The 55783-nt window shown below is 70.4% G+C and carries 52 protein-coding genes and 1 pseudogene (1 of these 53 cut by a window edge); 29 read left to right on the top strand and 24 right to left on the bottom strand.

Going from position 1 to position 55783, the window contains the following annotated elements; genetic code table 11:
• The 3 genes from ACNFOC_RS06585 to ACNFOC_RS06575 all read left to right on the top strand — a co-directional run.
• Positions 1–1136: the 3' portion of an APC family permease gene (locus ACNFOC_RS06585; protein WP_416957565.1), read on the top strand. 412 nt of this gene lie to the left of the window's left edge; the window shows 1136 of its 1548 coding nt (coding positions 413–1548); its start codon lies off the left edge, out of view; it ends in the stop codon at positions 1134–1136.
• Positions 1137–1239: 103 nt separating this feature from the next.
• A complete protein-coding gene (locus ACNFOC_RS06580) occupies positions 1240–1983 on the top strand; it encodes a molybdopterin-dependent oxidoreductase (protein WP_416957563.1) in 744 nt (247 codons plus the stop codon).
• Positions 1967–2602, top strand: coding sequence for a cytochrome b/b6 domain-containing protein (locus tag ACNFOC_RS06575; RefSeq protein WP_416957561.1), 636 nt, complete (start codon positions 1967–1969; stop codon positions 2600–2602). The genes ACNFOC_RS06580 and ACNFOC_RS06575 overlap by 17 nt, the downstream gene beginning before the upstream one ends.
• Before the next feature lie 55 nt (positions 2603–2657).
• Here ACNFOC_RS06575 and ACNFOC_RS06570 read toward each other — a convergent pair whose 3' ends face one another.
• The 4 genes from ACNFOC_RS06570 to ACNFOC_RS06555 are packed head-to-tail and all read right to left on the bottom strand — an operon-like array spanning position 2658 to position 6436.
• Positions 2658–3683, bottom strand: coding sequence for an L-idonate 5-dehydrogenase (locus ACNFOC_RS06570; RefSeq protein WP_416957578.1), 1026 nt, complete (start codon positions 3681–3683; stop codon positions 2658–2660).
• A gap of 23 nt (positions 3684–3706) precedes the next feature.
• Positions 3707–4465 carry an SDR family oxidoreductase gene (locus ACNFOC_RS06565; protein WP_416957559.1) on the bottom strand — a complete coding sequence of 253 codons (759 nt, stop codon included), beginning with the start codon at positions 4463–4465 and terminating at the stop codon, positions 3707–3709.
• Between the two features lie 10 nt (positions 4466–4475).
• The gene (locus ACNFOC_RS06560; protein ID WP_416957557.1) at positions 4476–5873 is read right to left on the bottom strand and encodes a GntT/GntP/DsdX family permease; all 1398 of its coding nucleotides are present in this window, start codon (positions 5871–5873) and stop codon (positions 4476–4478) included.
• Between the two features lie 44 nt (positions 5874–5917).
• Complete coding sequence (locus ACNFOC_RS06555) at positions 5918–6436, bottom strand: gluconokinase (protein ID WP_416957555.1); 519 nt, start codon at positions 6434–6436, stop codon at positions 5918–5920.
• Between the two features lie 130 nt (positions 6437–6566).
• On the opposite strand from ACNFOC_RS06555, the gene ACNFOC_RS06550 reads away from it, so the two are divergent.
• On the top strand, positions 6567–7268 hold the full coding sequence (locus ACNFOC_RS06550) for a FadR/GntR family transcriptional regulator (RefSeq protein ID WP_200691789.1): 702 nt from the start codon (positions 6567–6569) through the stop codon (positions 7266–7268).
• A 4-nt stretch (positions 7269–7272) separates the two neighbouring features.
• On the opposite strand, the gene ACNFOC_RS06545 is transcribed toward ACNFOC_RS06550, so the two are convergent.
• Positions 7273–7770, bottom strand: a complete 498-nt coding sequence (locus tag ACNFOC_RS06545; protein WP_416957552.1) for a YchJ family protein — start codon at positions 7768–7770, stop codon at positions 7273–7275.
• Here ACNFOC_RS06545 and ACNFOC_RS06540 point away from each other — a divergent pair.
• From ACNFOC_RS06540 to ACNFOC_RS06505, 8 genes are all read left to right on the top strand, one after another.
• Positions 7713–8222 carry a hypothetical protein gene (locus ACNFOC_RS06540; RefSeq protein ID WP_416957550.1) on the top strand — a complete coding sequence of 170 codons (510 nt, stop codon included), beginning with the start codon at positions 7713–7715 and terminating at the stop codon, positions 8220–8222. The genes ACNFOC_RS06545 and ACNFOC_RS06540 overlap by 58 nt on opposite strands.
• Positions 8223–8500: 278 nt before the next feature.
• Positions 8501–9343, top strand: coding sequence for a nitrilase-related carbon-nitrogen hydrolase (locus tag ACNFOC_RS06535; RefSeq protein WP_416957548.1), 843 nt, complete (start codon positions 8501–8503; stop codon positions 9341–9343).
• A complete protein-coding gene (locus ACNFOC_RS06530) occupies positions 9340–10626 on the top strand; it encodes an aspartate aminotransferase family protein (RefSeq protein ID WP_416957546.1) in 1287 nt (428 codons plus the stop codon). The genes ACNFOC_RS06535 and ACNFOC_RS06530 overlap by 4 nt, the downstream gene beginning before the upstream one ends.
• A 28-nt stretch (positions 10627–10654) precedes the next feature.
• Positions 10655–12235, top strand: a complete 1581-nt coding sequence (locus ACNFOC_RS06525; protein WP_416957544.1) for a PucR family transcriptional regulator — start codon at positions 10655–10657, stop codon at positions 12233–12235.
• Between the two features lie 332 nt (positions 12236–12567).
• Entirely contained in the window at positions 12568–13410 is an 843-nt protein-coding gene (locus ACNFOC_RS06520) for a nitrilase-related carbon-nitrogen hydrolase (protein WP_352110940.1), read from the top strand.
• A gap of 139 nt (positions 13411–13549) precedes the next feature.
• Entirely contained in the window at positions 13550–14953 is a 1404-nt protein-coding gene (hydA, locus tag ACNFOC_RS06515; RefSeq protein ID WP_416957541.1) for a dihydropyrimidinase, read from the top strand.
• Between the two features lie 11 nt (positions 14954–14964).
• Positions 14965–15984 carry a TIGR03842 family LLM class F420-dependent oxidoreductase gene (locus tag ACNFOC_RS06510; protein ID WP_416957539.1) on the top strand — a complete coding sequence of 340 codons (1020 nt, stop codon included), beginning with the start codon at positions 14965–14967 and terminating at the stop codon, positions 15982–15984.
• A 132-nt stretch (positions 15985–16116) separates the two neighbouring features.
• Entirely contained in the window at positions 16117–17673 is a 1557-nt protein-coding gene (locus ACNFOC_RS06505; RefSeq protein WP_416957537.1) for an NCS1 family nucleobase:cation symporter-1, read from the top strand.
• A 28-nt stretch (positions 17674–17701) separates the two neighbouring features.
• Here ACNFOC_RS06505 and ACNFOC_RS06500 read toward each other — a convergent pair whose 3' ends face one another.
• Both ACNFOC_RS06500 and ACNFOC_RS06495 read right to left on the bottom strand, forming a co-directional pair.
• The gene (locus ACNFOC_RS06500) at positions 17702–18373 is read right to left on the bottom strand and encodes a hypothetical protein (protein WP_416957535.1); all 672 of its coding nucleotides are present in this window, start codon (positions 18371–18373) and stop codon (positions 17702–17704) included.
• Between the two features lie 187 nt (positions 18374–18560).
• Complete coding sequence (locus ACNFOC_RS06495) at positions 18561–19556, bottom strand: carboxymuconolactone decarboxylase family protein (protein WP_416957533.1); 996 nt, start codon at positions 19554–19556, stop codon at positions 18561–18563.
• Between the two features lie 165 nt (positions 19557–19721).
• On the opposite strand from ACNFOC_RS06495, the gene ACNFOC_RS06490 reads away from it, so the two are divergent.
• The 7 genes from ACNFOC_RS06490 (at position 19722) to ACNFOC_RS06460 (ending at position 27177) form a co-directional block, all read left to right on the top strand.
• On the top strand, positions 19722–20837 hold the full coding sequence (locus tag ACNFOC_RS06490) for a sensor histidine kinase (protein ID WP_416957531.1): 1116 nt from the start codon (positions 19722–19724) through the stop codon (positions 20835–20837).
• The gene (locus ACNFOC_RS06485; protein ID WP_416957529.1) at positions 20834–21541 is read left to right on the top strand and encodes a response regulator; all 708 of its coding nucleotides are present in this window, start codon (positions 20834–20836) and stop codon (positions 21539–21541) included. The genes ACNFOC_RS06490 and ACNFOC_RS06485 overlap by 4 nt, the downstream gene beginning before the upstream one ends.
• The gene (locus tag ACNFOC_RS06480) at positions 21538–22362 is read left to right on the top strand and encodes a class I SAM-dependent methyltransferase (protein ID WP_416957527.1); all 825 of its coding nucleotides are present in this window, start codon (positions 21538–21540) and stop codon (positions 22360–22362) included. Before ACNFOC_RS06485 ends, ACNFOC_RS06480 begins: the two co-directional genes overlap by 4 nt.
• A 61-nt stretch (positions 22363–22423) precedes the next feature.
• On the top strand, positions 22424–24223 hold the full coding sequence (locus ACNFOC_RS06475; RefSeq protein WP_416957525.1) for a gamma-glutamyltransferase family protein: 1800 nt from the start codon (positions 22424–22426) through the stop codon (positions 24221–24223).
• Between the two features lie 85 nt (positions 24224–24308).
• Entirely contained in the window at positions 24309–25151 is an 843-nt protein-coding gene (locus tag ACNFOC_RS06470) for an inositol monophosphatase family protein (RefSeq protein WP_416957523.1), read from the top strand.
• Between the two features lie 110 nt (positions 25152–25261).
• Entirely contained in the window at positions 25262–26671 is a 1410-nt protein-coding gene (locus ACNFOC_RS06465; protein WP_416957520.1) for a phytoene desaturase family protein, read from the top strand.
• Entirely contained in the window at positions 26668–27177 is a 510-nt protein-coding gene (locus ACNFOC_RS06460; RefSeq protein ID WP_416957518.1) for an O-acetyl-ADP-ribose deacetylase, read from the top strand. The genes ACNFOC_RS06465 and ACNFOC_RS06460 overlap by 4 nt, the downstream gene beginning before the upstream one ends.
• A gap of 36 nt (positions 27178–27213) precedes the next feature.
• Here ACNFOC_RS06460 and ACNFOC_RS06455 read toward each other — a convergent pair whose 3' ends face one another.
• From ACNFOC_RS06455 to ACNFOC_RS06435, 5 genes are all read right to left on the bottom strand, one after another.
• Complete coding sequence (locus tag ACNFOC_RS06455) at positions 27214–28248, bottom strand: FAD-binding oxidoreductase (protein ID WP_416957516.1); 1035 nt, start codon at positions 28246–28248, stop codon at positions 27214–27216.
• Positions 28245–29522, bottom strand: coding sequence for an aromatic ring-hydroxylating oxygenase subunit alpha (locus tag ACNFOC_RS06450; RefSeq protein ID WP_416957514.1), 1278 nt, complete (start codon positions 29520–29522; stop codon positions 28245–28247). Before ACNFOC_RS06450 ends, ACNFOC_RS06455 begins: the two co-directional genes overlap by 4 nt.
• A gap of 47 nt (positions 29523–29569) precedes the next feature.
• On the bottom strand, positions 29570–31651 hold the full coding sequence (locus tag ACNFOC_RS06445) for an oxidoreductase (protein ID WP_416957512.1): 2082 nt from the start codon (positions 31649–31651) through the stop codon (positions 29570–29572).
• Positions 31652–31784: 133 nt separating this feature from the next.
• Positions 31785–32570, bottom strand: coding sequence for an IclR family transcriptional regulator (locus ACNFOC_RS06440; protein ID WP_416957510.1), 786 nt, complete (start codon positions 32568–32570; stop codon positions 31785–31787).
• 90 nt (positions 32571–32660) lie between these two features.
• A complete protein-coding gene (locus tag ACNFOC_RS06435; protein WP_416957576.1) occupies positions 32661–34388 on the bottom strand; it encodes a serine/threonine-protein kinase in 1728 nt (575 codons plus the stop codon).
• A 245-nt stretch (positions 34389–34633) separates the two neighbouring features.
• Between ACNFOC_RS06435 and ACNFOC_RS06430 the strand changes: the two genes are divergently transcribed.
• A complete protein-coding gene (locus ACNFOC_RS06430) occupies positions 34634–35779 on the top strand; it encodes an FHA domain-containing protein (RefSeq protein ID WP_416957508.1) in 1146 nt (381 codons plus the stop codon).
• Between the two features lie 54 nt (positions 35780–35833).
• Here ACNFOC_RS06430 and ACNFOC_RS06425 read toward each other — a convergent pair whose 3' ends face one another.
• On the bottom strand, positions 35834–37693 hold the full coding sequence (locus tag ACNFOC_RS06425) for a M1 family aminopeptidase (protein WP_416957506.1): 1860 nt from the start codon (positions 37691–37693) through the stop codon (positions 35834–35836).
• Positions 37694–37985: 292 nt separating this feature from the next.
• Between ACNFOC_RS06425 and ACNFOC_RS06420 the strand changes: the two genes are divergently transcribed.
• From ACNFOC_RS06420 to ppk2, 3 genes are read left to right on the top strand one after another with little or no spacing between them, the layout of a single operon-like run.
• On the top strand, positions 37986–39140 hold the full coding sequence (locus ACNFOC_RS06420) for an inorganic phosphate transporter (RefSeq protein WP_416957504.1): 1155 nt from the start codon (positions 37986–37988) through the stop codon (positions 39138–39140).
• A gap of 17 nt (positions 39141–39157) precedes the next feature.
• Complete coding sequence (locus ACNFOC_RS06415; RefSeq protein ID WP_019062951.1) at positions 39158–39391, top strand: hypothetical protein; 234 nt, start codon at positions 39158–39160, stop codon at positions 39389–39391.
• Positions 39392–39451: 60 nt separating this feature from the next.
• Entirely contained in the window at positions 39452–40342 is an 891-nt protein-coding gene (gene ppk2 / locus ACNFOC_RS06410; protein WP_416957502.1) for a polyphosphate kinase 2, read from the top strand.
• A 21-nt stretch (positions 40343–40363) separates the two neighbouring features.
• On the opposite strand, the gene ACNFOC_RS06405 is transcribed toward ppk2, so the two are convergent.
• Both ACNFOC_RS06405 and ACNFOC_RS06400 read right to left on the bottom strand, forming a co-directional pair.
• A complete protein-coding gene (locus ACNFOC_RS06405) occupies positions 40364–40750 on the bottom strand; it encodes a luciferase domain-containing protein (RefSeq protein ID WP_327400211.1) in 387 nt (128 codons plus the stop codon).
• 116 nt (positions 40751–40866) lie between these two features.
• Entirely contained in the window at positions 40867–41619 is a 753-nt protein-coding gene (locus tag ACNFOC_RS06400) for an SDR family NAD(P)-dependent oxidoreductase (protein WP_416957500.1), read from the bottom strand.
• A 145-nt stretch (positions 41620–41764) separates the two neighbouring features.
• Between ACNFOC_RS06400 and ACNFOC_RS06395 the strand changes: the two genes are divergently transcribed.
• A complete protein-coding gene (locus tag ACNFOC_RS06395) occupies positions 41765–42355 on the top strand; it encodes a TetR/AcrR family transcriptional regulator (protein WP_366094903.1) in 591 nt (196 codons plus the stop codon).
• 62 nt (positions 42356–42417) lie between these two features.
• Here the strand turns inward: ACNFOC_RS06395 and ACNFOC_RS06390 are convergent, their stop codons facing one another.
• The gene (locus ACNFOC_RS06390; protein ID WP_416957497.1) at positions 42418–43704 is read right to left on the bottom strand and encodes an aspartate aminotransferase type Ic; all 1287 of its coding nucleotides are present in this window, start codon (positions 43702–43704) and stop codon (positions 42418–42420) included.
• Between the two features lie 166 nt (positions 43705–43870).
• Here ACNFOC_RS06390 and ACNFOC_RS06385 point away from each other — a divergent pair, with 166 nt between their 5' ends.
• Positions 43871–45349 (top strand): AlkA N-terminal domain-containing protein, encoded by a 1479-nt coding sequence (locus ACNFOC_RS06385; protein WP_416957495.1) that lies wholly within the window; start codon positions 43871–43873, stop codon positions 45347–45349.
• A gap of 16 nt (positions 45350–45365) precedes the next feature.
• Positions 45366–45851, top strand: coding sequence for a methylated-DNA--[protein]-cysteine S-methyltransferase (locus ACNFOC_RS06380; RefSeq protein WP_416957493.1), 486 nt, complete (start codon positions 45366–45368; stop codon positions 45849–45851).
• A 30-nt stretch (positions 45852–45881) separates the two neighbouring features.
• Here the strand turns inward: ACNFOC_RS06380 and ACNFOC_RS06375 are convergent, their stop codons facing one another.
• Together ACNFOC_RS06375 and ACNFOC_RS06370 are read right to left on the bottom strand one after the other, a co-directional pair.
• Positions 45882–46514, bottom strand: a complete 633-nt coding sequence (locus ACNFOC_RS06375; protein WP_416957491.1) for a response regulator — start codon at positions 46512–46514, stop codon at positions 45882–45884.
• Complete coding sequence (locus tag ACNFOC_RS06370; protein WP_416957489.1) at positions 46511–47722, bottom strand: sensor histidine kinase; 1212 nt, start codon at positions 47720–47722, stop codon at positions 46511–46513. Before ACNFOC_RS06370 ends, ACNFOC_RS06375 begins: the two co-directional genes overlap by 4 nt.
• A gap of 299 nt (positions 47723–48021) precedes the next feature.
• Between ACNFOC_RS06370 and ACNFOC_RS06365 the strand changes: the two genes are divergently transcribed.
• Positions 48022–48792 (top strand): class I SAM-dependent DNA methyltransferase, encoded by a 771-nt coding sequence (locus tag ACNFOC_RS06365; RefSeq protein ID WP_416957487.1) that lies wholly within the window; start codon positions 48022–48024, stop codon positions 48790–48792.
• On the opposite strand, the pseudogene ACNFOC_RS06360 reads toward ACNFOC_RS06365, so the two are convergent.
• The 4 genes and pseudogenes from ACNFOC_RS06360 to ACNFOC_RS06345 form a co-directional block, all read right to left on the bottom strand.
• Positions 48782–49150: pseudogene (locus ACNFOC_RS06360) on the bottom strand (Sir2 family NAD-dependent protein deacetylase); the annotation flags it as partial. The gene ACNFOC_RS06365 and the pseudogene ACNFOC_RS06360 overlap by 11 nt on opposite strands.
• 96 nt (positions 49151–49246) lie before the next feature.
• Positions 49247–49558 (bottom strand): hypothetical protein, encoded by a 312-nt coding sequence (locus ACNFOC_RS06355; RefSeq protein ID WP_416957485.1) that lies wholly within the window; start codon positions 49556–49558, stop codon positions 49247–49249.
• Entirely contained in the window at positions 49558–50946 is a 1389-nt protein-coding gene (locus tag ACNFOC_RS06350) for a hypothetical protein (RefSeq protein ID WP_416957484.1), read from the bottom strand. The genes ACNFOC_RS06355 and ACNFOC_RS06350 overlap by 1 nt, the downstream gene beginning before the upstream one ends.
• Entirely contained in the window at positions 50943–51389 is a 447-nt protein-coding gene (locus ACNFOC_RS06345) for a hypothetical protein (protein ID WP_416957482.1), read from the bottom strand. Before ACNFOC_RS06345 ends, ACNFOC_RS06350 begins: the two co-directional genes overlap by 4 nt.
• A gap of 266 nt (positions 51390–51655) precedes the next feature.
• Between ACNFOC_RS06345 and ACNFOC_RS06340 the strand changes: the two genes are divergently transcribed.
• Entirely contained in the window at positions 51656–52420 is a 765-nt protein-coding gene (locus tag ACNFOC_RS06340) for a DeoR/GlpR family DNA-binding transcription regulator (RefSeq protein ID WP_416957480.1), read from the top strand.
• Here the strand turns inward: ACNFOC_RS06340 and ACNFOC_RS06335 are convergent.
• Together ACNFOC_RS06335 and ACNFOC_RS06330 are read right to left on the bottom strand one after the other, a co-directional pair.
• On the bottom strand, positions 52417–53154 hold the full coding sequence (locus tag ACNFOC_RS06335) for an SIR2 family NAD-dependent protein deacylase (RefSeq protein ID WP_416957478.1): 738 nt from the start codon (positions 53152–53154) through the stop codon (positions 52417–52419). The two genes, ACNFOC_RS06340 and ACNFOC_RS06335, sit on opposite strands and share 4 nt — an antisense overlap.
• 224 nt (positions 53155–53378) lie before the next feature.
• The gene (locus ACNFOC_RS06330) at positions 53379–54773 is read right to left on the bottom strand and encodes a HEAT repeat domain-containing protein (protein ID WP_416957476.1); all 1395 of its coding nucleotides are present in this window, start codon (positions 54771–54773) and stop codon (positions 53379–53381) included.
• 354 nt (positions 54774–55127) lie between these two features.
• Here ACNFOC_RS06330 and ACNFOC_RS06325 point away from each other — a divergent pair, with 354 nt between their 5' ends.
• Positions 55128–55544, top strand: coding sequence for a hypothetical protein (locus ACNFOC_RS06325; protein WP_416957474.1), 417 nt, complete (start codon positions 55128–55130; stop codon positions 55542–55544).
• The last annotated feature ends 239 nt before the right edge of the window (positions 55545–55783 follow it).

Here is a 55783-nt window from a genome sequence, read left to right as displayed (position 1 = left end):
TCTCCGGACTGTTCTCCACCTACGCCGACCTCCAAGTGGCCTGGTGGATACCGGCGTTGGTGGCCGTGCTCGTCGTCGGCGCGCTCGGCTGGCTGAAGATCGACGTCAACGCGCGCGTGCTCGGCGTCCTGCTGGTCATCGAGGTCGCGCTCGTCGTCATCTTCGACATCGCGGCCGTCGCCGACCCGGCGAAGGAGGGACTGTCCCTGCACGCCTTCAACCCGGACACCCTCAGCGGCGCCGGCGTCGGCACCGCCCTGTGCTTCTGCATCGCCGCGTTCCTCGGCTTCGAACAGGCCCCGGTGTACGCCGAGGAGACCAGCCGCCCGCACATCCTGGTGCCGCGCGTGATGTTCCTCGCCGTCGGCGGCGTCGCCGTCTTCTTCGCGCTCAGCTGCTGGGCGCTCACCGTCGCGGCGGGGCCCTCGCAGATCATCGGCGTCTCCCAGAAGCAGAGCGCCGGCCTGCTCTTCTACCTCACCGAAGCCCGCCTCGGCGGCACCTTCACCGACGTGCTCCACGTCCTGTTCGTCACCGGCATGTTCGCGGCCATGCTCAGCTTCCACAACGTCGTCGCCCGCTACGCCTTCGCCATGGGCCGCGAGGGCCTGCTGCCGTCCGCCTTCGGCCGTACGACGAGCGCGAGCGGCGCCCCCGGCACCGGCTCGCTGCTCCAGACCGCCGTGTCCGCCGTGATCGTGATCGCCTTCGCGATCGCCGACGACAAACCCACCGGCGACCCCACCGAACCCGTCCTGCACCTGTTCACCTGGTTCGGCAACATCGGCGCCCTCGGCGTGATCCTGCTGATGGCCGCCGCCTCCCTCTCGGTGATCGTCTTCTTCGCCCGCCGCGGCTCCGCGGCCGCCCAGGCCTGGCGCCTGGTCACCTCCGCGCTGGCCGGCATCGCGCTCGTCGGCATCGCCGTCTACACGGTCAAGGACTTCGACGTCCTGGTCGGCGCGGGCCCCGACTCGTCCCTGAGCTGGATCCTGCCCGGCATCATCGGCCTCGCCGTGATCGTCGGCCTGGCCCAGGGCCTGCTCCTGCGCTCCCGCAACCCCGAGGCGCACGCCCGCATCGGGCTCGGCAACGAGGCGTTCCAGCTGGAGAAGGCGGCCGGGGAGGCGTCGTAGGAACCCTGTCGTTGCTGAGAAGCACGTAAGAAGTGGTTACGGAAGTCTGACGGGTACCCGCGATCCCTGGCCGCGCCGGGGTCGCGGGTGTTCGAATGACTGCGTGAACCCTGAACAACCCGAGCCCGAAGGTGTGGAGAAGGCGGAGGGCCGGCCGCTCGGCCGCCGGGTCCTCCTGGGCACCCTGGGCCTGGGTGCCCTCGGCGTCGTCGCCGCGCCCGCGCTTCAGAAAGGCATGGAGGGCTTCCTCGGTGCCGTCTCCGGCAAGGACCCCACCGGGCTGACCGGACTGCTTCCGAACGGCGGCGGTTTCCGCTACTACTCGGTCACCGCGTCCGTGCCGAACAAGAACGCCGAGAACTACCGGCTGACCGTCGACGGCCTGGTCGACAAGCCGACGTCCTACACCCTGGCCGACCTGCGCGCGCTGCCGCAGACCCGGCTGGTCAAGGACGTCCAGTGCGTCACGGGCTGGCGGGTCCCCGGGACTCCCTTCGAGGGGGTGCGCCTGTCCCGGCTCCTGGACGCCGCGGGAGTGCGCGCCAAGGCCGGGGCGGTGCGCTTCACCTGCTTCGACGGCGCCTACACGGAGAGCCTCACCCTCGACCAGGCCCGGCGCTCCGACATCCTGGTCGCGCTGCGCATGCAGGACAAGCCCCTGAGCCACGACCACGGCGGCCCGGTCCGCCTCTACGTCGCCCCCATGTACTTCTACAAGTCCGCCAAGTGGCTCTCCGGCATCACGGTCACCGAACACGTGAAGCCCGGCTACTGGGAGGATCGGGGCTACGACGTCGACGCCTGGGTCGGCAAGTCGAACGGACGCGACGATGACCCTACGAGCTGAAGCCCACGCCCCGCGGACGGAACCGTCGGCCCGCGTCCGCCGCTTCGGCCGCACCGAACGCTGGGTGCACCGGACCACGGCCTTGCTGATGGGCATCTGCGTGGCCACGGCGGCCTGCCTCTACATCCCGGCGTTCGCCGAGCTGGTCGGCCGCCGTGAACTGGTCGTCCGCATCCACGAGTTGGCCGGAGTCGCGCTCCCCGTGCCCGTCCTGATCGGCCTCGTCAACCGCGGCTTCCGCGTCAACCTCGGCTTCCTCAACCGCTTCGGCCCGCACGACCGCGTCTGGCTGCGCGGCGCCGTGGCGCGCGACAAACGCCGGTCGGCGCGCCCGGCGGGCAAGTTCAACGCCGGCCAGAAGATCTACGCCAACTGGATCGCCGGCGCCACCCTGGTCATGCTCGGCACGGGCCTGATGATGTGGTTCACCCACCTCACCCCGATCATGTGGCGCACCAGCGCGACCTTCGTCCACGACTGGCTCGCCCTGACGATCGGCATCGTCCTCGGCGGGCACATCGGCATGGCCTTGGGCGACCCGGAGGCCAGGGCGGGGCTGCGCACGGGGTCGGTCAGCAGGGACTGGGCCAAGCGCGAACACCCGCTGTGGAAGCCCTAGTCGAAGCCTTGGATGTAGTGGTTGAAGCCTTGGCCGACGTGCCGGCCGCCGCTGCTCAACCCCCGAAGTCCAGCAGCACCTTGCACGACCGGCTCCGGTCGGCCGCCAGCGCGAACGCCGACTCCGCCTCCCGCACCGGCACCACCGCACTGACCAGAGCGTCGAACGCGGGCTCCACGGCGAGGAGTTGGAGCGCGTCGTTGAACTCCTCGTCGAAGCGGAACGCACCCCGCAGTTCGATCTCCCGGCTGATGACCAGATTCCCCGCGAAGGGACTCTGTCCCGGTGGCAGCATTCCGAGCTGTACGACGACCCCGCCCCGCCGCACGAGCCGCAGACAGGTGTCGAGCCCGGCCGCGACCCCGGACGCCTCGACGGCCACGTCCACCTCGGACGGCCACCCGGGATCGTCCAGGTCATCGGCCCGTACGACGGTGTCGGCGCCGGCCGCGGTGGCGTACCGAAGTGCCGCCGGGAGCAGGTCCGTGACCGTCACGTGTGCCGCGCCGGCCGCCTTCGCCGCCGCGACGACCAGGCAGCCGATCGGGCCCGCGCCGGTGACCAGCACATGGCGCCCCCGCACGTCCCCGGCCCGTCGTACGGCGTGCAGCGCGACGGAGAGCGGTTCGGCGAGGGCGGCCCGGCGCAGCTCCAGGCCCGCCGGGATCGCCCTCAACTGGTCGGCCGGGACGGTGACTTGGGCCGCGAAGCCGCCCTGTACGTGCGGGAAGCGGGCAGCGCTGCCCAGGTACGCGGTGTCCCGGCACACGTTGCGGCGCCCGTCCACGCACTCGGGGCACACCCCGCACGGAGTGGCCGGGTGCACCGCAACCGCCGTACCGGGCACGGGACCTGTGGCCCCGGGGCCGTAGGACACGACCGTGCCGACCACCTCGTGGCCGAGCAGCATCGGTTCCTTGAGGCGGAAGTCGCCGACGCCGCCGTGGCGCCAGTAGTGGAGGTCGGAGCCGCAGACGCCGCCGTAGCGGACGGCGACCAGGGCCTGGCCGGGGCCGGGCTCCGGGACCGTCAACTCCTCGACGCGCAGGTCGTCCTGACCGTGGATCACACAGCCCAGCATGTCCGGCACGATGATGTCCCCTTTCACAGCACGCTCGTCATGCCGCCGTCGACGTACAGGATCTGTCCGCTCACGAAGTCCGCGGCGGGCGACGCCAGGAACAGGACCCCGCCCACCAGGTCCTCCGTACGGCCCCAGCGGCCGGCCGGGGTCCGCTTGCGCACCCAGGCGCTGAACTCCTCGTCCGCGACGAGGGGTTGGGTCAGTTCCGTCTCGATGTAGCCCGGGCCCAGACCGTTGACCTGGACACCGGAGGGGCCCCAGTCCGCGCACATGCCCTTGGTGAGCATCTTCAGGGCGCCCTTGGTGGCCGCGTAGGGCGCGATGCCGGGGCGGACCACCTCGCTCTGCAACGAGCAGATGTTGATGATCTTCCCGTGGCCGCGTTCCGTCATCCGGCGGGCCGTCTCACGGCCGACCAGGAACGCGCTGGTGAGGTTGGTGTCGATGATGCGGTGCCAGTCGGAGTCGGTGAACTCCAGGAGCGGGGCGCGCAGTTGCATGCCCGCGTTGTTCACCAGGATGTCCAGCGGGCCGACCCGGTCCTCAACGTCCGCTATCCCGGCGGCTACTGACGGACCGTCGGTCACATCGAAGGCGGCCGTGTGGACGTCGCCGGACAGCTCGGCGGCGGCCTTGGTGAGCCGTTCGCCGTCCCGGCCGTTCAGGACGACCGTGCAGCCGGCCTCCAACAGGCCCTGGGCGAGGGCGAGTCCGATGCCCCGGCTGGAACCGGTGACCAGGGCCGTACGGCCGCTGATGTCGAAGAGAGGATGACTCATTCCCGTACCCCTAGATGATCAGCGAGAGGAGGAGGACCAGTCCGCCGGCGACGACCGAGATGATCGTCTCCATGACGGACCAGGTCTTGAGGGTCTGGCCGACACTCAGGCCGAAGTACTCCTTCACCAGCCAGAATCCGGCGTCGTTGACATGGCTGAAGAAGAGCGAGCCCGCGCCGATCGCCAGGACGAGGAGGGCGGTGTGGGCGCTCGACATGTCGGCGGCCAGCGGGGCGACCAGACCGGCCGCCGAGATCGTCGCCACCGTCGCCGAACCGGTCGCAAGACGGATCGCCACCGCGATCAGCCAGGCCAGCAGCAGCGCCGGGATCGACCAGTCCTTGGAGATGTCCAGGATCATCTGGCCGACACCGGAGTCGATCAGCGTCTGCTTGAAGCCGCCGCCCGCGCCGACGATGAGCAGGATGCCCGCGATCGGCATCAGCCCCTTCTCGACGGTCGAGGACAGCCGCTCCTTGGTGAAGCCGGCCGGGCGGCCCAGCGTGAACATGCCGACGATGACGGCCGCGAGCAGTGCGATCAGCGGGGAGCCGATGACGTCGAAGACGCGCTGCACGGTGTGCTCGGGGTCGTCGACGATGATGTCGACCAGCGCCTTGGAGAGCATCAGCACGACCGGCAGCAGGATCGTGGAGAGGGTCGCGCCGAAGCCGGGACGGTTCTCCAGGTCCTCGGACGGACGGGCCGGGATCATGCGCTCGGGGGCCTGGACGTCCACCCAGCGGGCGGCGACCTTCGAGAACAGCGGACCCGCGATGATGACGGTCGGGATCGCGACCAGCACGCCGAGCGCGAGGGTCAGACCGAGGTTGGCCTTGACCGCGTCGACGGCGACCAGCGGCCCGGGGTGCGGCGGGATGAGGCCGTGCATGACGGACAGGCCCGCGAGCGCCGGGATGCCGATCCGCATGAGCGAGTAGTTGCCGCGCTTGGCGACCATCAGCACGACCGGGATCAGCAGCACGATGCCGACCTCGAAGAACAGCGGCAGCCCGATCACCGAGGCGATCAGCACCATCGCCCACGGCATCGACCGGGGACCGGCCTTCGCGAGGATCGTGTCGACGATCTGGTCCGCGCCGCCCGAGTCGGCGAGCAGCTTGCCGAGGATCGCGCCCAGCGCGATCAGCACGCCCACACCGGCGACCGTGGAACCGAGCCCGGTGGTGAAGCTGGTGATGGCCTTGTCCAGCGGCGCCCCGGCGAACGCGCCGAGCGCGAGCGAGCCGATGGTCAGCGCCAGGAAGGCGTGCATCTTGAACTTGGTGATGAGCAGGACGATGACGGCGATGCCCGCCAGTACGGCGATGCCCAGCTGAGCGTGGCCGGCCGAGGTGATGGGCTCGACGGGGTCCGCTGCCAGCATCTCGACGCTGAGTCTGGTCACGGTGGTTTCCTTGCGGATATGGGGAGTTGGGGTGACAGAGGGGGTTAGGAGGTCGGCTCGGGAACCTGCGCGAGCGCGGTCGTGGCCCGCTCGGCGATCTGCTCCGGACTGCCGCTGACATCCACGGCGACTCCGGCCTCGTCGGCCTCCAGCGGCTGGAGCGTGGCGAACTGCGAGTCGAGCAGCGCGGTCGGCATGAAGTGCCCGTGCCGGTGCGCCATCCGGTCCTCGATGAGGGCGCGGTCACCGGTGAGGTGGACGAAGACGACCCCGGGAGCGGCGGCCCGCAGCCGGTCGCGGTACGACCGCTTCAGCGCCGAGCTGCTCACCACCCCGCCGAGTCCCGCACGCCCGTGCGCCCAGGAACCGATGGCGTCCAGCCAGGGCCACCGGTCCTCGTCCGTCAGCGGGTGCCCGGCCGACATCTTGGCGATGTTGGCCTGCGGGTGGAAGTCGTCGCCCTCGGCGTACGGAACGCCGAGCCGGGCCGCGAGCAGGGGACCGATGGTGGTCTTCCCGGTGCCCGCTACGCCCATGACCACGACGACATGGGGGGTACGCATCGCTGCCTCACTGTCTCCCTCGACACCTGATGTCGAACCCACTGAAACCGATTAGGTACGACGAATTCAAGAGTCTGTGACATATAAGTCTGACTTTTTGGTTCCGTGATGTGCCCCGTACGCTGAGTGCATGACCACTCCGGGCCGCGGGTTGCACGGCCGCGTACTCGACTCCCTCGGCCCCGCCATCACCGCGGGCGAGTACCCGCCGGGCAGTGTCCTGCGCACGGACGAGCTCGCCAAGGACTTCGAGGTCTCCCGCTCCGTGATGCGCGAGGCGGTCCGCGTCCTCGAATCCATGCACCTGGTCGAGTCCCGCCGCCGGGTGGGCGTCACGGTGCGGCCCAAGGCCGAGTGGAACGTCTACGACCCGCAGGTCATCCGCTGGCGCCTGGCCGGCGCAGACCGCCCGCAGCAACTGCGCTCACTCACGGTGCTGCGCTCCGCGGTCGAGCCGATCGCGGCGGGCCTCGCCGCCAAGTTCGCCACGGCGGAGCAGTGCGCGGAACTCACCGAGTGCGCGATCGGCATGGTCGCCAACTCGCGCGGTCACAAACTGGAGGCCTACCTCGTCCACGACGTGGCCTTCCACCGGGTGATCCTCGCCGCCTCCGGCAACGAGATGTTCGCCCGCCTGGGCGACGTGGTCACCGAGGTCCTGGCGGGCCGCACCCACCACGAGGTCATGTTCGAGGACCCCGACCCGGCCGCCGTCACCCTGCACGTCCAGGTCGCGGAGGCGGTCCGCGAGGGCGACGCCCTCCGAGCGGAGACCCTGACCCGCGAGATCACGGTGGGCGCGCTTCAGGAGCTCGACATCCTGGCGCCGTAGGGCCTCAGTCCTCGATGAACTCCCCGTCCAGGTACACCCACGCCCCGTCGACCCGCTCGAACCGGCTCCGCTCATGGATCGCGCCGCCCCGGTACGAGGCCCGGAACGTCACGGTCCCCGCGGAGTGGAACGCCGACCCGCCTCCCGTGCCGAGGATCTCCAGCCCGGTCCACCGCATCCCCGGATCGAGATCGAGGGGTTCGGCGGGCCGCGTCCGCGGATGCCAGGTGCGCAGCAGGTACGGCGCGTCCAGCCGCACGAAGGCGGTGTAGCGCGAGCGCATCAATGCCTCTGCGGTGGGGGCGGCGGCGGTGCCTGAGTGGTAGCGGCCGCACCGCCGCCCGCCGGACCCCGCGCGGAGCGCGTTTCGCCGGGGCCGCCCGGCCGGTCGAGCGGGCGCAGCCGAAGCGGGAGCCGTTGGACGCGGAGGCGCGGCAGGGCACCGTGGAGGCCGTGCAGCGGCTCGTGGGGCTGCGGCGCGAGGGCCGTAGCGGCGAGGCACACGCGCTGCTCGTCGAGGCCGCGTACTGGCCCGCCGCGCGCTTCCCGCTGCTCGCGGCCGAGCTACAGCGCGCCGGGCTCGGCGCGGACTGGGCGACGCTGCTGTGGGAGGCCGCCTCGCTGCCCGCCGACCGGCTGGTCGGCGCGGCGGACGCGCTGGTCGCGGCGGGCCGTACGGCGGACGGCGAGCAGATCCTGCGGCAGGGCGTGGCCCGCCCCGCCGGTGAGATAGGCGAGGCCGTGCTCGCGCTGGCCGCGGAGGGGCGCCGCCGTGAGATCAGCGCCCTCCTCGACGCGTACGTCCGGGTCCGCACCCCCGAGGAGGCGGCCCGCAGTGTCGCCGCCGACCCGCAGCAGTTGGTGCCGCTCCTGCTGGAGGCCGCGCAGGGCGCCTCGGACGAATGCCACTGGGATCTGGTGCATGCCTTGCGGGTGGCGGGCTTCAGCGCGTGAGCGCTCCGCTGGGTTAGCGGTTGGGTGCGCGGTTTTTCGGGTGCGCGTCGGTGGGGGCTGGGCGCGCAGTTCCCCGCGCCCCTTACGGGGCGCTCCCTTACGGGGCCCCGGGCCCGGCTACCCGGCGCAGTGGCTCACCCACCGGAGGGTGAAACAGGATCGACTCCGCGGGTTAACGGCGATGGTCTTGGCAAGGCTCCTCCGGAGGCTTACGTTCATCCCTCTACGGCCTTGTCTACGGGCGTAGAGGCTCTGGCGTCCCGTCGAAGGAGCAGCTCATGGCCAACGTCGTACGCGCCGCTCTGGTCCAGGCCACCTGGACCGGCGACACCGAGTCCATGGTGGCGAAACACGAGGAACACGCCCGCGAGGCGGCCCGCCAGGGCGCGCAGATCATCGGGTTCCAGGAGGTGTTCAACGCCCCCTATTTCTGTCAGGTCCAGGAACCCGAGCACTACGGCTGGGCCGAGCCGGTGCCCGACGGGCCGACCGTGCGTCGTATGCAACAGCTCGCGCGCGAGACCGGCATGGTGATCGTCGTCCCGGTCTTCGAGATCGAGCAGGACGGCTTCTACTACAACACCGCGGCCGTGATCGACGCCGACGGCACCTTCCTCGGCAAGTACCGCAAGCACCACATCCCGCAGGTCAAGGGCTTCTGGGAGAAGTACTACTTCAGGCCGGGCAACGCGGGCTGGCCGGTCTTCGACACCGCCGTCGGCAAGGTCGGTGTCTACATCTGCTACGACCGCCACTTCCCCGAGGGCTGGCGTCAACTCGGTCTCAACGGCGCGCAGTTGGTCTACAACCCGTCCGCCACCTCGCGCGGTCTCTCCGCCTACCTCTGGCAGCTGGAGCAGCCGGCCGCCGCCGTCGCCAACGAGTACTTCATCGCCGCGATCAACCGTGTGGGACAGGAGGAGTACGGGGACAACGACTTTTACGGGACGTCGTACTTCGTCAACCCGCGGGGCCAGTTCGTCGGCGAGGCCGCCAGCGACAAGGACGAGGAACTCGTCGTGCGCGACCTGGACTTCGGGCTGATCGAGGAAGTCCGCCAGCAGTGGGCGTTCTACCGTGACAGGCGTCCCGACGCCTACGAAGGGTTGGTGCAGCCGTGACCAAGGACCTGCTGGGACGCCACCGGGACGTGCTCCCCGACTGGCTCGCCCTGTACTACCAAGACCCGCTGGAGATCACGCACGGCGAGGGCCGCCATGTCTGGGACGCCGAGGGCAACAAGTACCTCGACTTCTTCGGCGGCATCCTCACCACGATGACCGCGCACGCGCTCCCCGAGGTCACCAAGGCGGTGAGCGAGCAGGCCGGGCGGATCATCCACTCGTCCACGCTCTACCTCAACCGCCCGATGGTCGAACTCGCCGAGCGCGTCGCCCAGTTGTCCGGCATCCCCGACGCCCGCGTCTTCTTCACCACCTCGGGCACCGAGGCCAACGACACCGCCCTGATGCTGGCGACGTCGTACCGCAGGAGCAACCAGATCCTGGCCATGCGCAACAGTTACCACGGCCGCTCCTTCAGCTCGGTCGGCATCACCGGCAACCGCGGCTGGTCCCCGACCTCGCTGTCCCCGCTCCAGACGCTGTACGTCCACGGAGGTGTCCGGACGCGCGGACCTTACGCCGACCTGAACGACGCCGAGTTCATCGCGGCCTGCGTCGAGGACCTGAAGGATCTGCTCGGGCATGTCCGGCCGCCGGCCGCGCTGATCGCCGAACCGGTCCAGGGCGTCGGCGGGTTCACCTCCCCGCCGGACGGCCTGTACGCCGCCTTCCGTGAAGTCCTCGCCGAGCGCGGGGTGTTGTGGATCGCCGACGAGGTGCAGACCGGCTGGGGCCGCACCGGCGACAACTTCTGGGGCTGGCAGGCGCACGCGGAGAACGGTCCGCCGGACATCCTCACCTTCGCCAAGGGCATCGGCAACGGCATGTCCATCGGCGGGGTCGTCGCCCGCGCCGAGATCATGAACTGCCTGGACTCCAACAGCATTTCGACCTTCGGCGGCACCCAGATCACCATGGCGGCCGGCCTCGCCAACCTCACCTATCTGCTGGAGCACGACCTCCAGGGCAACGCCCGGCGCGTCGGCGGCCTCCTCATCGAGCGGCTGCGGGCCGTCGTCGCGCAGCATCCCGGCGTACGGGAGGTGCGCGGGCGCGGCCTGATGATCGGCATCGAGCTGGTCAAGCCCGGCACCGACGAGGCTGACCCGGACGCGGCGTCCGCCGTACTCGAAGCGGCCCGTGCGGGCGGCCTGTTGATCGGCAAGGGCGGCGGACACAACACCAGCGCCCTGCGCATCGCCCCACCGCTGTCCCTGACCGTCGCGGAGGCCGAGGAGGGCGCCGCGATCCTCGAACGGGCTCTGAGGAGCACGCAGTAGCGCACACGCTGAACAAGGGAAGACCGTCATGACCACCACCTTGGGAACCCTCGGAACCCTGGACGGCCTGGAGCCCGCGCTGTCGGTGCGCCAGGTCCTCGGCCTGGAACGGGTCCTCGCCGGGGAACCCGAGGTGGTGGCCGGCGCGAGCCAACTCGACCGGCCCGTGCGCTGGGTGCACGTTGCCGAGGCCGCCGACGTCGGCGTGATGCTCACCGGCGGCGAGATGGTCCTCACGACGGGGGTCCTTCTCGCCGGCGACGAGGCGGCGCAGGCCGAATACATCCAGTCCCTGCACCGCGCGGAGGCCTCGGCCGTCGTACTCGGTCTCGGCCGCGCCTTTCCCGCCCCGCCGGACGTGATGCGCCGCGCGGCCGAGCGGTGCGGGCTGCCCATGGTGGTGCTCCACCGGCCCTTCCCCTTCGCGGAGTTGACGGAAGAGGTCCAATCCCGGCTCGTACGGCGGAAGTTCGCCGCCGTGAGCCTCTCCGAGGCCGTACGGACCGCGCTCACCGGACTCATCACCGGCGGCGCCCCGTTGCAGAGCCTGCTCGACGAGGTCGCCGCGCACAGCGCCTGCCCGGTCGTCGTCACCAACCTCGCGCACCGCGTCCTCGCCACGGCGGGGGAGCGGTCCGCCGTGGACGACGTGCTGCGCGACTGGGAGCGCATCGCCCGGCAGGCCGGCGGCAGCGAGGGCGATGGCTGGATCCGCGCCGAACTGGGCGGACGCGGCGAGCGCTGGGGCCAGATCATGCTGTGCGGCTACCGCGGCGACACCGCCACCGGACGCCTCCTCGCCGACCGCGCCGCCGAGGCCCTCGTCCTGCACCGCATGCTCGGCGGCTCCGCCCACACCTGGGAGGAACAGTCCGCCCAGAGCCTGATGACCGACCTCGCGAGCGGTGTCGTACCGGCGCGCCAACTCCTGCCCCGCGCCCGCGCGGCCGGACTCCCGGTCAACCGGCGCACCTTCGTCCCGATGGTCGTACGCGACGGCGACGCGGCCCAACTCGACCGTATGCTACGGCTGTTGGGGCTCCCCGGACTCGTCGCCGAACTGGCCGACGGGGTCACCGCCGTGCTGCTCAGCCTGCCCCGGGACCAGGACGCGGACGCCCTCGCCGCGCACTTCGCGAGCCGACTGCGCACCGAGTCGGGGTCGTTGAAGACGGTCGTGGCCGCCGCCGGTCAGCGCACCGTCTGGGACGACGTGCCCGCCGGTCTGCGCGAGGCACAGCACGTCGCCGACGCCGTGGCCGACTCCAGCGACGCCCTCGACCTCCCCGCCGTCGTACGCCTCAAGGACGTTCATCTGCGCGGCCTGATCCGGCTGTTGCGGGACGACCCGCAGGTGCAGTCCTTCGCCGAGCGGGAGTTGGACGGGCTGCTGTGCGCGGCCGACGAGGACCTGCTCGCCGTACTGCGCACGTATCTGGCCACCGGCCGCAACAAGTCGCGCACCGCGCAGCTCCACCATGTCTCGCGGCCCGCGCTGTACCGCCGGCTGGAGGCGATAGAGGGCCGGCTCGGGGTGGACCTCGACGACTTCGAGCAGGCCGCCTCGGTGCACATCGCGCTCCTCGCGCACGACGCGCAACAGGGGTGAAACATGGGACTACCTGCGAAAACGGCGGTGAAACATGCGGCCACGACAGGGTGACACCGTGGAACGCCGAGCGTCCGCAGACGTGACACCGTGCAACTCAAACCCGACTTCAGGGCTTCCTAAGCTCCTGGGGCGGGCGTCGGAAGTGCCGTCTGCACCGCGACGCCCGGCACGCACTCTCGCCGCACCGGGCACAAGGCCAAGTACATCCAGTACGAGGCCTTGTGCCCGGCACGCCGAGAGCACGCACCGGACGCCGCGGCGCCCGCCCTTCGGGCGGACGACGCCACTTCCGACGCCCGCCCCAGCACACCTAGCGACCGGAGGTCCCGATGAGCACAGTGATTCGTGCCGCTCTCTTCCAGACAGCCTGGACGGGCGACAAGGAGTCCATGATCCAGGTACACGAGCAGGCGGTCCGCGACGCGGCCGCGCAGGGTGCTCAAGTCCTGTGCTTCCAGGAGCTGTTCTACGGACCGTACTTCTGCCAGGTCCAGGACAAGGCGTTCTACGAGTACGCCGAGGCGATCCCGGACGGCCCGATCGTCAAGCGGTTCCAGGCGCTGGCCAAGGAACACGGCATCGTCCTGATCCTGCCGATGTACGAGGAGGAGCAGCCCGGCGTCCTCTACAACACGGCCGCCGTGATCGACGCGGACGGCTCCTACCTCGGCAAGTACCGCAAGCACCACATCCCCCAAGTGCCGGGATTCTGGGAGAAGTTCTACTTCCGCCCGGGCAACAGCGGCTGGCCCATTTTCGACACCAAGGTCGGCAAGATCGGCGTCTACATCTGCTACGACCGGCACTTCCCGGAGGGCTGGCGTGCGCTGGGCCTCGCCGGTGCGGAGATCGTCTTCAACCCGTCGGCGACCTCGCGCGGCCTGTCCGCCTACCTGTGGCAGCTGGAGCAGCCCGCTGCCGCCGCCGCCAACGAGTACTTCGTCGGCGCCATCAACCGGGTCGGCGTGGAGGAGTTGGGCGACAACGACTTCTACGGCACGACCTACTTCGTCGACCCGGAGGCCCAGTTCGTCGGCGAGGTGGCCAGCGACAAGGAGCCCGAACTGGTGGTCCGCGACCTGGACTTGGCGAAACTCCGCGAGGTCCGCGACCGCTGGCAGTTCTACCGCGACCGCCGCCCGGACGCGTACGGCCCCCTGACTGCTCCGTAACTCGGACTGTTTCCACGCCCCTTTTGGGAGGGCGCAGCCCTTCCCAAAAGGGGCGCGGGGAACTGCGCGACCAGCCCCCACAGACCCGCACCCGACAACCCAAACGACCCGCACCCGACGACAACCCAGCGGAGTCAAAATGAGCACCCGTACCGTCATCCGCGGCGGCCTAGTAATCACCGCGTCCGACGAACTCCACGCCGACGTCCTGATCGAGGACGGCCGAATCGCCGCCCTGGCAACCTCCGGCACAACCGTCGCCGACGGCTGGACCGCCGAGAAGGTCATCGACGCCACCGGGAAGTACGTCATCCCGGGCGGTGTGGACGCCCACACCCACATGGAGATGCCGTTCGGCGGAACGAAGGCGGCCGACACCTTCGAGACCGGCACCCGGGCCGCCGCCTGGGGCGGTACGACGACCATCGTCGACTTCGCCATCCAGAGCGTCGGCGGAGCCCTCCGCGAGGGCCTCGACGCCTGGCACGCCAAGGCCGAGGGCAACTGCGCCATCGACTACGGCTTCCACATGATCGTCTCCGATGTCAACGAAAACACCCTCAAGGAGATGGACCTGCTGGTGCAGGAGGGTGTCACCTCCTTCAAGCAGTTCATGGCCTACCCGGGCGTCTTCTACAGCGACGACGGCCAGATCCTCCGCGCCATGCAACGCGCCGCCGACAACGGCGGGTTGATCATGATGCACGCCGAGAACGGCATCGCGATCGACGTCCTCGTCGAGCAGGCGCTGGCCCGCGGCGAGACAGACCCCCGCTACCACGGCGAGGTCCGCAAGGCCCTCCTCGAAGCCGAGGCCACCCATCGCGCCATCAAGCTCGCGCAGGTCGCCGGAGCGCCGCTCTACGTCGTGCACGTCTCCGCGATGGAGGCCGTCGCCGAGCTGGCCAAGGCGCGCGACGAGGGCCTCCCCGTCTTCGGCGAGACCTGTCCGCAGTACCTGTTCCTGTCGACGGACAACCTCGCCGAGCCCGACTTCGAGGGCGCGAAGTACGTGTGCAGCACGCCCCTTCGGCCCAAGGACCACCAGGCCAAGCTGTGGCAGGGCCTGCGCACCAACGACCTCCAGGTGGTCTCCACCGACCACTGCCCCTTCTGCTTCGTGGGCCAGAAGGAGCTCGGCCGGGGCGACTTCTCGAAGATCCCCAACGGCATGCCGGGCGTCGAGAACCGCATGGACCTGCTCCACCAGGGCGTCGTCGACGGCCACATCAGCCGCCGCCGCTGGATCGAGATCGCCTGCGCCTCCCCGGCGCGGATGTTCGGCCTCTACCCGAAGAAGGGCACCATCGCCCCGGGCGTCGACGCCGACGTCGTCATCTACGACCCGCACGCCGAGCAGACCGTCTCCGCCGAGACGCACCACATGAACGTCGACTACTCCGCGTACGAGGGCAAGCGCCTCACCGGCCGCGTCGAGACCGTCCTCTCGCGCGGCGAACTCGTCATCACCGAGCGGGAGTACACCGGGCACGCGGGCCACGGCGTCTACACCCCGCGTGCCACCAGTCAGTACCTCAACTAGGAGCGGCGCCAATGGACTTCGGACTCGTACTCCAAACCGACCCGCCGGCCTCGCGGGTCATCAGCCTGATGAAGCGCGCCGAGCGCAACGGCTTCACCTACGGCTGGACCTTCGACTCCGCCGTGCTGTGGCAGGAGCCGTTCGTGATCTACAGTCAGATCCTGGCCAACACCACGAAGTTGACGGTCGGCCCGATGGTCACCAACCCGGGCACCCGCACCTGGGAGGTCACCGCCTCCACCTTCGCCACCCTGAACGACATGTTCGGCAACCGCACGGTCTGCGGCATCGGCCGCGGCGACTCCGCGATGCGCGTCGCGGGCCGCGCCCCGAACACGCTGGCCCGGATCAGCGAGGCCATGAAGGTCATCAGGGCGCTCGGCTCCGGCCAGGAGGCGGACCTCGGCGGCACGGTCATCAAGTTCCCCTGGGCCAAGGAGGACGCCCAACTCCCGGTCTGGATGGCCGCGTACGGCCCCAAGGCGCTGAAGATGACCGGCGAGGAGGCCGACGGCTTCATCCTCCAGCTCTCGGACCTCTATCTCACCGAGTACATGGTGAAGGCGGTCAAGGACGCGGCCGTCGCCGCCGGACGCGACCCGTCCGAGGTCAAGATCTGCGTCGCCGCCCCGGCCTACGTCACCGAGGACGACTCGCCCGAGGCGCTCGCCCACGCGCGCGACCAGTGCCGCTGGTTCGGCGGCATGGTCGGCAACCACGTCGCCGACCTCGTCTCCAAGTACGGCGAGCACTCCGCCGCCGTACCCGAGGAACTCACGGACTACATCAAGGCCCGTGAGGGGTACGACTATTCGCATCACGGTCGCTCCGACAACCCCGACACGGCCTTCGTGCCCGACGAGATCGTCGACCGGTTCTGCATCATCGGATCGGCCGAGAAGCAGATCGAGAAGCTCAGCGCCCTGCGCGAGTTGGGCGTCGACCAGTTCGCCGTCTACGACATGCACGACGCGCAGGAGGCCACGATCGACGCCTACGGGTCGAAGGTGATCCCGGCCGTCAACGCCTGACGCACCCCCGCACGACCGCTCAACTCCCCGTCCCCCCACTCCAGTTCTCCCCCTCCCCACCGTCCTGGGGAGGGGGACCGGAGCCCCCGCACGGCCTTTCCGGATCCGCCCCTCGTTTTGATTGGCCTGCCCATGACCGACACCGCTCCCACGGCTATAGAGCCGACCGCTCAAGTCACCCTCGCCGACGGGCGGGTGGAGCTCGCCCCGGGGTCTTCGCTGCCCGCCGGGCCGTACGCCAACGACGACCTGCTGCCGGTCCCCGTCGAGAAGCGCACCTGGACCACGTACAACTTCTCCGCGCTGTGGGTCGGCATGGCCCACAACACGGCCTCCTGGACCCTGGCTTCCGGGCTCATCGCCGTCGGCATGGACTGGAAGCAGGCGGTGTTCACCATCGCCCTGGCCAACCTGATCGTGCTCGTGCCGATGTTGCTCACCGGGCACGCGGGACCGAAGTACGGCATCCCCTTCCCGGTCTTCGCGCGTGCCTCGTTCGGCGTGCGCGGCGCCAACCTCCCTGCCGTGGTACGGGCGTTGGTGGCCTGTGGCTGGTTCGGCATCCAGACCTGGATCGGCGGTGAGGCGATCTTCTTCCTCGCCGGCAAGCTGATCGGGGACAGTTGGGCCGACGCCTCGCACATCGGCGGGTACGCCTGGACGATGTGGCTGTCGTTCGCGCTGTTCTGGGTGCTCCAAGTGGCCATCATCTACCGGGGTATGGAGACGATCCGCCGCTTCGAGAACTGGGCGGCGCCCTTCGTGCTCGTCGGCGCGTTCGTGATGCTGTGGTGGATGAGCAGCAAGGCCGGCGGCTTCGGCCCGCTCTTCGACCAGCCGTCCAAGCTCGGTTGGGGCGGCAGCTTCTGGAAGCTGTTCTGGCCCTCGCTCATGGGCATGATCGGCTTCTGGTCCACGCTGTCGCTGAACATCCCGGACTTCACCCGCTACGGCAAGAGCCAGAAGGCCCAGACGTGGGGCCAGGCTCTCGGTCTGCCGACCACCATGACCCTGTTCGCGTTCCTGTCGGTGCTGGTCACCTCCGGTTCGCAGGCCGTCTACGGCACGGCGATCTGGGACCCGGTGCAGCTCGCGGCGAAGACGGACAACGTCGTAGGCCTGCTCTACGCGTTGGTGACCGTACTGGTGGCGACCCTGTCCGTGAACATCGCGGCCAACCTGGTCTCGCCCGCCTTCGACTTCTCCAACATCGCGCCCAGGAAGATCAGTTTCCGCACCGGCGCCCTCCTGACCAGCGTCCTCGGCGTGCTGATCTTCCCCTGGAAGCTGTACTCCGACCCGCAGGGCTACATCTTCACCTGGCTCGGTCTGGTCGGCGGTCTGCTCGGCACGGTCGCCGGCATCCTCATCGCCGACTACTGGATCCTGCGCCGCGGCAAGCTCGACCTGACCGACCTGTACCGCGCGGGCGGCCGCTACTGGTACGACGGCGGCTGGAACTGGCGGGCCGTCGTCGCCTTCGTGGTGGGTGGCGTACTCGCCGTCGGCGGCGCCGACTTCCACCCGCTGATCGACGGCCGGCCCATCCCGGCCCTGTCCTCGCTCGCCGACTACGGCTGGGCCGTGGGCCTGGGCACGTCGATGCTGCTCTACGTAGTACTGACGCTGCTCACCGGAAAGCAGACGGAACCGGTGTCGGAAACGGCACCGGAGACCGTCGAGGCGTAGAAGCTCCGCACCTGGGGGGCGGTCGAGGCTAGCTGGCCTTGCCGCCCTCCAGCGCGGTCACCGCCTCCTTGGCGGCCTTGATCGCACCCTTGTTGATGACGTCCGTACTCGGCGCCTTCTTGTTCTCGAAGTCGCTGCCGTTGTACGTGATGGTCACCAGCGCGTTGCCCGCGCGGACGACGACCGTGCCCTCACGCGTCTGCTGCTTGTCCTCCGTGGTGAGGTTCACGATGGAGTAGGCGGAGTCGCCGAGCCCGGGAACGGCCCCGCCGCCGCTCTTCTCCGTGGTGGTCTCGGTGTACGACTTCTTCGCCGCCGCGTCCGATTCCGTGATCTCGTACGACACGTCGAGCCAGCGGTAGTCGTACCCCTTGAGCGCGTTCCACGAGCAGGTGCGGCGGACCTTCGTGTCCGTCGACGGGATCTCCTTGCCGGCCGTCTTCGCGCCCGGCACCAGCGACTTGATCGTCGCCACCGCCACACTTCCGCACGGAGCGGGGGACGTGGAGTACGCCTTGGCCACGGGCGCCGTCGACGGAGCCGAGGTACCGGACGAGGCGGCGGACTCGGGCGTCGACTTGTGATCGGCGGTCGTCGTCGCGGCGAACGGTCCGGACGTCAGGGCCCAGCCCATCGTGGCGAGCACGACGACCGGTGACAGACGCGCGGTGAGAGCGAGCGGCAGAGGAAGAGAACGCAAGTCGCACTTCTCGTGGGGGAAGGGTGCGGAGCGGGTCCGCACTGCGGACGGGGACGGCCAGTGTCACATGACTGCCTGTGAGGCGGAAGTATGAACTCGCTCCGTGCCTGTGCGGTGACAGTGCCTCACTGTCGGCGGGCTGTGTGTCCCCAAATGTCGGTTCCCGCGGCTGTCCTTCGTGTGCGCCTCAGGGGTGGGTGACGGGTACGCGCATCGTCGTCTCGATCCGTTCGACGGCCGCGAACGCCCCGTGCGCGATCAGCCGCACCAGACTCCCGTCGGTGTGCCGGGGCTCGCGCCAGGCGTCGACATCCTCCTCCGTGATCCGGTACGGCGCGAGCGCGGCCAGCACCGCCAGGCGCGCGGCGGGCCGCTCCCGCCGGTTCGGGAAGCCGCGCAGGACGACCGGCGGATGCGACCCGTCCCAGGCCCAGAGCGTCTCCCGTACGAGCGTCCGGTCGTCCGCGTCGAGCAGGTCGGCGCCCGCGAGCGCGGCCGTGCGCAGGGCGTCGTAGGCCGGACCCACCGCCGTTCCGGCCGCCCAGTCCGGGCCGGGTCCCGGCGCGTCGAGCAGGGGGAGCGCCGCTCCCGGTACGGCGGTCCGGCGCACGGTGCGGGCGACGGAGCGGCCCGCGAGGCTCCGTACGGCCCGGAAGCGCTGGGCGTTGCCCGGGAGGAGCTGTTCGGTCAGCAGGGCCGACACGACGCGGTTGATGAAGTGGAAGGCGAGGGCGGTGCCCAGGTAGGCGGGCGCCTGCTCGCGCGGGAACGGGTACGGCGTGAGGGTCGCACCCGGGACACGCGTCCGGCGCCCCCAGTCGAGCACGCGTGCGTGCTCCACGTTCTCCGGTGTGCCGCCCCGGGCCAGGTGCTCGGCGAGGGCGTGGTCGCCGGTGGCGTGCAGGAGGACGGTGTGCGCGTCCGCGCAGAACGGGCACTTGTTGGCGAGCGAGACACCGAGGGCGGCCAGCTCCTTCCCGGTACGGCTGCCGGCGCCCGCGATCAGTGACTCCCGCATCAACGCCCAGGCGGGGGAGAGGAGTTCGGGTGCGGAGGACAGGACCACGAAGGTCGGGGGCCGTTCGATCCCGAAGTCGACGGCGATCTGCTCGAAGACCTCGGAGGTGCGGCCCGTGGCGGACTTCGGCGCCGGGGGCCGGGTGTGACGGAAGGGTATGGGCATGGCAGCAGCGTGCGCGGCCGGGGTGGTCCGGGTCGTCGTACGGGCGAAGGCAGTTGGGACTACGACGGGGAGGTCCGGGGCTTCGCGGAGTACTGCGTGGGGAGTAGTGCGGGAGTTGTCCACAGGGCTGACGACGGTGTCGGCGCGGCGGCCTAGTGTTCGGGCATGAGCGGGTATCCGGTCGATGTGACCCCACGCAGGCGGCTCGCCGACGCGTCCCTCGCGGTCGTGATCGGCGCCCTCGTCGTGGCCGTCGCCGCCTTCGACGCGGACACGACCGCCGTCGACTTCGTGCTCGCCGCCCTCGCCTCGGTGGCCCTGGCGTTCTACCAGACGGCTCCGAGGGCGGTCCTCGCCGTGGCCACGGTGGCGGAGGCTGCCTACGTCCTGCACGCCCATCCGGGGCCGGTCGCCGGTCTGCCCGTCCTCGTCGCCATGCACACGGCGGCCCGCGTGGGACACCGGGGTTGGGCGGCCGGGGCGGGCGGGCTGTTCCTGGTGGCGTACTTCGCGACGGGGCCGACGACCCAGCAGGTGCTGGAGCGGACCGCGCTCATCGCCGGCTGGTTCCTGTGCGCGGTCGTCACCGGCCTCGCTGACCGCAACTGGCAGGCGTATCTGCGCCAGACGGAACAGCGCGCCCTGGAGGCCGAACGCACCCGCGAGGAGGTCGCGTTGCGCCGAGCGGGCGAGGAACGCCTACGCATAGCGCGGGAGTTGCACGACTCCCTCACCCACAGCATCTCGATCGTCAAGCTCCAGGCGGGAGTTGCCGTCCATCTCGCCCGCAAGCGCGGCGAGGAGGTGCCGCCCGCGCTGCTCGCCATCCAGGAGGCGGGCGGCGAGGCGATGCGCGAACTGCGGGCCACCCTGGAGATCCTGCGTACCACCGAGGAGCCCACCGGCACCCCCGCGCTCCTCGTCGAGCGGGCCTGCGCGGCGGGCCTCGCCGTCGAACTCGCGGTGACCGGCGAGGAGCGCCCGTTGGCGGCAACCGTCGACCGCGCGGTGTACCGCATCGTGCAGGAGGCCCTCACCAACGCGGCCCGGCACGCGGGCCCCGCGAAGGTCAGCGTCCAACTGGACTACGGAGGCGACGACTTGACGATACGGGTGGAGGACGACGGAGCGGCCGACCCCGACTGTCCGCCAAAGCCGGGCATCGGCCTCACCGGCATGCACGAACGCGTCGCGGCCCTCGGCGGCACGCTGCACACCGCCCCGCGCGCGGAGGGCGGCTTCTCGGTACGGGCCGAACTGCCGCTGGGGGAGACGGGATGATCCGGGTCGCGGTCGTCGACGACCAGGCGCTGATGCGCGCGGGCTTCCGCGCCCTCCTGGACGCGGAAGAGGGCATCGAGGTCGTCGGCGAGGCGGCCAACGGCGAACAGGGCGTGGCCCTCGTCCGCGCGCAGCTCCCCGACATCGCGCTGATCGACGTACAGATGCCGGTGATGACGGGCATCGAGGCCACCCGCCGCATCGCCGCCGACCCGTCCCTCGCCGCGGTCCGGGTCGTCATCCTCACCAATTACGGCCTGGACGAGTATGTCTTCGAGGCGCTGCGCGCGGGCGCCAGCGGCTTCCTCCTCAAGGACACCGACCCGGCGGACCTGCTCCAGGCGATCGAGATCGTCGCCGGCGGCGAGGCCCTCCTCTCCCCGGCCATCACCCGTACCCTCATCGGCGAGTTCGTCTCCCGGCCCCCGGACCGTTCCACCCCCTCCGGCCTGGAGCACCTCACCCGCCGCGAACGCGAGGTCACCGCCCTGGCCGCGCGCGGCCTCACCAACGAGGAGATCGCCGCCCACATGGTCATCAGCCCGTTCACGGCGAAGACCCACGTCAGCCGGGCGATGACCAAACTCGGAGCGCGGGACCGGGCCCAACTCGTCGTGTTCGCCTACGAGTCGGGGCTGGTGTCGGCACGCGCGCCGGAATTCCGTTGCGAGCCGGACGCGCCGGATCGCAACCTGGGGCGATGACCGAGACCACACGCGCGCAAGACCCCGCCGTCCGTGTCCGCGAGGAGATCCTCGCCTACTACGCCCAGGGCGAGGAGGACGGCCGCCTCAGACAGGGCTCCGACCGGCTGGAGTTCTGGCGGACCCAGGACGTGCTGCGGCGCCTGCTGCCGACGGCTCCCGCGCGGGTGCTGGACGTCGGCGGGGGCAGCGGCATCCACGCCGAGTGGCTTGCGCGCGACGGGTACGAGGTCCAACTCGTGGACCCCGTACCGCTGCACGTGGAACAGGCGGGCCGGCTGCCGGGGGTCGACGCCCGCACCGGGGACGCCAGGGCGCTGCCCGCCGAAGACGCCTTGTACGACGCGGTGTTGCTGCTCGGGCCGCTGTACCACCTGCCCGAACGGGCGGACCGCGTACGGGCGTTGACCGAGGCGTGCCGGGTGGTGCGGCCGGGCGGCCTGGTGGTCGCGGCGACGATCAACCGCTTCGCGGGACTGCACGACCTGCTCAAGCACGAGCTGTACTTCATCGCCCCGCACCGCGCGCGGGTCGACCGCGAGACGGAGGAGGGACGCCACTCCCCGGACGGCGGCCTCTTCACGACCGCCTACTTCGCCCAACCGCACGAAGCCCCCGAGGAGTTCACGGACGCGGCACTCACCGTCGAGGGCCAGTACGGCCTCGAAGGCGCCGCCTGGCTGATGGGCGGCATCGAGGACTGGCTGGACGACCCGGACCGCCGCGAGGCCGTCCTGGCGGCCACCCGCCGTATCGAGTCCGAGCCCACGCTGCTCGGCACCAGCGGCCATCTGCTCACCGCGGGCAGGCGCCGGACCTAGCCGCGCGCACCTCGCTGCGTACGATCATCAGGCCGCCCGTCGCGCAGTGAGGAGTTCCCCTGTGTTCACCACCCGCCCCACGCTCCAGGGCACCTTCGGAATGGTGTCCTCCACCCACTGGCTGGCCTCGCAGTCGGCGATGGCCGTCCTGGAGGACGGCGGCAACGCGTACGACGCCGCCGTCGCCGGGGCGTTCGTCCTGCACGTCGTGGAACCGCACCTGAACGGACCCGCCGGCGAGGTGCCCATCCTCCTCGCCCCGGCGGGCGGGGAGGTGCGGGTGCTGTGCGGACAGGGCGTCGCACCCGCAGGCGCGACGATCGAGCACTACAGGGGACTCGGTCTGGATCTCGTACCCGGTACGGGACCCCTCGCGGCGGCCGTCCCCGGCGCCTTCGACGCCTGGCTGCTACTCCTCCGCGACCACGGCACGATGTCCCTGGCCGACGTCCTGAAGTACGCCATCGGGTACGCCGAGGACGGCCACGCGTGCGTGGAGAACGTCGGGGCGACCGTGGAGGCCGTACGGGAGCTGTTCGAGACGGAGTGGACCACGTCGGCCGACGTGTACCTGCCCGGCGGGAAGGCGCCCCGGCCCGGCGAGCTGTTCCGCAACCCCGCCCTCGCCGCCACCTGGAAGCGGCTCCTCGCCGAGGTCGCCGGGGCGGGGGACCGGGAGGCCCAGATCGAGGCGGCGCGGGAGGTGTGGCGGTCCGGGTTCATCGCCGAGGCCCTCGTACGGCAGGCCGGACGGCCCACCATGGACACCAGCGGGGAGCGCCACACCGGCACGCTCACGTCCGCCGACCTGGCCTCCTGGTCCGCGTCCTACGAAGCACCGGCGACGTACGACTGGAACGGCTGGACCCTGTGCAAGGCAGGACCCTGGAGCCAGGGCCCGGTCTTCCTCCAGCAACTCGCCCTGCTCCCGCCCGAGTTGCCGGTCTACGGGTCCGCCGACTACGTCCATCTGCTCATCGAGGGCTGCAAGCTCGCGATGGCCGACCGGGAGGCCTGGTACGGGGACGCGGGCCCGGACGCCGTACCGCTGGGCGAGTTGCTGTCGGCGGAGTACAACGCGGCGCGGCGGGAGTTGATCGACGGGAAGGCGTCGTACGAGCTGCGGCCCGGCAGCCCCGGAGGGCGGGCGCCGCGGCTGTGCGGGCACGCGCGCGTGGTGGCGTCCGAGGACTCTGGCTTCGACCCGATGGGCGCGGGGGAGCCGACCGTGGCGCGGGTCGCCGCCGACGGCGGTACCCGTGGCGACACCTGCCATCTCGACGTCGTCGACCGCTGGGGCAACATGATCGCGGCCACGCCCAGTGGCGGCTGGTTGCAGTCCAACCCGGTGGTGCCCGAGCTGGGCTTCCCTCTGGGCACCCGGCTCCAGATGGCCCGGCTGGAGCCCGGCCTGCCCAACTCCCTTGCCCCGGGGCGCCGTCCGCGCACCACGCTCACCCCGTCGATCGCCCTGCGCGACGGAGTGCCGGTCCTGGCGTTCGGCACGCCCGGCGGGGACCAGCAGGACCAGTGGCAGCTGCACTTCTTCCTGGCGGTCGCCACGCGCGCGAAGGCACGCGGCGGTCTCGACCTCCAGGGCGCGATCGACGCCCCGAACTGGCACAACGACAGCTTCCCCGGCTCCTTCTACCCGCGCGGCATGCGGCCCGGAAGCGTCACCGTCGAGGCCCGCATGGGCGAGGCGGTGGTGGAGGAACTCCGTCGACGCGGACACGACGTGACCGTCGGCGACGCCTGGTCGGAAGGGCGACTGTGCGCGGTCGCCCGGGACCCGGCGGCCGGGATTCTGTCGGCGGCGGCGAATCCCCGGGGCATGCAGGGGTACGCCGTGGGGCGGTGATCCAGAACCCGGGTGTTCATGGTGATTCCACCCGGAGTGCACCGGGCGGGTGGGGATTGTCAGTGACGCGTGCTCTCATGGAGGCATGATCGAAGACACCGAAACCATCGACGAGTTTCTCGTACAGCACACGGCCGACGTCGAAGAAGCCGTCCGCAAGGCGGCGGCCACCGAGATCATGCCCCGCTTCCGACAGCTCGCGGCGCACGAGATCGACCAGAAGAGCGGCCCGCACGACCTGGTCACGGACGCCGACCGCAACGCCGAGCGGTACCTGACGAAGGTGCTCGGCTCCCTCCTGCCCGGCTCCGTCGTGGTCGGCGAGGAAGCGGTGCACGCCGACCCGGAGACGTACGAGGCGATACAGGGCGACGCCCCGGTCTGGATCGTCGACCCGGTCGACGGGACCCGGCAGTTCGTTCGCGGCGAGACCGGCTTCTGCACCCTGGTCGCGCTCGCCCGCCACGGGGAGCTGCTCGCCTCCTGGACGTACGCGCCCGCCCGCGACCAGATCGCCACGGCCGTGAAGGGCGGCGGCGCCTTCCTCGACGGTGTACGGCTGCGCTCCGGCTCCCCGGACCCCGCCCGGGACCTGGAAGTGGCCACCTCCCACCCGGACTACACGACGGACGCCCAGAAGCGCGCCCTGCTCGGCCTGTGGACGGACGGTGTGCACACGCGCCCGTGCGGCTCGGCCGGCCTCGAGTATCTCGCCGTCGCCCGGGGCGAGTTGGACGCCACGGCCTTCTCCTGGGAGGCCGCCTGGGACCACGCGGCGGGCCTGCTCCTCGTCGAGGAGGCGGGCGGCGCCCATCTCACGCTCACCGGAGAGCCGTTCCGCATCACGGGAGGCAACGCGCTGCCGTTCACGGCGGCCCGGGACGCGGCGACGGCCCGCCGTGTGAGGGAGCTGCTGAGGGCGTCGTAGGGTCACGGGTTCCGCACACTGGACGGGCTGGCCCCGGGGTTGTCAGTCCCGCGGCATATCCTGACCCCGAGTTTGCCATCGGCTGACGAAGGGGTCCGAAGGTGCCGTCGATGCTCGATGCGGTCGTGGTGGGTGCGGGGCCGAACGGACTGACGGCTGCCGTGGAGCTGGCCCGGCGCGGATTCTCCGTGGCCGTGTTCGAGGCACGGGACACCGTGGGCGGAGGCGCCCGCACCGAGGAGCTCACCCTCCCCGGCTTCCGGCACGACCCCTGCTCGGCGGCACACCCGCTCGGCATCAATTCCCCGGCGTTCCGCGCCCTGCCCCTGGAGCGCTACGGCCTGGAGTGGCTGCACGCCGAGCTGCCCATGGCGCACCCGTTCACCGACGGCAGCGCGGCCGTGCTGTCGCGGTCGGTCGCGGAGACGGCCGCCTCCTTCGGGCCGCGCGACGCGGGGGCGTACCGCAGGCTGGTCGAGCCCTTCCTCCCCAAGTGGGACACGCTGGTCCGCGACTTCATGTCCCTGCCGCGCACCGCGCTCCCGCGCGACCCGGTCACCCTCGCCCGCTTCGGCCTGGCCGGCCTGCCCCCGTCGACCTGGCTGACCAACCGCTTCCAGGACGAGCGCGCCAAGACCCTGTTCGCCGGACTGGTCGGCCATGTCATGGCCCCGCTCAGCGGCTTCGCCACCGGCGCGATCGGCCTGGTCTTCGCCCTGGCGGCACACGCGCGTGGCTGGCCGGTGGCCCGCGGCGGCTCCCAGTCCATCTCGGACGCCCTGGCCGCCTACCTGAAGGACCTCGGCGGCGAGATCCACACCGACTACGAGGTCAAGCGCCTCGACGACCTCCCCCCGGCCCGCGCCTACGTCTTCGACACCTCGCCCACCGCCCTGGCGAAGATCGCGGGCTTCGGGAACTACTACGCGAACTACCGTTACGGCGCGGGCGTGTTCAAGGTCGACTACGCCCTGGACGGACCGGTGCCCTGGACCGCCAAGGAGGCGCGCACCGCCGGCACCGTGCAGATCGGCGCCGACAGCACGGAGATCGGCACCGCCCTGCGCGCCGCGTCCCGCGAGAACCGCGCCCCCGAGCGGCCGTTCATGATCACCGTGCAGCCCAGCATCGTCGACCCCACCAGGGCCCCGGCCGGCAAACAGGTCTTCTGGGCCTACGGCCATGTCCCCAGCGGCTGGACCGGCGACCTCACGGACGCCCTGGAACGCCAACTGGAGCGCTTTGCCCCGGGCTTTCGCGACTGCGTCCTCGCCCGGGCGACCGCGGGCCCACCCGAACTCGCCGCCCGCAACGCCAACTACGTGGGCGGCGACATCGGCACCGGCGCGGTCTCCGGACTCCAGATCCTGCTGCGCCCCAAACTCTCCCTCTCGCCGTACAGCACCCCGCACCCGGCTGTCTTCATCTGCTCCTCGGCCACCCCGCCCGGTCCCGGAGTGCACGGCATGTCAGGGCACAACGCGGCGAAGGCCGTATGGCGCAGACTGAGGCAGTCATGACCACCATCACCCTCGTCCGGGGCGACATCACCCGCCAGAGTGCCGACGCGATCGTCAACGCCGCCAACTCCTCCCTCCTGGGCGGCGGAGGAGTCGACGGCGCGATCCACCGCCGGGGCGGCCCGGCGATCCTGGCGGACTGCCGAAAGCTGCGCGCCTCGCACTACGGCAAGGGCCTCGCCACGGGCAAAGCCGTCGCGACGACGGCGGGCGAACTGGACGCGCGGTGGGTCATCCACACCGTGGGGCCGGTCTACTCCCGCGAGGAGGACCGCTCGGAACTGCTGACCTCCTGCTACCGCGAGTCCCTGCGCGTCGCCGACGAACTCGGAGCCCGTACGGTCGCGTTCCCCGCCGTCTCGGCCGGGATCTTCGGCTGGCCGATGGACGACGCGGCGCGGATCGCCGTAGAGACGGTGCGGGTGGCGGAGACGTCGGTCGAGGAGGTCACGTTCGTGCTCTTCGACGAGGCGGCGTACGAGGCGTTCGGGCGGCAGGTGCGCTGACGCGACGGTCGGGGCCCGTCCACCCGGCGACCCTCCTCACGCGTCGATCACGACGTCCTCCAGCGGCTTCGAGCAGCAGAGCAGGATCTTGTTCTGGGTGATCTCGCGTGGCCGGATGCCCCCGTTGTGCTGCATGTCGACGGAGCCGGAGAGCAGGGTCGCCTTGCACGTGCCGCACATGCCCTGGGCGCACGAGGCCGGCAGGCTGAGACCGGCGCGGGACGCGGCGGCGAGGAGCGAGGTGTCGGCGTCGCAGTCGAGGGTGCGTCCGCTGCGGGTGAACTCGACCTTGAAACCGGCACCTGCGGCGGCGACCCGCGAGGTGTCGTCCTGCGGAGGCGGTGTCTCGAAGGTGAAGCTCTCCTCGTGGTAGCGGTCCATGTCGAGGCCCGCGTCCGCCAGCATGTGCCGTACGGCGGTCATGTAGGGGGCGGGACCGCAGGTGAAGACCTCCCGTTCGTGGAAGTCGGGTGCGACCTGCCGGAGTGTCTCGATCGTCAGCCGGCCGCGGTAGCCGCCCCAGGGGGCGTACGGGCGGTCCTCCTCGCAGATGTGGACCACCCGGATGTTGGGCGCGGTCGCGGCGATGAGGTCGAGTTCGTGGCGGAAGACGATGTCCGCCGGGGTGCGCGCGCTGTGCACGAACACCACGTCGGCGGGGTCGGCCAGGTCGTACAGCGTCCTGGTCATCGACATCGACGGCGTCACTCCGACACCCCCGGACACGAACAGGTACTTGGGCGCCGGATGCCGGGCCGTGCTGAACTCGCCGAGCGGTCCGTGCGCCCGCACGGTGTCGCCGGGCCGGAGGTGGTCGTGCAGCCAGTTCGACACGAGTCCGCCCGGGATGCGCTTCACCGTGATCGAGAGCAGGAAGGGGCGGGTGGGCGACGAGGAGATGGTGTAGCAGCGCTGGACCGGTCGGCCGTCGATGTCGAGGGTCAGCGTCAGGAACTGGCCCGGGTCGTGCCGGAACAGCCGGGGCTCGGCGTACTCGAAGACGAACGTGGTGACGTCGTGCGTGAGCGGGTGCACCTGACGGCACACCAGCAGCTCCTCGGTCTCGGTCATCGCTGCCGCTCCGGGTGTGACAGGTGGGCCGCGAGCCGGGTCACGTACCAGTTGACGAACGCCTCGACCTGCTCCTCCGTCGGGCCGTACGGGCCCGGCAGGTAGGCGGGGCTGCCGATGCCCCGGTGGGCGCGGGCCACCAGCACCGCGTCCTGGTCGTTCGTCGCCTTCCACACCTTCGTCATCGTGTCGAGGTCGTAGTCGATCCCCTCCACGGCGTCGGCGTGCACGAGCCAGGTGGTGCGGACGAGGGTGCGGTCAGGGCCGAGCGGGATCGTGGAGAACGTGATCGCGTGGTCGGCCATGAAATGGAACCAGGAGTTGGGCTGGAGGTGCATGGACAGTCGGCCCAGGCGTGCTGTGGGGAAGTCCGCCAGCAGCCGTTTGCACGCGGCCGTGCCGTCCGGGGTGTAGGACTCCCCGGCCAGGTCGAGGGGCTCGCGCTGGATGCGGAAACCGGTGGGGCGGGTGTCCAGTTCCTCGATCTCGGCGTAGGGCAGGCCCAGCGAGTCGTAGGTCTTCCGGGCCTCGGCGTCGGCCAGCAGGAAGCGCTCGTAGGCGGGGCGCAGCGCGGGCGGGATGTCCTTCTCCTGGTAGCCGTAGATGGGGAAGTAGCAGGCCTGGAGTTCGGGGTGGCCCACGCAGTGGTAGCACTCCCGGTTGTTCTCCATGGTCAGCTTCCAGTTGCCGTTCTCGACCAGGTCGATCTGCGTGGCGACCTTCGCCCTGGCCAGGTTGTGCGGGGCGAGGTACGGCTCGATGCGGGCGGCGACCTCGTCGAAGTCCTCCGGCGGCTCCTGGGCGAGGCAGATGAAGACCAGCCCGGCCACCGTGCGCGCGTGCACGGTGCGCAGCCCGAAGCACGACGGGTCGAAGCCGGGCGCCTGGGACTCGGCGTGCAGCAGCCTGCCGTCCACGCCGTACGTCCACCGGTGGTACCCGCAGACGATGTTGCCCACCGAGCCGCGCTCCTCGTTGAGGACGCGCGCGCCGCGATGGCGGCAGACGTTGTGGAAGGCCCGTACGTCCTCGTCGTCGTCACGCACGACGATGACCGAGTACGACCCGATGTCGACCGTCACGTAGTCGCCGGGCTCGGGAAGCTCCGCCTCGGCGGCGACGAACAGCCAGTGCCGGGCGAAGACGGCCTCGATGTCGAGGTCGAAGAACTCCTCGCTCACGTAGAACGGGGCTTCGAGGCTCTGTCCGACGGGGCGTCGGGCGATGAGGTCGGCGGGGGAGCACACCTCGGCAGCGGCTGTCACTGGGTTCATCTCGTCTCTCCGACAGGGCTCGTAAGTCGGCGTGGGAGCAAGGGAGTTCAGACCGGCAGACACAGCCGCAGCCCGTCGTAGACCGCGGCGTGGACGGTACGGGCGGCCACTGCGTCGCCGATGCGGAACAGCTGGTAGCGGCCCGCCTCGTTGCGGACCACCGACTGCCGCTCGTACGCCAGCAGGGCGCGGTGGTCGACCTCGCCGAGGTTGGTCGAGCCGGGGAGGAGTTCGACGTACAGCTCGTCGTTCGGCAGGGTCCCGTGCTCCACGATCACGTGGTCCACGGTCCGCTCGGTCCCGGTCTCGGTGTACTCGCTGTAGAGGGTCGCCGTGAGCCGTCCGTCGCCGGTCCGGCGTACGGAGCGCAGCCGCCGGGCGAGCGTGGTGGTGACGTCGTGCTTCGCGAACGCCCGTAGGTAGGCAGGGGAGTTCATGCTGCCGACGTCGGGGGCGAGGGTGCGCTCCGGGGTGACGTACTCGATCCGGACGCCGGGCGACGCCGTGAGGACCTCCACGGCGTCCATCGCCGGGTAGCCGCCGTGGTCGTCGTAGACCAGGATCTCGCCCCTCGGCCGGCGCAGCGAGCCCGTCATCACGTCCCAGGTGTCGGAGACCAGGTCTTCGCCGGCGGTGAGGAAGCTGCGGTCGGGCAGGCCTCCGGTGGCGACGATCACGAGATCGGGGTGTTCGGCGAGGACGTCGGCCGCCTCGGCGTACGTGCCCAGGCGCAGGTCGACGCCGAGGTGTTTGCACTCGGCGAGGCGCCAGTCGACGATCTGGATCAGGTCGGCCCGGCGCGGGTTCGACGCGGCGAGCCTGATCTGCCCGCCGGGCCGGTCGCCCGCCTCGAACAGGACGACGTCGTGGCCGCGTTCGCCGAGCACGCGCGCCGCTTCCAGGCCGGCCGGGCCCCCGCCGACGACAACTGCCTTCCGGCGTTGGCCGATTGTGGGGGAGATGAGGTGCGGTACGTGAAGTTCCCGGCCGACGGCCGGGTTGTGGATGCACTTGGTGTCACCGGAGTCGTAGATCGCGTCCAGGCAGTAACTCGCCCCGACGCAGGGCCGGATGCGGTCCTCCTGGCCGGCCGTCACCTTGGCGACCAGGTGCGGATCGGCGATCTGCGCGCGGGTCATGCCGACCAGGTCGAGCAGTCCTTCGCGCAGGGCGTGCCGCGCGGTGGCGACGTCGGCGATGCGGGCCGCGTGCATCACCGGGACGGAGAGGCGTCGTTTTATCTCGCCGGTGAAGTCCAGGTACGGCCCGAGGGGGGTGCCGATGGACGGGATGGCCTTCGCCAGGGACGCGTCGCTCTCGATGGAGCCGTGGATGACGCTGAGGAAGTCGATGCCGTCGGCGGTGTACCGCTCGGCGGCGGTGAGCGCTTCCTCGAAGGTGAGACCGGGGAGGCCGCCGGGGTGCGCCTCGTCGAGCGACATCCGGATGCCGACGACGAAGTCCGGGCCGACGGCTTCGCGCACGGCACGGATCACCCGGCGCGGAAACGCCATGCGTTTCTCCAGGCCGCCGCCCCACTCGTCGTCGCGGTGGTTGGTCGCGGGGGACAGGAAACTGTCCAACAGGTGGCCGTACGCCTCCAGTTCGATGCCGTCGAGGCCGCCCTCCCTGCAACGGACCGCCGCGGCAGCGTAGTCGGCGACGATCCGGTCCAGGTCCCAGGACTCGGCGGCCTTCGGGAAGGCGCGGTGCGCGGGTTCGCGCAGCGCCGAGGCGGACACCACCGGGAGCCAGTCGCCGGTGAAGTTGCTGGTACGGCGGCCCAGATGGGTGACCTGGCACATCACCGCGGCCCCGGCCTCGTGCACCTCGTCGGCGAGGCGGCGCAGCCACGGCACGATGTCGTCGCGGTACAGGAGCAGGTTGCCGAACGCCGGCGGGCTGTCGGGCGAGACCACCGCCGAGCCGCCGATCATCGTGAGGCCGACCCCGCCCCGCGCCTTCTCCACGTGGTAGGCCCGGTAGCGGTCCTTGGGCAGACCGTCCTCGCCGAACGCCGGTTCGTGGGAGGTGCTGACCACACGGTTGCGCAGGGTGAGGTGCTTGAGCCGGAAGGGCTGGAGCAGGGGGTCCAGGACGCGTGGGGGCACAGCGGCGGGTGAGGGCACAGCAGCTCCTCAGGGAAGCTCCGAGCGGATGGTTTCGCTATGCGAAACAGCTCCGCGATACGAGACAAATGGTGGAGCTGGAAATCCCCACCCGTCAAGAGCCCGCCGTGTTAACTCGCCGTGCGCTCAGCGCTCAGCCGCGTTTCACGTACCCGCGGCGCCAGGAGATCTTCGCGGCGGCCGCCAGCACCTGTTCCGCGAGACCGGGAACAGTGTCCTCGTTGATGCGGAAGGTCGGCCCCGACAGGGTCACGGCCGCGATGACCTTGCCGTCCAGGGCGCGGACCGGGGCGGCGATGACGGCCAGCCCGATCTCGTGCTCCTCGCTGGTGGTGGCGTAGCCCCGCTCACGGATCGTCTCCAGCGCCGCCGCGAGGGGCGCCGGGTCGACGAGGGTGTGCGGGGTGTACTTCTCGACCCCGCGCGCGAGGATCTCCGCGACCTGGCCGGGGGACATGTGCGCCATGAAGAGCTTGCCCGCCCCGGTGGCGTGCATCGGGGTGCGCCTGCCGACCCAGTCGATGCTCGTGATCGCCGCCGCGCCGATCGCCTGGTCGATGCTGATCACGTCGTGCCCGTCGTGGATCGCCACGTTCACGGTGTCACCGACGGCCGCGGCCAGTTCCTGGCAGACGGGACGGCTCAGCAGGGAGAGATCGTTCACGGTGCTTGCTCCGGCCGCGAGTTCGACCATCGTGTACCCGATGCGGTACCGCCCGCGCTCGGTGTCCTGCTCGACCAGACCCCGTGACTCCAGGGTCGCCAGCAGCCGGAACACGGTCGACTTGTGGACACCCAGCTCCTCGGCGATCTCGGTCACACCGCTGGGCCCCCGCGTGGCCAGCACCTGGAGGATCGACACCGCCCGGTCGACGGACTGCACCGAGTGATCGCGCGGGCGGCTTCCGTTGCTGGTCATGGCGGAAGGGTAATCGAGCGGAATGGACCGCCCGCGAGCCCGGTGAGCCGCTGCCGGAAGCGACTGTGGGGCCGTCCGCCGGCTCGACGGTCAGGTCGTCTTCCAGAGGGTCAGCTCGGTGACGTAGTCGCGTGCCGTGTAGCCGGACGCGTCCTTCTGGACGACGACGTCCGTGATCTTGAGCATGGCCAGGTTCTTCTCATCGGTGACGGTGCACAGCAGTGTGCCTTTGGTCAGTTCCTTGCCCTGGTCGGCGTCGGCGAGTTGGGAGGGCAGCGCGTTCGCCGCCGCGCCCTCGGCGCACTGCTCCGGGGTGGGGCCCGCGCTCTTCCCCGTGGTCGTCACGAGGTTCAGCGTGTGGGCGGTGCCCCACTCCGCGTACTGCAACTCGGCTCCGGTCGTCGAGCTGGAGGCGTGGGTGTCGATCCGCGGTGCGTCCAGGTCGACGTTGGTGTACGAGCTGCGGCCCGTCGTGAACTGGGCGCGCAGGGTCAGCGGCTTGTCCTTGAAGACCACGGTGTAGCCGCCGGCTGTCGAACTCGTGGAGGGTGACGCGGTGGTGCCGGTGGGCGCCGACGAGGCGGTCTGCCCGGTGCCGCCCTTCGCGCCGGTGTCCTTGTCGTCGTCACGGGTGAAGACCCAGGCCGCCGCCGCTACGACCACCACGGCCAGCGCGGCGGCGCCGACCGCCAGCGGCGTCCGGCCGCGGGCCGGAGCCGTGGCCGAGGGCGGTGCCCCGGGCGGGAACGAGGGCGCCGGGCCGGAGGCGGGCTGCGGCGGGCGCGTCGGGGCGTGCTGCGTCGGCTGGGCGGACCCCGGCGTGTGGGTGGGCGTATACCCGTCGGGCGACGGGGAGTTGGGCGGCACGGCAGGGCGGGACCCGCTGCCGGGCGGCACGGTCGTCGCGCCCGCCGCGCCTGCGGAGTCGCCCGGACCCGTGGTCACGCCGGCATCCCCAGAGGCACCCGCGGGATCCCCTCCACCCTCCAACGCCCGCTGCTCGCCCGCGAGTTGCTCCTGTCGGGCGATGTCGTCCGCAACGGCCTCCGGCAGCCAGCCGGTGAAGTCCCGCAACGGCCGCTCGGTCAACTCCTCGCACAGGGCGGCCAGTTCGGAAGGGGAGGGCCGGGCGGCGGGGTCGGCCGCCAGGGTACGTTCGAGAACCGTGCGCAGCGGTTCGGGATACGACGTCAGGTCCGGCGGGCGGAACTCGGTGTTGGCGATCTTCGTGGCCAGCGTGATGGCCCCGGAGTCGCCGTACGGATGGCGGCCGGTCGCGGCCACGGCGGCGATCAGGCCGAGGGAGAAGACGTCGGCGGCCGGGGTCTGCTCCTGGCCGTTCGCGTGCTCCGGCGACATGAACTGCGGGGTGCCGATCAGCCCGCCGCTGCGCGTGAGCTGGGTGGCGTCGGCGGCCCGCGCGATGCCGAAGTCGATGATCCAGGGGCCGTCGGAGCCGATGAGGATGTTGCTCGGCTTCATGTCCCGGTGGATCACGCCGGCCTTGTGCACGGCGTGCAGCGCCTCCGCCGCGCAGCCCGTCAACTGGAGCACCGTGGGCAGCGGGAGCGTCCCGTGCAGGGTGAGGACCCGGTCCAGGGCGAGGCCGGGGACGTAGACGGTGGCGAGCCAGGGCTGTGGCCCGGTGGTGTCGTGGTCGACGACCGGGACGATGTGGTAGCCCTGCACCCGGCGGGCGGAGGTCGCCTCCTGCTCGAAGCGGCGGCGGAACTCCTCGTCCTGGGCGTACTCCCGGCGGATCACCTTGAGGGCGACCGGCTGGTTGCCGCGCGTGCGCGACAGGTAGACGGAACCCATGCCGCCCTCGCCGATGCGGGCGAGCAGCCGGTAACCGGCCACGTCCCGTGGGTCGTCGGGGCCCAGAGGTCTCAAGTGGCCACCGTTTTCAGCACTGTTCAAGATGTACAGCCCCCCTCGCCAGGCGTGTGATCGTACCGGCGCAAGCCGGTCATCGGAAGTATTCGAGGGGATCAAGGAAAATGGGCGAAGATCGAGGAGAATCAAGGCAGTTGGCAGGTTCCGTCGGACTGTGAGGCGTGCGCATGGAACATCATCTGGCCCCTTCGGCGGAGGGCGCCGACTATCTGCTGGAACTCTCCAACGTCGTACGCCAGACCGACATCGGCCCCCGGGGACCGCGCTCGCTGCACCGACTGGCGCTTGTTCTGAGGGCGTTGACGGATCTGACCGGGGACCCGGACGTCTCCGTCTACCTGGTCGCCGACACCAGTCTGCTGGGCGGGCACCGGGAGTTCGGCGATCCGGCCGAGGTCCGCAGGCTGCGCCGATGGGTCGCCGACGGGCTGGTCGAGGAGGTCGACGACGCCGACGAGCGGATCCTGGATCTGGCGCGGATGACCGGCACCCGGGTCGTCACCGGCGACCAGTACGTCGACCATCGCGTCGAACACCCGTGGATCCAGGGGAACACCTGGCAGTTCCTCAGACCCGAACCCCGCCCCGACGGATCCGTCGCCCTCGTGCCCATGGACATGGGCGTGCGCACGGAGGCCGAGATCTCCTACCGCATGGAACTCGCGGCCCTCAAGAAGCAGGGCCTGCTCGGTCCGGCCCGCACCCCGCTGACCCAGGTCATCATGCGCAACTGGCGCTGCCCGGAACCCCGTTGCACGCTCTACGACGTCCACCGGGGCGACCGCGTCCTGCTGCCCCGCATGCGGCGCTCCGTCCCCACCTGCGAACTGCACGGCATCCCGCTGACCGACGAGGGGCCGAGGCTTGCCGCCGCCCAGCTCAAGGTCGTCATCGACCGCGTCTGCGTGGCCCGTTACACCCTCGACGAGGGTTCCGAGGCATACGTCGGCCGGCTGCCGGGACCGGCGGGCATCGCCCTGCACAGTCTGCTGTCGCCGGAGGTCGCCGCGCAGGTCAGCCGCCGGCATGTGGCGGTCTCCGCGCGCGGCGGGACGGTCCTGGTCCGTGACGTCAGCACGTACGGGACACGGATGCGCGGGGCCGGCCGCAGGGGCGTGCCCGGACCGTGGGAGACGCTGCCGCCGGAGAGCGACCGGTCGTTCCGCCCCGGCGACGAGGTCGAACTCGCCCCCGGTGTCGTCCTCACCCGCAGCGGCCGGCGTTTCCCCGCCGAACTCGCCGACGCCTGGCGGACCGAGGCCGGCGGGATCGTCGTACCGCCGACCGCGGCGGCGCCTACGCGACGGGTGTGACCACAAGGGGAGTTGGCGGTGCGATCCCCGACCGCACCGCCAACTCCCCTTCCGTCAGCCGATGATGCGGTGCGTCGTCCAGAACGACGTCAGGTCCGTGGTCGTCGCGGCCTGCGCCGCCGCCTTGAACTCGGCGGTGGTCGAGACGCCGTACCAGTGCGAAGTGGCGTAGTCCTTCAGGAGTTTGGTCATCGCGGTGTCACCGAGGGTGCGGCGCAGGTCGTGCAGGGCGCACTTGCCGTAGCCGTAGACGACGGTGGAGTAGCGGGACGAGTGGGTGTCCCAGTAGGCCATCGAGTTGGTGATGTTCTCCGCCGTGGAGGCCCAGGAGACGTTGTTCCAGCAGTTGGTGCCGGTCAGGCCCTGGGCCAGGTCGGTGGCGTAGTCGGTGAACGACTCGTCCAGCCAGGGGCTGTTGTACTCGTCGTCGCCGACGATGCCGTAGAACCACTGGTGGCCGATCTCATGGGTGAGGGCCGTGGTGCTGACCAGGTCGAGGACGAAGCCGGGGTACTCCATGCCGCCGAACCAGAAGTTGTTGTCGATGACGGCGTCCAACTCGCCGTACGGGTAGGCGCCGAAGCGTCCCGCGTGGGCGTCGACCGCCGACTTGGCGGTGGTGAGCATCGACTGGGCGTTGGCCGAACTGATGCCGGTGACCGAGTAGATGTTGATCGGGGTGCCCGCCGTCGACGTACCCGAGATCTTGGTGAACGGGCCCGCCGCCCACGCGAAGTCACGGACCTTGGACGCCGTGGCCGTGGTCACCGTACGGCCGCTGGTGCCGGGGGTGTCGACCGAGGCGCCGGTGGCCGGGACCAGCAGGGTGGTCGGGTGGTCCAGGGTCACCTTGAAGTCGGCGGCCAGGGAGTAGAAGGACTCGCCGTTGTTCGTGTACGGGTCCAGGTGCCAGCCCGAGCCGTCCTTGATCGCGAGGACCGGCAGCGCGTTGCCGATCATGCTGAACGCGCCGTCGTAGCCGAACCGGTCGGCGCCGCTGGGGACGGTGATCCCCAAGTCGAAGCCGATCGTGGTCGATTGACCCTGCGCGAGCGGGGTCGGGAGCGCGATCTGGAGGGCCGTGCAGCCGACCGAGAGGGCGCCCGCCGTACCGCCGGTGACGTTGCTGACCGCGATCGGCATCGCCGAGCAGGTGCCGTGGTAGTTGTCCCACAGCCGCAGGTACACCTCGGTGAGCGGGGTCGCCGAGGCGTTGGTGAAGGTCGTGCTCTCGTGGCCGGTCCAGACCGTGCCGGCGGTGTTGCTGCTCAGGCTCACGGTGTACGCCGGGGCGGCCGGCGTACGGGTCGAGTCGGCCGGCGGAGCGGTGTCGCCCGAGGTGTTGAGGGCGATGTCGTCCAGGACGAAGCTCGTCTGGAGGCTGGAGTCCTCGACGCCGCTGAAGGCGAGGCTCACGGTCTGGCCCGCGAACGACGACACGTCGAACGACTTCTGGACGTACCCGGTGGCCTTGTTCAGGTTCGAGTACGTCGCCAGCGTCGTGCTGCCGATCTTCGCCGTGAGCTTGTCGTACGCGGTGGACGAGGTCGTCTCGGCGGTGTCGATGTGCAGCCAGAAGGTGAGCGTGGCACTGGCGCAGCCCGACGGGATCGTGACGCTCTGGCTCAGGCTGTCGGTGTGCGTGCCGCCGGTGCCGTCCAGCCAGGCGAAGCTGCTGCCGGCGTGGGCGGTCTGGCCGGTGCGGCTGGTGATCACGGTGGTCGAGGACTGGGTCCAGGACGAAGTGCCGCTCTCGAAGCCGCCGTTGGTGACCACCTGCGCCGGGGCGCAGGCGGCGGCGAGCGGGGCGGCCGCCGGCGCGGCGGCGGCTGGGGTGACGGGGAGCGAAAGCGCGGCCACCGCGGCGACGGCGAAGACGCCGGCTGCGAGAGCCTTGTGGGGGGTCGATCTCACACGGAACTCCTTTTACGGCGGCCGGGATTCCGGCCTGCTCGGTGGTCGCCGGGCCGGACTGGGTGTTCCGGTGGGCGGCCGTGGGAACGCGCGTAGCTGTTGCGTGATCGCGGGGGAAGCTTCGCAGATTTGACCGGGCCATGCCATAAAAAGAAGGAAGTGTGTGCGTGCGGTGGAGGAAGGGGTGCGCGAGGGGCGGAGAGGGGCGTGTGCACGGCGGCGTTGCACGGGCCATGCCGCGATTTGGCCTCCGGTTGGCCGAATGTACGCCTTCGATTGCTTCCATCGAACGATGGACCACATCACGTTCCTCGTGGCGGTCGTCATCGTCACGGCCTTGGCCTTCGACTTCACCAACGGATTCCACGACACCGCCAACGCGATGGCGACGTCCATCGCCACCGGGGCGCTGAAGCCCAAAACGGCGGTCCTGATCAGTGGGGCCCTCAACCTCGTCGGCGCCTTCCTGTCCACGGAGGTCGCCAAGACGATCTCCGGCGGCATCGTCGACGACACCCTGGTCTCGCCAGGGATGATCTTCGCGGGGCTCGTCGGGGCGATCCTCTGGAACCTCCTGACCTGGTTGCTGGGACTGCCGTCCAGTTCCTCGCACGCCCTGTTCGGCGGCCTGATCGGCGCCGTCTGGGTCGGCGCGGGCTCCAACGGCGTCCACTTCGACAAGGTTGTCGAGAAGATCCTGATCCCCGCGGTGGCCTCCCCGCTGGTGGCCGGGATCGCCGCTCTCCTCGCCACCTACCTCGCCTACAAGATCACCGCCCGGGCCCGCAAGGACTCGGTCACCAAGGGCTTCCGGCTCGGCCAGATCGCCTCGGCCTCCCTGGTCTCCCTCGCACACGGCACGAACGACGCCCAGAAGACGATGGGCGTCATCACCCTGACCCTGATCTCGGTGGGCGCGCTCGGCCACGACGCCGGTCCGCCGGTGTGGGTCATCACCGCGGCGGGACTCGCGATCGGCCTGGGCACCTACATCGGCGGATGGCGCATCATCCGCACGATGGGCAAGGGCCTCACCGACATCCAGTCCCCGCAGGGCTTCGCGGCCGAGGCCGCCTCCACGACCGTCATCCTCACCTCCGCCCACCTGGGCTTCGCGCTCTCCACCACCCAGGTCTGCTCCGGCGGCATCCTGGGCGCGGGTCTCGGCCGACGCCTGGCCGAGGTGCGCTGGGGCACGGCCGGCCGCATGGTCATCGCCTGGCTGGTCACCCTGCCGGCCGCCGCTCTGGTCGGCGGCCTCTCCGCGACCGTCGTCAAGCACGGCGGCAACCTCGGTACGGCCCTGATCGCGCTGATCGCCGCCGCCGTGGCCCTGTTCATCGTGATCGCCTCGCGCCGCAACCCCGTGCACGCGGACAACGTGAACGAGACCCACGAGGTCACCATCCGCAGCGAGGCGTCCGCAGACGTCCGTACGGCCGCCTGAGCCAAGGGAGTTGAGCAATGAGTGTGGACTGGAACTCGCTCGGCGAGGTCTTCGCGGTGAGTGTCGGCGTGACCGTCGGCGTGGTCGTCGTCTTCGCGCTGGGCATCCTCGGCCTCGCCCGGGTCGAGGCCGCCCGCGAGGTGGACGGCGGCACGCACGCCCTCGGTTTGACGCAGGCGGGGTTGTGCTTTCTCGCCTGTGCGGCTGTCGTGGCATACGGCATCTATCTGATCGTGCCGCAGTTCCACTGAGCGCGACGGATCACCACCGATCACCTCTGAGCAACTGAACCCCCTTGAGAGGAGGCCGGGATGACCGAACTGCTGACCGGGCTGCGGGTCGACTACACCGACGCCGACGACCCGGTACTGGTGCGGCCCGACGGCAGCACGGTGGACACCTGGCGGGAGAACTACCCGTACGAACAGCGCATGGAGCGCAAGGAGTACGACTGGCACAAGCGGCTCCAGCAGATAGAACTGCTGAAACTGCAACGCTGGATCAAGGAGACCGGACGCCGGCTCGTCATCGTCTGCGAGGGGCGTGACGCGGCCGGCAAGGGCGGCACGATCAAGCGGTTCACCGAGCACCTGAATCCGCGCGGCGCCCGCGTGGTGGCCCTGGAGAAGCCGAGCGAGCGCGAGAGCGGGCAGTGGTACTTCCAGCGCTACGTCCAGCATCTGCCGACCGCCGGCGAGATCGTGCTGTTCGACCGGTCCTGGTACAACCGGGCGGGCGTGGAGCGCGTGATGGGGTTCTGCTCGGACGACGAGTACCGCCGTTTCATGCGCCAGGCCCCGCTGTTCGAGCGGATGCTGGCGGACGACGGCATCGACCTGATCAAGTTCTGGTTCTCCGTCTCACAGGGTGAACAGCGCACCCGTTTCACAATCCGCCAGGTGGATCCCGTACGGCAGTGGAAGCTCAGCCCGATGGATCTGGCCTCGCTGGACCGCTGGGACGACTACACCGCCGCCAAGGTCGCGATGTTCCGGGAGACCGACACCGAGCACGCGCCCTGGACCGTGGTGAAGAGCAACGACAAGAAGCGGGCCCGGGTCGAGGCCATGCGCAGCGTGCTGGCCCGCTTCGACTACGCCGACAAGGACGAGGAGGTAGTCGGCAGCCCCGATCCGCGCATCGTCGGCGCGGCGGCGAACCTGCTGGAGGAGGGCGAGGACGACACGGCGGCGGTGTTCTGAGACCAGGGCCGGGATCGGGTCCTAGTCGCCGTCGCGTGGCACGAGGGTCACCCGGTGGAAGTTGCAGCCGGTCGCGGGCGGGCTCCCGGACGGGGGCCCGCCCGCGTGTGCCTTGAGGGCGACGCTGACCAGGCTCAGCAGTAGGTCGACGTCCGTCTCGCAGTCCAGGTGGACGGTCACCCAGCGGGAGCCCGGGATGATCCGGATCGCGGTCGACTCGCTGAGATCGTGGTGGAACCGGAGGATGGCCCCGACCGTGAGATGCAGGTCCACATCGTGGTCGGAGTGGAAGTGCACGATCTCGCTGTGGGCGGACCGCAGCGCCCGCCCCGTGCCGCAACTGGCCGGGACCGCGCTGAGGTCGCGCCAGCCTTCCAGTCGCTGCATGGCTCGCTCGGCCAGGGTCATGTGCCCATCGTGGACTGTGCACCGCTTCGCAACCAGAGGTTGAGCGATTTGTAACCGGGGCGTGAGGTACCGCACATCGGGAGGGAGGCCGGTGTGCGTGGATATCAGACGTTCGGTCAGACCTGGAGCTGCCCGCCGTCGACGAAGTGCTCGGCACCGGTGATGAACGAACTCTCAGGTCCGGCAAGGAAAGCGGCCAGCGCCGCGACCTCCTCGGGGCGGCCCATGCGTTGCAGCGGTAGCTGCGAGGCCAGCGCGCTGTGGAGATCCTCGGTGCTCCGGCCGAACTTTTCGGCGAGGCCTTCGATCGCGGGTGTGGCGATGGGGCCGGGCGTGATGACGTTGACGCGCACGCCGCGTGGGGCGAGTTCCGCGGCCCAGGTCCGGCCAAGGCTGCGTACGGCCGCCTTGGACGCGGCGTAGACGCCCATCCTGTCGACGCCTTGGTGGATGGTGGTGGACCCGAGAAGGATCACCGACGCGGGCCGGGCGAGCAGAGGCAGCGACTTCTGCACGGTCAGCAGGCTGCCCTTGGTGTTCACACCGAAGACGTAGTCGAACTGTTCCTCCGTCACGTCCGTGAGCAGAGCCCCGTCGCCCAGGCCGGCGTTGGCCACGACGGCGTCGAGCCGCCGTCCGTCGCCGCGGACGACGTCCATGACCCGGTCGAGGTCGGCCGCCCGCGAGACGTCGCACGGTACGGCGACCGCGTCGGGGCCGATCTCCTCGGCCGCGGCTTTGAGTTCGTCCTTGCGCCGGCCGGTCAGGTAGACGCGGGCGCCGTCATCCGCGAAGCGCTGTGCGATCGCCCGACCGATACCGCTGGAGGCACCGGTGACCAGGGCTGTCTTTCCGTCCATGGGGCGCATGGCACCCATCCTTTCGAGATCACTGTGTCGTGCACGCTGCTCGTGGCTGTGGCGCGACGTGGCGGGCGGCCACTCGTTCTTGACCGCCTCGTCCAGAACGTAGCCCGTTCTGGACGAGGCGGTCAAGAATGGATATCGTGGAGCCATGGCAAGACCCCGGAGCTTCGACGAAGGCGAGGTGCTGCGCGCCGCCAGGGACCAGTTCTGGTCCATCGGTTACGCAGCCGCGAGAGTGGACGACATCGCCGCGGCCACCGGGCTGGGCAAGGGCAGCCTCTACGGCGCCTTCGGCGACAAGCGCCAACTGTTCCTGCGCACCTTCGACGACCACTGCGCCGAACTGGTCGACGCCGTACGCCGCGCGCTCGACGGCCCGGACGCCGGTGCCCTTGAACGGCTGCGCGCGCATGTACTGGCGGTGGCGGACGCCACCGCTTCGGACGTCTGCCGGCGAGGCTGCCTGCTCGCCAAGGGCACCGCCGAGCTCTCCGGGCAGGATCCGGCCGTCGAGGCGACGGCCCGCCGGACCTTCGCCGCCATCGAGGAACTGCTCACTTCCTGCGTCGCGGGAGCCCAGCGGGCGGGCGACATCAAGCAGGACGAGGACCCCGCTCGACTGGCCGGACTCCTACTGGCTGTGCTGCGCGGGATCGAGGCGCTGGGCAAGGGCGGAAGCAGCCCCGACTCGCTGCGCTCGATCGCCGAAACCGCCTTGGCCGTCCTGCCCCGGCCGTAGAACGCCTGCGGTCAGGTCCTGACCCGTCCGGTCCGGACCTGACCCAAGAATCCTCCGTCGGGTCAACTCGCCTCAGCCACCAGCTTTTCGTAGCCCACCAGCCGTACGCAGGTGGCCACCCCTTCGATGATCTCCTCGATCTCGGAGAGGTCCGGGAAGGAGGGGGCGATCCGGATCGTCCGGTCCCTCGGGTCGTCGCGGTACGGATGGGTGGCGCCCGCCGGAGTCAGGGCGAGCCCGGCGTCCGCCGCGCGGCGCACCACCTCGCGGGCGCACCCGTCGGGCACGTCGAGGGTGATGAAGTAGCCGCCCTTGGGCGTGGACCAGTCGGCGAGACCGGTGCCGCCGAGCCGCTCGCCGAGGATGCGCAGCACGGTGTCGAACTTCGGCCGCAGCAGCTCACGGTGCTTGCGCATGTGATCGCGCACCCCGTCGGCGTCGCGCAGGAACATCGCGTGCCGCAGCTGGTTGATCTTGTCCGGGCCGATGGAGCGCTTGGCGCTGTAACCGCGCAGCCAGGCCACGTTGGCCGGGGACGAGCCGAAGAACGCCACGCCCGCACCGGCCAGGGTGATCTTCGAGGTGGACCCGAAGACGAAGGCCCGGTCCGGGTGCCCGCTGTCGGCACAGGCGCCCAGCAGGTCGGCGATCTCCACCTCCTCGTCGGTGAGGTGGTGCACGGCGTAGGCGTTGTCCCAGAAGATCCGGAAGTCGGGCGCGGCCGTCGGCATGGCGGCGAGTCGCCGTACGGTCTCGTCGCTGTAGCAAGTCCCGTCCGGATTGCTGTACTTGGGCACGCACCAGATGCCCTTCACGGCCGGGTCCTCGGCGACCAGCCGCTCCACCACGTCCATGTCGGGGCCCTCGGCGGTCATCGGCACCGGGATCATCTCGATGCCGAAGCGCTCGCACAGCGCGAAGTGCCGGTCGTACCCGGGGACCGGGCACAGGAACGCGACCCGCTCCTCGTCCGCCCAGCGGCGCGCGGCCCCGGGGAGCGTGCCGAGCAGCGCGTGCACGAGGCAGTCGTGCATCAGCTCCAGGCTGGAGTTGCCCACGGCGAGCAGCTGCCCGGCCGGCACCTGGAGGAACCCGGCGAAGATCTGCCGGAGCTCCAACAGCCCGTCCGCGCCACCGTAGTTGCGGCAGTCCGTGCCGTCGGCGGAGGTGTAGCGGTCGGCGGGCAGCGAGAGCAGCCCGGCGGCCAGGTCGAGCTGGCGGGCGGAGGGCTTGCCGCGGGTCAGGTCGAGCGACAGCTTCTTCGTGAGGAGGACTTCGTAGTCGCTCCGGGCCGCGTCGAGACGGGCCGGGAGGGAATCGGCGCTGTGCGCAGGTGCGGGAGGGGTCACGGAGGTCGACGCTACAAAGCCGGGGGTCACACCACAAACGCGTAACCCTGCTCGTCCCCCCTGCGCCTCCCGCGGAAGCGCGGTGACCTGGGAGGGGACCAGGCCATGCGAGGTCGACGTCGGATTCCCGCCAGCCCCGGCCCGCCCCGTACCGGATGCTGGACGTATGCAGAACGGGATGCACACCGACACGGAGCGCTGTGTGCGCGCGGTCCAGTCCAAGGACGCGCGCTTCGACGGCTGGTTCTTCACGGCCGTCCTGACCACCCGCATCTACTGCCGGCCCAGCTGCCCGGTCGTCCCGCCCAAGCCGGAGAACATGACGTTCTACCCGAGCGCGGCGGCCTGCCAGCAGGCGGGTTTCCGGGCCTGCAAGCGCTGCCGCCCGGACACCAGCCCCGGCTCCCCGGAGTGGAACCAGCGGGCCGACCTCGTGGCCCGCGCGATGCGCCTGATCGCCGACGGAACCGTGGACCGCGAGGGCGTCCCCGGCCTCGCCGCCCGCCTCGGCTACAGCACCCGGCAGATCGAACGCCAGCTCCTCGCCGAACTCGGCGCCGGCCCCCTCGCGCTGGCCCGCGCCCAACGCGCCCAGACGGCACGGCTGTTGATCGAGACGACCGCGCTCCCGATGGCGGAGATCGCCTTCGCCGCCGGCTTCTCCTCGATCCGCACCTTCAACGACACCGTGCGCGACGTCTTCGCCCTCTCCCCGAGCGAGTTGCGCAACAGGCGCCCGAAGACGACGGTGTTGACCCCCGGCACGCTCACGCTCCGCCTGCCGTTCCGCGCCCCCCTCAACCCCGACAACCTCTTCGGCCACCTGGCGGCGACCGCCGTACCGGGCGTGGAGGAGTGGCGAGCCGGCGCGTACCGCCGGACCCTCCGCCTCGCCTACGGCCACGGCATCGCGTCCCTGACTCCCAAGTCCGACCACATCGCCTGCCGCCTCACCCTCAGCGACCTGCGCGACCTGCCGGTGGCCATCAGCCGCTGCCGCCGCATGCTCGACCTGGACGCCGATCCGGTCGCGGTGGACGACCAGTTGCGTACGGATCCGGTCCTGGCGCCGCTGGTGGACAAGGCGCCGGGCCGACGCGTGCCGCGCACGGTCGACGAGGCGGAGTTCGCCGTACGGGCCGTCCTCGGCCAACAGGTCTCCACGGCGGCGGCCCGCACCCACGCCGCCCGCCTGGTCACCGCGCACGGCGAACCGGTCGACGACCCCGAGGGCGGCCTGACCCACCTCTTCCCGTCCCCCGAGGCGCTGGCGGCGGTGGACCCGGAATCACTGGCGATGCCCCGCACCCGCCGTACGACGTTCACCACCCTGGTGGGTCAACTGGCCGACGGCACGCTCCACTTGGGAGTGGAGAGCGACTGGGCGGAAACCCGCGCCCAACTCCTCTCCCTCCCCGGCTTCGGCCCCTGGACGGCCGACGTCATCGCCATGCGCGCCCTCGGCGACCCCGACGCCTTCCTCCCCACCGACCTCGGAATCCGCCGCGCCGCCCAGGAGTTGGGCCTCCCGTCGACCCCGGCCGCCCTCACCGCACGCGCGGCGGCCTGGCGACCCTGGCGGGCGTACGCGGTCCAGTACCTATGGGCGACGGACAGCCACCCGATCAACTTCCTGCCCGTGTAAGGGGATTGCAGCCGCCATGAAGCACCACACGGTGATCGACAGCTCGTACGGCCCGCTCACCCTCGTCGCCGACGAGGACGGCGCCCTCTGTGGCCTCTACATGGCCGACCAGCGCCACCGCCCCCCGGAGGAGAACTTCGGCACCCCCGACGACACCCCCTTCGCCGAGGCGACCGCCCAACTACAGGCGTACTTCACGGGCGAGTTGAAGGAGTTCACCCTCCAACTCCGCCTGCACGGCACCCCGTTCCAGCAAACTGTCTGGGACCAGCTCCGCCGCATCCCCTACGGCGAGACCCGCTCCTACGGCGACCTCGCCGACGCCCTCGGCAACCCGGGCGCCTCCCGCGCGGTGGGCCTCGCCAACGGCAAGAACCCCGTCGGGATCATCGTCCCCTGCCACCGCGTCGTCGGCGCGAACGGCAGCCTCACGGGCTACGGCGGCGGCCTCGACCGCAAGCAGCGGCTGCTGGACTTCGAGAGCGGGGCGGCGCTTTTCTAGTGCCTTCGGCGATTCCGGTGCCGGGGGGTGTCATGACAGCAACCGCCGCTCCTTGGCGACGGCCACCGCACCGGACCGCGTCTCCACCCCCAACTTGCCGTAGATCCGCCCGAGATGGGTCTTGACCGTCGCCTCGCTGATGAAGAGGGCTCGGGCGATCTCCCGGTTGCCCAGGCCGCGGGCCAGCTGGCCGAGGATCTCGCGCTCGCGCTCGGACAGGGTGGGGTGCGGGCTGCGCATCCGCGCCATGAGGCGGTCGGCCACCGGTGCCGAGAGCGCCGTACGACCGGATGCGGCGCTGTGGATCGCGGTGAACAGTTCCTCGGGGCGTTCGGCCTTGAGGAGGTAGCCCGTGGCGCCCGCCTCGACGGCGCGGGTGATGTCGGCGTCGGTGTCGAACATGGTGAGGACGAGGACACGCGGGCCCGCACCGGCGGTCAGTTTCCTGGTGGCCGTCACGCCGTCCATGCCGTCGCCGAGTTGGAGGTCCATCAGCACCACGTCGGGACGGACGCGGGCGGCCATGGCGATGGCCTCCTCGCCGCTGCCCGCCTCACCGACCACCTCGATGCCGTCGGCGCTGGACAGCAGCGCGCGCAGTCCGGCCCGTACGACGGCGTGGTCGTCGCACAGCAGCAGACGTACGGGTACGGGTGTGCTCACAGGACGGGCTCCTCACGGGAATCACGGACGCCGGGGTCGACATGGTCGCCAGGGACGACAGGTACGGCGACCGTTACGACCGTGCCCTCGCCGGGGGCCGACTCCACGCTCAGCGTGCCACCCGACTGCTGTGCCCGGATCCGCATCGCGGGCAGCCCGTGGCCGCGCACCCGGCCGGGCGCGGACACCGGGGGAGAACTGCCGTCGAAACCACGGCCGTTGTCGGCGACGTCGAGGGAGATCTGGTCGTCCAGGCAGGTCAGGGTCAACGCGGCCCGGGTGGCGGCCGCGTGCTCGCGCACGTTGGCCAACGCGCCCTGGGCGATGCGCAACAGCGCCGCCGCGGCCCGCTCGGGCAGTGGGCCCGGATCGCCGTCGAGCCGGAACTCCACCGTCAGGCCCGGACCGCTCTCCCGCTCGGCGAGCGCACCCAGCGCGGCCGGCAGGGAGTGGTCGACGAGGTCGGCCGGTGCCAGGTCGTGGACGAACCGGCGCGCCTCGGCGAGGCCGCGGGAGGTGATCGCGGCGGCCTCGAGCACATGCCCGTGGGCCGCCTCCGGATCCGTCCGCCACACACGCTCGGCGGCCTGCAACAACATCTGCTGGCTGGACAGGCCCTGCGCGACGGTGTCGTGGATCTCCGCGGCCAGCCGCTGCCGTTCCGCCAGGACACCGGCCCGCCGCTCGGTCGCGGCGAGGTCGCGGCGGGTGCGGACCAGGTCGTCGATCAGGACGCGCTGCCGGGCCGCCTGCCGCTGCAACTGCACCAGTACGGCGGTGGCGACCGCCGCGAGGGCCGGCGGGGCGACGACCATGTTGGGGTTGAGCGTGCCGTCCGCCACCCGTATCTCGGAGGCGACGACGAGCGCGGTGAGTACGGCGGCCAGCGGCACCGCGAACCGCGGGGGCAGCGCGTACAGGCCGGCGAACAGCAGGGGCATCGCGCACCAGGTGGCACTCGGCGCGAGGGCGAGCAGCACGGTCCAGACGACGGACACCGAACCCAGCCAGGCCAGATGACGCGGGGTGGGCGCGGAACCCGGGCGGGGCGCCGGGGCCAGGAACTGCCCGAGGACGTACAGCAGACAGAAGACCGCGTACAGCGCCACCACCCAGCCGGTGCGCGCCCCGCCCTGGTCGCGGGTCAGGAAGCGCACGAACGAGGAGCCGAGCAGCAGGAAGAACGCGGCGTGCACCACCGCGGGCAACAGGCGTTCGTCCGGATCGATGTGCCCCGGCCTCCGCTGTTCCGCGGGCCCCGTACTCCGCCGTTCCTCGTGTCCTGTCCTTCCTCGTTCCTTGTGTCGCGTCCGCCGTTGTGCCGTGTGTTCCATCCTCCGTGTCTAACGCGACGGACGGGACGGCGCATCAACCGATCGGCTGACATCCGGATCACTCGAACCGCGCCCGGATCACCGCCCCTTGACCGAGCCGGACACCCGGCCCCCGCACCGAGGCTGGCATCAACACCCGCCACCCACCCCGGAATTCGGAAAGGCGACGATCCGTGCCCACCAAGAACCTCACCGCCAACCGCGCCGCCCTCGGCCACCGCATCGCCTACGCCCTGCGCCACCCCGGCCGCGTGCCCCGCCACCTGGCCCGGGCCACCCGGGACGCCTGGCTGCGCCACCGCCACCCGGACCACGTCTCCTACTACCGCGCCGTGATGCGCTCCGACACCCGGGCCGATCCGGACGCGGCGGTCGGCAGCGCGAGCCGCGAACGCTGGCTGGCCCTGGGCGCGATGCAGTTCGACTACCTCCTCGGCCACGGTCTGCGCCCCGAGCACCGCATGCTGGAGATCGGCTGCGGAAACCTGCGTGGCGGCTGGCGCTTCATCCGCCACCTCGACCCCGGGCACTACTACGGCATCGACATCTCGCCCGACATCCTGGCCGCCGCGCAGGACACGATCGTCGACATGGGCCTCCAGAAGCGCCTCCCCACCCTCACCCCCGTACACGACCTGACCCTGCGCTTCCTGCCCGACGCGCACTTCGACGTCGTCCACGCGCACAGCGTGTTCTCGCACTCACCGCTCCCGGTCATCGAGGAGTGCCTGGCCAACGTCGGCCGCGTCCTGGCGCCGGGCGGCTGGTTCGACTTCACCTTCGACCGCACGGAGGGCGAGGAACACCACGTCCTGCGCGAGGACTTCTACTACCGCACCGAGACCCTCGTCGCGCTGGCCGCCCAACACGGCCTGAAAGCCCACTTCATGGAGGACTGGGAACAACTCCCGCACGGCCAGTCCAAACTCCGGGTCACCCGCTGAGCCCGTCCACCAGTCGCGGCAACGCCGTCCCGATCGGCTCCCGTACGACCTCGTCGGCACGGTCGTCGTACGGAGTCGCCTCGGCGTTGACGATGACCAGCCGGGCCCCGTGATCGGCGGCGACACCGGCGAGCCCGGCGGCGGGCTGGACCTGGAGGCTGCTCCCTACGGCGATGAACACCTGGCAGGCCTTGGTGATGGCGACGGCCTCACCGAGGACGACGGGGTCGAGCCGCTCACCGAAGAAGACGGTCGCGGACTTCAGGATCCCGCCGCACTCCAGACAGGCGGGATCGTCTTCCCCGGCCTCGACGCGGGCGAGGGCGTCCGCCATCGGCCCGCGCGCATGGCATCCGGTGACCTTCTGAGTTTGATCATTGAACAGGACAGGGGAACCTCTGCTCCCAAGGCATCGATGGATCTAGCACAAAGGAGCGTTCGGAGCACTCGGGGCCTAACCGCCCGTCACCCATCGGATCACTGCGATCACACCCAACAACGCGGCCGGGCCGACCCACCACCATCCCATGATCCGTCGCACCGGTGGCAGTACCCACAGCACCGCCGTAGCACCGGCAGCACCGATGGTGAGGACGCAGGAGAGAACGATGCCGGCGTACGCATCGTCGTCCCATGAGCCCGATGGACGGATGGTCAGCGCCGTCCAGCAGAAATACGCGGCGACGAGGGTGAGCAGGGTCAGTGGTACCGCGAGGACCAGGCGGAGGCAGCCGCGGTCGTCGTTCGGCAGAGCGGGTTGGGTCATCAGCGCAGTGCGTTCCTTGCGTCGGCCAGGTTGTTCGTGAAGCCACGCCCGTAGGCCTGGGCGTCGTCGGTCTGCCAGTACGGGCCGCCGTTGTAGCGCGCGGCGAGTTCTTGGTACTGGGCCGGGGTCATCTCCTCGGCCGGTACGCCGGCGAACTCGCTCTCCGCTTTGAGTTGGGCCAGGTACTCCGAGGCGATGAAGATGTTCTGCGCAGGGTCTTGGAGAGACTCCTCCACCATGCTGCGCTGCTGGTCGGTGAGGTGGTCGGGATCGTAGCCGAGGACCTCGGCGCCGCGTCGCACCTGGATGGCAATGGGCCCCATCGAGGTGTTGTCGGGATCGCCGCCGAGACGCCACGGGAGGCTCTCGGGGGCGATCGGGCTGAGCGGGGAATCGGCCTGTTCGCGGATCGTGTCGGTGATGTCGTCCAGGATGCCGGGCTGTCCGCCGATCTCCTGCCAGGCGATACCGGCGACCATGTCCGGCGGGAGCCCCGAGTTCTGTGCCGCCGCCTTGATGACGTCCTTGTTCGCCGCGATCCAGTCGGTGCGCTCCTGGCCGTTGGCGGGCGGGTCCCAGTAACTGTCCTTTGCTCCAGGAAGGTTGGCGACCCGGAGGCGGATGTCGCGGAGGGTCGGCGAGACGATGTCGTTCCCGGCCATGGGGTAGTAGTCCTGCTTGGGGCCGCTGCCGGGCAGATGGGTCAGCGGATTCGTGCGCGCCTCGGCCGCCTCTCGCCGCAAGTCAGCGATCGCCGAGACGATATCGACGCGTTGGATGAAGCCCATGCGGAAGTCCGGCAGCAGGTCGTACGCCTGCTTGAGCTGGTGGACACAGAGCTCTCGTGCCTCTTGCTCGGTGGTCTTCGCCAGATGGAAGTCGCCACCTGCGGCGTCGTGCAGCCGGTTCGCGTCGTCGCGGATGTCGTCGACATCCATGGTGAGTTCGGCGAAGAAGTCCATGACGCCGGTGGTGGCCCGCATGTCCTCCCACTGGCGCATCGGCTCGGCCTCCTGGGCTTCGCGGGTGATGGCCGTGCCCTTGGTGTGGATCAGGTTCGCGAGGTTCTGCTCATTCGCCTTGCCGTTGGAGTAGTGCGCCTTGGCGACCTCCAGTGCGAACGCGTAGTCGCTCAGGGCGCTGGCGGCCTTGGTGTAGCCCTCGGCGAGCCGCGTGAGCAGTTTGCGTGCCTCGGTGAGTCGGGCTTCGTAGTGCTGGCTGCCTTCGCTCTTCCACTGGGTGTGCTTCTCGGCCCGCTCGGCGGACGGATCGACCGCCACGAGCATGTCGTGCAGGCGCTTGAACTCGGCTGCGTTCCGCTCGATGAGGGGCGGGTTGCACCCCTCCAGATATTCGACGTCCTTGCGGTGGCTGATTCCGCTGCTCATCGTGCCTCCGGCGCGACGTACTGGCCGTAGCGCAAGACGTCGTCGAGGAAATGCTGCGCTGTGCCGTCGTCGATCTTCACGAAGTCGCTGCCTGCTGTTCGCAGGCGAGTGGAGAGTGCCGCGAAGAGAGCGACCGCGTCCAGGTACTGGTCATCCGCGAACCCTGCGAACCGGGCCACCTGCGTGGCCACGTCCTGGTGGGCCCTGGGCTCCCGGGCCATGGTGGTGAGTTCTGCGTCCGGCCGGCCCTCCTGGAGGAAGCCCGCTATCTCAATCAGCAAGTTCGCGTTGCCGTTGATCGAGTCAGTCTTGGCCACCAGGGATCCTGCGGCCGGAGCCACGGAGCCGCCACCATCCGCAGGCAGCTGGTCGATCTGCATGCCCGTCGGCCGACGCGCCAGGGCATCAGCCTTCAACTGAGCCCACTCCTCCTCGAAAGACAACTCCGTTCCCCCTCCAGCTCGTTGTCTCGAACAGCCAGTCGATCATGCCATTGGGAGGGGCTTTGCCGAAACCTCGTCACTTCTTTGCGGACTGGGATCGAGACCTTCCGCCCGAGCGTGCGGGATTCGTGTGAGGTCCGTCGCCTGCGGGCAACGTGTACAGGTTGCCCGCACATCACGTTCTCGTACGGGGACCTGCTTGGGTCGACTCAAAGTGCTTTGAGGGCACGGGAGTTGCATGGCGGGGCCGTGTAGTGTTTTGTCGCGTGCTGGCTGAACAACGACATCAACTCATCCTTCAGGCGTTGAGATCCGGCGGCACTGTCACCGTGACGGATCTTGCCGGTCGCCTGGAAGCCAGTGCCGCGACAGTCCGTCGTGATCTCCTCAAGCTCGAAGAGGACGGGTTGCTCACGCGTGTTCATGGCGGAGCGGTCGTCGAGGAGGACCCCGCGCCGTTCACCGAGGCCGCCGAAGCCCAGGTGGACGCGAAAGACGCCATAGCCGCCAGGGCAGCCGCGATGATCGAGGACGGCCAGTCGATCATCCTTGACTCCGGCTCGACCGTCTACCGGCTCGCCCGCCAGTTGCACGGGCGCCGGATCACTGTGATCACCAACAACCTGGCGGTGTATGAGGAACTCGTCCAGGACGAGAACGTCGAACTCATGCTGCTCGGCGGCATGGTCGTACGAGAGTCGCGCATGCTGGACGGCTTCATGGCGGAGGACAACCTTCGCCAGGTGCACGCCGACTGGCTCTTCATGGGAGCCTGCGGCGTCCGCGCGGGTGCTCAGGTCATGGACACCACGGTCGCCGAAGTGCCGGCCAGGCGTGCCATGATCGCCGCCAGCGACAAGGTGGCTCTTCTCGTGGACGACACCAAGTTCCCCGGAACCGGCATGGTGAAGATCTGCGGTCCGGAAGACCTGGATGTCGTCGTGACCAACGCGGCGTCCGGCGCTGCGGCTTGGACGGCGTTGGAGGAAGCGGGCGTGGTCGTGATGCAGGTGAGCCGCGCCAGAGCCTAGGAGGCGTCCGCCGAGCTCAGCCGACATATCAGCTTGGGAAGTGCGGAACCGATCGGCTCGCGGATGACCTCGTCGGCACGCTCGTCGTACGGAGTCGCCTCGGCGTTGACGATGACCAGCCGGGCCCCGTGATCGGCGGCGACACCGGCGAGCCCGGCGGCGGGCTGGACCTGGAGGCTGCTCCCTACGGCGATGAACACCTGGCAGGCCTTGGTGATGGCGACGGCCTCACCGAGGACGACGGGGTCGAGCCGCTCACCGAAGAAGACGGTCGCGGACTTCAGGATCCCGCCGCACTCCAGACAGGCGGGATCGTCTTCCCCGGCCTCGACGCGGGCGAGGGCGTCCGCCATCGGCCCGCGCGCATGGCATCCGGTGCACTTGAACTCCCGCGCTGTGCCGTGCAGTTCGAGAACCTTGCGGGCGGGCAGCCCGGCGAGCTGGTGCAGCCCGTCGATGTTCTGCGTGATGACCCGCACGGGCACACCGGACTTCTCCAGCTCTACGACGGCCCGGTGCGCGGCGTTGGGCTCGGCCTGGAGGGCCTGGTTCTTGCGCCGCATCTGCCAGGACCGGCGCCGGATCTCCGGGTCGCCCATGTAGTACTCGTAGGTGACGAGCTTCTCGGCCTCGGGGTCGAGCCGCCACAGGCCGTTGGGGCCGCGGTAGTCGGGGATGCCGGAGTCGGTGGAGATACCTGCGCCACTGAGGATCGCTACGAGAGGCCTGGACATGGGCCGAGGGTAGGACGCCTGCGCACTCGGAGCGAACGGATATTCGGGGGGGCTTGTCGCCTTCCGGTTGTGCCGGTCGGCGCGGAAGTCCTTGTTCAGCGCGTCGACCTGTCCTGCGCGAAGGCGACGGAATCTGCGGGCAAGGGCCCAGTCGTAGCGCGAGCCTCCGCGGTCGACAGGCACGCACCGCGCGAGCGGTGTTCGTACGGCTCCCGCCGTCCACGTCAGCGAGGGATGCCCGCTTCGTCGAGGTATCGGTGCATGGCTTCCACGGGAAGGCTCGGGTTGCCGAGCGCGTTGTAGGAGGTCACCGGGTTCCCGCAGGCTTCGAGGATGCGGTCGACCGGCAGTGCGGGGTGCCCGGCTGCCGTGGCACGTACACGATCGTGGGGGTCGGCAAGCAACCGGACCAGAATGTCGACGGGCACTTCCGGGTCCAGCCCCGCCAGCCGTCGCTTCTCCGGATCCGGGTCGTCGGCGAAGCGTCGCCCGCTTCCCGCGCGCGGGAAGTTCGGATGGCCCAGCAGGGCACCCTTGGTGACGACCTGGCAGTCCAGGTACGTCTGGAGCACCACCTCGCCATCGACGGTGGTTTGGTTCTCGCACAACAGGAGTCGTACGGGGTGGTCGTCGTCCTTCGAGAGCAGGTCGACGGCGTCGGCGGGCAGGTGCGGGCTGTAGGCGGCGCTGCGCCGTAGCAGCGTGTTGGCCGACTTGGCGCATTGGCGCAGGACATCGGGATCGGCGCAGAGACGAACCCATTCGACGGGAGTGAGCCGGTCGGAGGGGCGGATGGTGACGTCGATGGCGGTGCGTTCCGGCTCCGTCAGTTCGGGGCGTACCGATACGGCCAGCCGTACGTCGTGCGCGTCGTCGTCCGCCAGCGTTCGGACGATGTCGATGGGAACGTCGAGATTGGCCGCCAGCTCCCGCCGGTCCTGCGCGTCGGTGCTTGCCGCGAGCCGTTCGGCGGTCGCTGTGCTCATGGCGCCGGAGCTGATCACCTTCCATCTGTCGAGGCTGTCGATTCCCGCGTCGAGAAGAAGGTCCGTGCAGGCCGCGTCTTCGCGGCAGGCCTTGATCATGGCCGCCCGGCGGACTCTGTCGTCGGCGTCGTGGAGCAGACGGCTCCGGGTGTCCTCGGACAGCGAGGCCCACTCGCGGCAGGCCGCCCGGCGAAGGTCCGCGTCCTGATGGTCGGCCAGCTCGGCGATCAGGCTCGGAGCCGTGTCGCGGCAGAAGGCCGCGTTGCTGCGGACCTTCGGGTCCGGATCGGCGAGCAGGCGCCGCTGAGCGGAAAGGGGCAGCGGCGGCGTGGGGATGCGGAACCAGTTGGGTCCCATGGCCAGACCGAGGCGGACGCGGGGATCGGGATCGTCCACTAGCCTGGCGCGTTGCTCCGCCGGTACCGCGAGGTTGTCGGTGAGCAGAGCGCGCATCCTGCGGTCGGGGTGCGTGACGATGGCGTCGACCACCTCGTCCGGCAGCGCGCGCCAGGCGAGCGCGGACCAGGCCGCGTCGGCTTCCTCGCACAGCAGCCTGGTCAGGACGTCGACCGGCGCCGCGGGATTTCGCGCGATCGAAGAGATGGTCTCGCGGTGACCGCGATCTCGACACATGCTGGGCCTCCCTGGTCGCCAACGGCCGTCGTGGGCCCGCAGATTGTGCGCATGTCTCGTGTACGGGGTCAACGTCGACGATCATGAGCTGAGTACTCCGTTCGCGACGAACTGGGGGCGTCGTGCCCGACAGGCATCGCCCCGGTGTCGTAGATCACGGAGGAGGAGCACTCCTGAGGCTCGAACCCACGAAACCGGTCGTGACGCCGACCATCGTGCTCCTGGCATCGCGGTCGGGTCCGATGCGGTCCGGGTGATCCGGTTTCGCAGTGCGTCAGCCTTCCTGGGACCCACTTTCGGCCGAACCACCTCTCACAGGCATGATTCACCGAACCTCTCGCCACGATTACAGGCATGGCGACTTCGGGGGCAAGGATCGGTCGACTCGGCGGACTGGGACAGTGGTGGGGCGTCATCGCCGCCGCCCTTCTGATCGCCGCCTGGATCAACAGGGCCGCAGGACCGGTCATCGTCGCGACCCTGTCGGCGCTGGTGCTGATCTGGTGCTTCTTCCAGGCACCCGTGACCTGCGGGGCCCCTGTCAGGGGAAGGGAGGACGGCTGCCGGAACAACGCGACCGGTCTCCTCATGGGCTGCCATATCCGCCAACATCGCTGGCAGAAGCTGAAGATGCTGATTCTCCGACGTCAAGTACGCGAGTTCTGCTCCGGCCTCTTCTCGGACGGAAAGGCCGCTCTCGTCACCCTGGCCGCAATCGGCAGTTTCCTCTCCGGGCTCATAGCCTTCGTCCCGGGCGTGGCTCTCGGCTGACCCGAGTCAGACACCACGACCGGCGGCGATCATGCGCACAGCCCGTGCGCATGCCGCCCACCGCGCTCCATCCCGGGTGCGCACCACCTTGGCCGGTGGCTCCGGACAGGACGTGCCATGCCATTGATGTTGGCCAACTCACCTGGTCATCCCCGGTGTTGTAGACCTCACCTGCTCCTGCTCCTGCTCCTGCCCCGGTCGCCCAGCGTCATCCACCGCGCCCGCCCCCTGCGCTACGA

Origin of the sequence: Streptomyces colwelliae (assembly GCF_048158785.1) — a bacterium.
Taxonomy (GTDB): domain Bacteria; phylum Actinomycetota; class Actinomycetes; order Streptomycetales; family Streptomycetaceae; genus Streptomyces.
The sequence above is the reverse complement of the archived record's forward strand: the minus strand, read 5'-3'. Positions and strand labels throughout refer to the sequence as shown.

What these genes read in the sequence shown, in the direction of transcription:
- ACNFOC_RS06575 (WP_416957561.1), top strand. Translation starts at nt 1,967, where the DNA reads ATGACCCTACGAGCTGAAGCCCACGCCCCGCGGACGGAACCGTCGGCC.
- ACNFOC_RS06570 (WP_416957578.1), bottom strand. Translation starts at nt 3,683, where the DNA reads ATGCTGGGCTGTGTGATCCACGGTCAGGACGACCTGCGCGTCGAGGAG.
- ACNFOC_RS06565 (WP_416957559.1), bottom strand. Translation starts at nt 4,465, where the DNA reads ATGAGTCATCCTCTCTTCGACATCAGCGGCCGTACGGCCCTGGTCACC.
- ACNFOC_RS06555 (WP_416957555.1), bottom strand. Translation starts at nt 6,436, where the DNA reads ATGCGTACCCCCCATGTCGTCGTGGTCATGGGCGTAGCGGGCACCGGG.
- ACNFOC_RS06550 (WP_200691789.1), top strand. Translation starts at nt 6,567, where the DNA reads ATGACCACTCCGGGCCGCGGGTTGCACGGCCGCGTACTCGACTCCCTC.
- ACNFOC_RS06535 (WP_416957548.1), top strand. Translation starts at nt 8,501, where the DNA reads ATGGCCAACGTCGTACGCGCCGCTCTGGTCCAGGCCACCTGGACCGGC.
- ACNFOC_RS06525 (WP_416957544.1), top strand. Translation starts at nt 10,655, where the DNA reads ATGACCACCACCTTGGGAACCCTCGGAACCCTGGACGGCCTGGAGCCC.
- ACNFOC_RS06520 (WP_352110940.1), top strand. Translation starts at nt 12,568, where the DNA reads ATGAGCACAGTGATTCGTGCCGCTCTCTTCCAGACAGCCTGGACGGGC.
- hydA (WP_416957541.1), top strand. Translation starts at nt 13,550, where the DNA reads ATGAGCACCCGTACCGTCATCCGCGGCGGCCTAGTAATCACCGCGTCC.
- ACNFOC_RS06510 (WP_416957539.1), top strand. Translation starts at nt 14,965, where the DNA reads ATGGACTTCGGACTCGTACTCCAAACCGACCCGCCGGCCTCGCGGGTC.
- ACNFOC_RS06505 (WP_416957537.1), top strand. Translation starts at nt 16,117, where the DNA reads ATGACCGACACCGCTCCCACGGCTATAGAGCCGACCGCTCAAGTCACC.
- ACNFOC_RS06495 (WP_416957533.1), bottom strand. Translation starts at nt 19,556, where the DNA reads ATGCCCATACCCTTCCGTCACACCCGGCCCCCGGCGCCGAAGTCCGCC.
- ACNFOC_RS06490 (WP_416957531.1), top strand. Translation starts at nt 19,722, where the DNA reads ATGAGCGGGTATCCGGTCGATGTGACCCCACGCAGGCGGCTCGCCGAC.
- ACNFOC_RS06485 (WP_416957529.1), top strand. Translation starts at nt 20,834, where the DNA reads ATGATCCGGGTCGCGGTCGTCGACGACCAGGCGCTGATGCGCGCGGGC.
- ACNFOC_RS06480 (WP_416957527.1), top strand. Translation starts at nt 21,538, where the DNA reads ATGACCGAGACCACACGCGCGCAAGACCCCGCCGTCCGTGTCCGCGAG.
- ACNFOC_RS06470 (WP_416957523.1), top strand. Translation starts at nt 24,309, where the DNA reads ATGATCGAAGACACCGAAACCATCGACGAGTTTCTCGTACAGCACACG.
- ACNFOC_RS06465 (WP_416957520.1), top strand. Translation starts at nt 25,262, where the DNA reads ATGCTCGATGCGGTCGTGGTGGGTGCGGGGCCGAACGGACTGACGGCT.
- ACNFOC_RS06460 (WP_416957518.1), top strand. Translation starts at nt 26,668, where the DNA reads ATGACCACCATCACCCTCGTCCGGGGCGACATCACCCGCCAGAGTGCC.
- ACNFOC_RS06455 (WP_416957516.1), bottom strand. Translation starts at nt 28,248, where the DNA reads ATGACCGAGACCGAGGAGCTGCTGGTGTGCCGTCAGGTGCACCCGCTC.
- ACNFOC_RS06450 (WP_416957514.1), bottom strand. Translation starts at nt 29,522, where the DNA reads ATGAACCCAGTGACAGCCGCTGCCGAGGTGTGCTCCCCCGCCGACCTC.
- ACNFOC_RS06440 (WP_416957510.1), bottom strand. Translation starts at nt 32,570, where the DNA reads ATGACCAGCAACGGAAGCCGCCCGCGCGATCACTCGGTGCAGTCCGTC.
- ACNFOC_RS06435 (WP_416957576.1), bottom strand. Translation starts at nt 34,388, where the DNA reads ATGGGTTCCGTCTACCTGTCGCGCACGCGCGGCAACCAGCCGGTCGCC.
- ACNFOC_RS06430 (WP_416957508.1), top strand. Translation starts at nt 34,634, where the DNA reads ATGGAACATCATCTGGCCCCTTCGGCGGAGGGCGCCGACTATCTGCTG.
- ACNFOC_RS06420 (WP_416957504.1), top strand. Translation starts at nt 37,986, where the DNA reads ATGGACCACATCACGTTCCTCGTGGCGGTCGTCATCGTCACGGCCTTG.
- ACNFOC_RS06415 (WP_019062951.1), top strand. Translation starts at nt 39,158, where the DNA reads ATGAGTGTGGACTGGAACTCGCTCGGCGAGGTCTTCGCGGTGAGTGTC.
- ppk2 (WP_416957502.1), top strand. Translation starts at nt 39,452, where the DNA reads ATGACCGAACTGCTGACCGGGCTGCGGGTCGACTACACCGACGCCGAC.
- ACNFOC_RS06405 (WP_327400211.1), bottom strand. Translation starts at nt 40,750, where the DNA reads ATGACCCTGGCCGAGCGAGCCATGCAGCGACTGGAAGGCTGGCGCGAC.
- ACNFOC_RS06400 (WP_416957500.1), bottom strand. Translation starts at nt 41,619, where the DNA reads ATGCGCCCCATGGACGGAAAGACAGCCCTGGTCACCGGTGCCTCCAGC.
- ACNFOC_RS06395 (WP_366094903.1), top strand. Translation starts at nt 41,765, where the DNA reads ATGGCAAGACCCCGGAGCTTCGACGAAGGCGAGGTGCTGCGCGCCGCC.
- ACNFOC_RS06385 (WP_416957495.1), top strand. Translation starts at nt 43,871, where the DNA reads ATGCAGAACGGGATGCACACCGACACGGAGCGCTGTGTGCGCGCGGTC.
- ACNFOC_RS06380 (WP_416957493.1), top strand. Translation starts at nt 45,366, where the DNA reads ATGAAGCACCACACGGTGATCGACAGCTCGTACGGCCCGCTCACCCTC.
- ACNFOC_RS06355 (WP_416957485.1), bottom strand. Translation starts at nt 49,558, where the DNA reads ATGACCCAACCCGCTCTGCCGAACGACGACCGCGGCTGCCTCCGCCTG.
- ACNFOC_RS06350 (WP_416957484.1), bottom strand. Translation starts at nt 50,946, where the DNA reads ATGAGCAGCGGAATCAGCCACCGCAAGGACGTCGAATATCTGGAGGGG.
- ACNFOC_RS06335 (WP_416957478.1), bottom strand. Translation starts at nt 53,154, where the DNA reads ATGTCCAGGCCTCTCGTAGCGATCCTCAGTGGCGCAGGTATCTCCACC.
- ACNFOC_RS06330 (WP_416957476.1), bottom strand. Translation starts at nt 54,773, where the DNA reads ATGTGTCGAGATCGCGGTCACCGCGAGACCATCTCTTCGATCGCGCGA.
- ACNFOC_RS06325 (WP_416957474.1), top strand. Translation starts at nt 55,128, where the DNA reads ATGGCGACTTCGGGGGCAAGGATCGGTCGACTCGGCGGACTGGGACAG.